47 protein-coding genes, 4 tRNA genes and 1 pseudogene are annotated in these 57671 nt (G+C 52.3%); 12 read left to right on the forward strand and 40 right to left on the reverse strand.

Annotation, left to right across the window (positions count from 1 at the left end):
• The first annotated feature begins 227 nt into the window (after window positions 1–227).
• A complete protein-coding gene (rarD, locus tag KP22_RS18590) occupies window positions 228–1157 on the forward strand; it encodes an EamA family transporter RarD (protein WP_039325729.1) in 930 nt (309 codons plus the stop codon).
• Here the strand turns inward: rarD and KP22_RS18595 are convergent.
• The 10 genes from KP22_RS18595 to lptM form a co-directional block, all read right to left on the reverse strand.
• Window positions 1123–2181 (reverse strand): AbrB family transcriptional regulator, encoded by a 1059-nt coding sequence (locus KP22_RS18595; RefSeq protein ID WP_039325730.1) that lies wholly within the window; start codon window positions 2179–2181, stop codon window positions 1123–1125. The genes rarD and KP22_RS18595 overlap by 35 nt on opposite strands.
• 227 nt (window positions 2182–2408) lie before the next feature.
• Window positions 2409–3359, reverse strand: coding sequence for a magnesium/cobalt transporter CorA (gene corA, locus KP22_RS18600; RefSeq protein ID WP_039305188.1), 951 nt, complete (start codon window positions 3357–3359; stop codon window positions 2409–2411).
• A 166-nt stretch (window positions 3360–3525) separates the two neighbouring features.
• On the reverse strand, window positions 3526–3582 hold the full coding sequence (ysgD, locus tag KP22_RS23080) for a YsgD/CorL family protein (protein ID WP_349814568.1): 57 nt from the start codon (window positions 3580–3582) through the stop codon (window positions 3526–3528).
• Between the two features lie 187 nt (window positions 3583–3769).
• Entirely contained in the window at window positions 3770–4516 is a 747-nt protein-coding gene (locus tag KP22_RS18605) for a cyclase family protein (protein ID WP_039305191.1), read from the reverse strand.
• Window positions 4517–4705: 189 nt separating this feature from the next.
• Window positions 4706–6868, reverse strand: coding sequence for a DNA helicase II (gene uvrD / locus KP22_RS18610; RefSeq protein WP_039305193.1), 2163 nt, complete (start codon window positions 6866–6868; stop codon window positions 4706–4708).
• An 82-nt stretch (window positions 6869–6950) separates the two neighbouring features.
• Window positions 6951–7667: a 5-amino-6-(5-phospho-D-ribitylamino)uracil phosphatase YigB gene (yigB, locus tag KP22_RS18615; protein WP_039325735.1), complete on the reverse strand. Its 717-nt coding sequence runs from the start codon at window positions 7665–7667 to the stop codon at window positions 6951–6953.
• Window positions 7667–8602: a tyrosine recombinase XerC gene (gene xerC, locus KP22_RS18620; RefSeq protein ID WP_039325737.1), complete on the reverse strand. Its 936-nt coding sequence runs from the start codon at window positions 8600–8602 to the stop codon at window positions 7667–7669. The genes yigB and xerC overlap by 1 nt, the downstream gene beginning before the upstream one ends.
• Complete coding sequence (locus tag KP22_RS18625) at window positions 8599–9303, reverse strand: DUF484 domain-containing protein (protein WP_039305202.1); 705 nt, start codon at window positions 9301–9303, stop codon at window positions 8599–8601. Before KP22_RS18625 ends, xerC begins: the two co-directional genes overlap by 4 nt.
• On the reverse strand, window positions 9300–10124 hold the full coding sequence (gene dapF, locus KP22_RS18630) for a diaminopimelate epimerase (protein WP_039305205.1): 825 nt from the start codon (window positions 10122–10124) through the stop codon (window positions 9300–9302). The genes KP22_RS18625 and dapF overlap by 4 nt, the downstream gene beginning before the upstream one ends.
• Before the next feature lie 77 nt (window positions 10125–10201).
• Complete coding sequence (gene lptM / locus KP22_RS22005; protein WP_072012609.1) at window positions 10202–10387, reverse strand: LPS translocon maturation chaperone LptM; 186 nt, start codon at window positions 10385–10387, stop codon at window positions 10202–10204.
• Between the two features lie 59 nt (window positions 10388–10446).
• Between lptM and cyaY the strand changes: the two genes are divergently transcribed.
• Complete coding sequence (cyaY, locus tag KP22_RS18635; protein ID WP_039305207.1) at window positions 10447–10767, forward strand: iron donor protein CyaY; 321 nt, start codon at window positions 10447–10449, stop codon at window positions 10765–10767.
• 52 nt (window positions 10768–10819) lie between these two features.
• Here cyaY and KP22_RS18640 read toward each other — a convergent pair.
• Both KP22_RS18640 and KP22_RS18645 read right to left on the reverse strand, forming a co-directional pair.
• Window positions 10820–10996 (reverse strand): annotated as a pseudogene (locus KP22_RS18640) (MFS transporter); the annotation flags it as partial.
• Between the two features lie 47 nt (window positions 10997–11043).
• Window positions 11044–13599, reverse strand: a complete 2556-nt coding sequence (locus tag KP22_RS18645; protein WP_039305213.1) for a class I adenylate cyclase — start codon at window positions 13597–13599, stop codon at window positions 11044–11046.
• Between the two features lie 373 nt (window positions 13600–13972).
• On the opposite strand from KP22_RS18645, the gene hemC reads away from it, so the two are divergent.
• From hemC to hemY, 4 genes are read left to right on the forward strand one after another with little or no spacing between them, the layout of a single operon-like run.
• Window positions 13973–14914: a hydroxymethylbilane synthase gene (gene hemC / locus KP22_RS18650; RefSeq protein WP_039305216.1), complete on the forward strand. Its 942-nt coding sequence runs from the start codon at window positions 13973–13975 to the stop codon at window positions 14912–14914.
• Window positions 14911–15651, forward strand: a complete 741-nt coding sequence (hemD, locus tag KP22_RS18655) for a uroporphyrinogen-III synthase (protein ID WP_039325739.1) — start codon at window positions 14911–14913, stop codon at window positions 15649–15651. Before hemC ends, hemD begins: the two co-directional genes overlap by 4 nt.
• 23 nt (window positions 15652–15674) lie before the next feature.
• Entirely contained in the window at window positions 15675–16799 is a 1125-nt protein-coding gene (hemX, locus tag KP22_RS18660) for a uroporphyrinogen-III C-methyltransferase (protein ID WP_039325741.1), read from the forward strand.
• 2 nt (window positions 16800–16801) lie between these two features.
• Window positions 16802–17995, forward strand: coding sequence for a protoheme IX biogenesis protein HemY (hemY, locus tag KP22_RS18665; RefSeq protein ID WP_039325743.1), 1194 nt, complete (start codon window positions 16802–16804; stop codon window positions 17993–17995).
• 669 nt (window positions 17996–18664) lie between these two features.
• Here hemY and KP22_RS18670 read toward each other — a convergent pair.
• The 6 genes from KP22_RS18670 to purB form a co-directional block, all read right to left on the reverse strand.
• On the reverse strand, window positions 18665–19822 hold the full coding sequence (locus KP22_RS18670; RefSeq protein ID WP_039325746.1) for a M20 peptidase aminoacylase family protein: 1158 nt from the start codon (window positions 19820–19822) through the stop codon (window positions 18665–18667).
• Between the two features lie 77 nt (window positions 19823–19899).
• Window positions 19900–20661, reverse strand: coding sequence for an amino acid ABC transporter ATP-binding protein (locus KP22_RS18675; RefSeq protein ID WP_039325748.1), 762 nt, complete (start codon window positions 20659–20661; stop codon window positions 19900–19902).
• A gap of 9 nt (window positions 20662–20670) precedes the next feature.
• Entirely contained in the window at window positions 20671–21342 is a 672-nt protein-coding gene (locus tag KP22_RS18680) for an amino acid ABC transporter permease (RefSeq protein ID WP_011095665.1), read from the reverse strand.
• Between the two features lie 139 nt (window positions 21343–21481).
• Complete coding sequence (locus tag KP22_RS18685) at window positions 21482–22273, reverse strand: amino acid ABC transporter substrate-binding protein (RefSeq protein WP_039305229.1); 792 nt, start codon at window positions 22271–22273, stop codon at window positions 21482–21484.
• Window positions 22270–22812: a GNAT family N-acetyltransferase gene (locus KP22_RS18690; RefSeq protein WP_039305232.1), complete on the reverse strand. Its 543-nt coding sequence runs from the start codon at window positions 22810–22812 to the stop codon at window positions 22270–22272. The genes KP22_RS18685 and KP22_RS18690 overlap by 4 nt, the downstream gene beginning before the upstream one ends.
• 9 nt (window positions 22813–22821) lie before the next feature.
• Complete coding sequence (gene purB, locus KP22_RS18695; RefSeq protein ID WP_039325750.1) at window positions 22822–24186, reverse strand: adenylosuccinate lyase; 1365 nt, start codon at window positions 24184–24186, stop codon at window positions 22822–22824.
• Between the two features lie 248 nt (window positions 24187–24434).
• On the opposite strand from purB, the gene KP22_RS18700 reads away from it, so the two are divergent.
• A complete protein-coding gene (locus KP22_RS18700; protein WP_039325753.1) occupies window positions 24435–25742 on the forward strand; it encodes a histidine-type phosphatase in 1308 nt (435 codons plus the stop codon).
• A gap of 121 nt (window positions 25743–25863) precedes the next feature.
• Here KP22_RS18700 and KP22_RS18705 read toward each other — a convergent pair.
• The 18 genes from KP22_RS18705 to trxA form a co-directional block, all read right to left on the reverse strand.
• Window positions 25864–25940, reverse strand: a tRNA-Pro gene (locus KP22_RS18705).
• Window positions 25941–25983: 43 nt separating this feature from the next.
• Window positions 25984–26070 (reverse strand) — tRNA-Leu (locus tag KP22_RS18710).
• A gap of 49 nt (window positions 26071–26119) precedes the next feature.
• A tRNA-His gene (locus tag KP22_RS18715) sits at window positions 26120–26195 on the reverse strand.
• Window positions 26196–26312: 117 nt separating this feature from the next.
• Window positions 26313–26389: transfer RNA gene (locus tag KP22_RS18720), tRNA-Arg, on the reverse strand.
• Window positions 26390–26531: 142 nt separating this feature from the next.
• Window positions 26532–27920, reverse strand: coding sequence for a bifunctional threonine/serine APC transporter ThrP (gene thrP / locus KP22_RS18725; protein ID WP_039305237.1), 1389 nt, complete (start codon window positions 27918–27920; stop codon window positions 26532–26534).
• A 313-nt stretch (window positions 27921–28233) separates the two neighbouring features.
• Window positions 28234–28983: a lipopolysaccharide N-acetylmannosaminouronosyltransferase gene (wecG, locus tag KP22_RS18730; RefSeq protein WP_039325755.1), complete on the reverse strand. Its 750-nt coding sequence runs from the start codon at window positions 28981–28983 to the stop codon at window positions 28234–28236.
• Window positions 28980–30368: an ECA oligosaccharide polymerase gene (wzyE, locus tag KP22_RS18735; RefSeq protein WP_039305243.1), complete on the reverse strand. Its 1389-nt coding sequence runs from the start codon at window positions 30366–30368 to the stop codon at window positions 28980–28982. Before wzyE ends, wecG begins: the two co-directional genes overlap by 4 nt.
• Window positions 30365–31450 (reverse strand): TDP-N-acetylfucosamine:lipid II N-acetylfucosaminyltransferase, encoded by a 1086-nt coding sequence (locus KP22_RS18740; RefSeq protein ID WP_039325757.1) that lies wholly within the window; start codon window positions 31448–31450, stop codon window positions 30365–30367. The genes wzyE and KP22_RS18740 overlap by 4 nt, the downstream gene beginning before the upstream one ends.
• On the reverse strand, window positions 31447–32697 hold the full coding sequence (gene wzxE, locus KP22_RS18745) for a lipid III flippase WzxE (protein ID WP_039305249.1): 1251 nt from the start codon (window positions 32695–32697) through the stop codon (window positions 31447–31449). The genes KP22_RS18740 and wzxE overlap by 4 nt, the downstream gene beginning before the upstream one ends.
• A 1-nt stretch (window position 32698) precedes the next feature.
• Window positions 32699–33829 carry a dTDP-4-amino-4,6-dideoxygalactose transaminase gene (rffA, locus tag KP22_RS18750; RefSeq protein ID WP_039305252.1) on the reverse strand — a complete coding sequence of 377 codons (1131 nt, stop codon included), beginning with the start codon at window positions 33827–33829 and terminating at the stop codon, window positions 32699–32701.
• 4 nt (window positions 33830–33833) lie between these two features.
• A complete protein-coding gene (gene wecD, locus KP22_RS18755; RefSeq protein WP_039305255.1) occupies window positions 33834–34565 on the reverse strand; it encodes a dTDP-4-amino-4,6-dideoxy-D-galactose acyltransferase in 732 nt (243 codons plus the stop codon).
• Between the two features lie 54 nt (window positions 34566–34619).
• Window positions 34620–35693 carry a dTDP-glucose 4,6-dehydratase gene (rffG, locus tag KP22_RS18760; protein ID WP_197061570.1) on the reverse strand — a complete coding sequence of 358 codons (1074 nt, stop codon included), beginning with the start codon at window positions 35691–35693 and terminating at the stop codon, window positions 34620–34622.
• On the reverse strand, window positions 35684–36946 hold the full coding sequence (gene wecC, locus KP22_RS18765) for a UDP-N-acetyl-D-mannosamine dehydrogenase (RefSeq protein ID WP_039325760.1): 1263 nt from the start codon (window positions 36944–36946) through the stop codon (window positions 35684–35686). The genes rffG and wecC overlap by 10 nt, the downstream gene beginning before the upstream one ends.
• A 382-nt stretch (window positions 36947–37328) precedes the next feature.
• Window positions 37329–38453: a non-hydrolyzing UDP-N-acetylglucosamine 2-epimerase gene (gene wecB, locus KP22_RS18770; protein ID WP_039325762.1), complete on the reverse strand. Its 1125-nt coding sequence runs from the start codon at window positions 38451–38453 to the stop codon at window positions 37329–37331.
• A 67-nt stretch (window positions 38454–38520) separates the two neighbouring features.
• Entirely contained in the window at window positions 38521–39567 is a 1047-nt protein-coding gene (gene wzzE / locus KP22_RS18775) for an ECA polysaccharide chain length modulation protein (protein ID WP_039305264.1), read from the reverse strand.
• Window positions 39568–39588: 21 nt separating this feature from the next.
• Window positions 39589–40686, reverse strand: coding sequence for a UDP-N-acetylglucosamine--undecaprenyl-phosphate N-acetylglucosaminephosphotransferase (wecA, locus tag KP22_RS18780; protein ID WP_156103741.1), 1098 nt, complete (start codon window positions 40684–40686; stop codon window positions 39589–39591).
• A gap of 208 nt (window positions 40687–40894) precedes the next feature.
• Complete coding sequence (rho, locus tag KP22_RS18785) at window positions 40895–42154, reverse strand: transcription termination factor Rho (protein ID WP_010283881.1); 1260 nt, start codon at window positions 42152–42154, stop codon at window positions 40895–40897.
• A 525-nt stretch (window positions 42155–42679) separates the two neighbouring features.
• Window positions 42680–43006, reverse strand: a complete 327-nt coding sequence (gene trxA, locus KP22_RS18790; RefSeq protein WP_011095683.1) for a thioredoxin TrxA — start codon at window positions 43004–43006, stop codon at window positions 42680–42682.
• Window positions 43007–43124: 118 nt separating this feature from the next.
• Between trxA and rhlB the strand changes: the two genes are divergently transcribed.
• Both rhlB and ppx read left to right on the forward strand, forming a co-directional pair.
• A complete protein-coding gene (rhlB, locus tag KP22_RS18795) occupies window positions 43125–44417 on the forward strand; it encodes an ATP-dependent RNA helicase RhlB (RefSeq protein ID WP_039305270.1) in 1293 nt (430 codons plus the stop codon).
• Window positions 44418–44423: 6 nt separating this feature from the next.
• On the forward strand, window positions 44424–45920 hold the full coding sequence (ppx, locus tag KP22_RS18800; protein ID WP_039305273.1) for an exopolyphosphatase: 1497 nt from the start codon (window positions 44424–44426) through the stop codon (window positions 45918–45920).
• Window positions 45921–46068: 148 nt separating this feature from the next.
• Here ppx and rep read toward each other — a convergent pair whose 3' ends face one another.
• The gene (rep, locus tag KP22_RS18805) at window positions 46069–48090 is read right to left on the reverse strand and encodes a DNA helicase Rep (RefSeq protein WP_039325765.1); all 2022 of its coding nucleotides are present in this window, start codon (window positions 48088–48090) and stop codon (window positions 46069–46071) included.
• Window positions 48091–48249: 159 nt separating this feature from the next.
• Here rep and ppiC point away from each other — a divergent pair, with 159 nt between their 5' ends.
• Window positions 48250–48531 carry a peptidylprolyl isomerase PpiC gene (gene ppiC, locus KP22_RS18810; protein WP_039325787.1) on the forward strand — a complete coding sequence of 94 codons (282 nt, stop codon included), beginning with the start codon at window positions 48250–48252 and terminating at the stop codon, window positions 48529–48531.
• Between the two features lie 73 nt (window positions 48532–48604).
• On the opposite strand, the gene putA is transcribed toward ppiC, so the two are convergent.
• A complete protein-coding gene (putA, locus tag KP22_RS18815; RefSeq protein ID WP_039325768.1) occupies window positions 48605–52576 on the reverse strand; it encodes a trifunctional transcriptional regulator/proline dehydrogenase/L-glutamate gamma-semialdehyde dehydrogenase in 3972 nt (1323 codons plus the stop codon).
• A gap of 195 nt (window positions 52577–52771) precedes the next feature.
• On the opposite strand from putA, the gene putP reads away from it, so the two are divergent.
• Window positions 52772–54256 (forward strand): sodium/proline symporter PutP, encoded by a 1485-nt coding sequence (gene putP, locus KP22_RS18820; RefSeq protein WP_039305282.1) that lies wholly within the window; start codon window positions 52772–52774, stop codon window positions 54254–54256.
• Between the two features lie 42 nt (window positions 54257–54298).
• Here putP and KP22_RS18825 read toward each other — a convergent pair whose 3' ends face one another.
• A complete protein-coding gene (locus KP22_RS18825; protein ID WP_039325770.1) occupies window positions 54299–55186 on the reverse strand; it encodes a LysR family transcriptional regulator in 888 nt (295 codons plus the stop codon).
• A gap of 101 nt (window positions 55187–55287) precedes the next feature.
• Here KP22_RS18825 and KP22_RS18830 point away from each other — a divergent pair, with 101 nt between their 5' ends.
• Window positions 55288–55914, forward strand: coding sequence for an NADPH-dependent F420 reductase (locus KP22_RS18830; protein WP_039325773.1), 627 nt, complete (start codon window positions 55288–55290; stop codon window positions 55912–55914).
• A 117-nt stretch (window positions 55915–56031) separates the two neighbouring features.
• On the opposite strand, the gene ilvC is transcribed toward KP22_RS18830, so the two are convergent.
• The gene (ilvC, locus tag KP22_RS18835) at window positions 56032–57510 is read right to left on the reverse strand and encodes a ketol-acid reductoisomerase (RefSeq protein WP_039325775.1); all 1479 of its coding nucleotides are present in this window, start codon (window positions 57508–57510) and stop codon (window positions 56032–56034) included.
• Window positions 57511–57671 lie beyond the last annotated feature (161 nt).

A 57671-nucleotide genomic window follows, 5' to 3' on the forward strand; every position in this document is an offset into this window, starting at 1 on the left:
TCACCCGGAACGCTGGTCAGGAAAGACAAGAAACTGGCAACCGGAAGGTCCGGTTACGCTGAATCCGGAACGGGAAAAACAGGCGGCGTAAATTAGCTAAGGGTGCCAACTATCTTGACACTTACCGTAGCATTTAGTTGACCAATATTGTCATTAACACTTTACGTGAAAGCGCTCACAGTTTTGGGTAGACTTAGCGTTTTCCTGCCGTCCTTATCGAGTCACCCATGAACGCGCAACAAACCCGCGAGGGGATCTTTTTCGCCCTCGGTGCGTATTTTATTTGGGGAATTGCTCCCGTTTACTTCAAGCTGCTTGAGCACGTTCCACCCAATGAAATACTGACGCACCGTATTATTTGGTCATTCTTCTTTATGCTGATCCTGCTGACGGTCGGTCGGAAATGGCGTCAGGTGAGCCATGCCTGTCGCAACGTCAAGCATCTGTTTCTGCTGGCATTAACGGCGGTGCTTATTGGCGGGAATTGGCTGTTATATATCTGGGCGGTCAACAATCATCACATGCTGGAAGCCAGTCTGGGGTATTTTATCAATCCGCTGGTCAACGTCATGCTGGGTATGATCTTTCTGGGCGAACGCTTTCGACGTTTGCAATGGTTGGCGGTGCTACTCGCCGTGACTGGCGTACTGGTTCAGCTGTGGACGTTTGGCTCGCTGCCGGTTATCGCGCTCGGTCTGGCATTCAGCTTCGCGTTATACGGCCTGTTGCGTAAAAAGATTGGTATCGATGGGCAAACCGGCATGCTGATCGAAACGCTGTGGCTGCTGCCAGTGGCGGTCATTTATCTGTTTTTTATTGCCGATACACCAAGCAGCCATCTGACAGCCAACCCCTGGTCGCTGAATCTTCTGCTGCTCTCCGCGGGTATTGTCACCACGGTGCCGCTGCTGTTCTTTACCTCGGCGGCCATGCGCCTGCGCTTATCAACGCTCGGCTTTTTCCAGTATCTCGGCCCTACCATCATGTTCATACTGGCAGTGGTGTTCTACGGTGAAACATTCAGCAGCGATAAGCTGGCGACGTTTGCCTTCATCTGGGGTGCGCTGGCACTATTTATTTTGGATGCGCTTTATACGCAGCGTAAGCTACGACGCACGTCAGCTATAGCGTCCCTGCCTCAACACGACGAGAAATAAAGCGCGATAAAATCGGGCTAAACACCAGCGTCGAAAATAACCGCAGCGTCTGCATGGCAATAACAAATGCCATATCGACCCGACTGCCTGCGGCGATAATCGCAATCGAATCCAGCCCGCCAGGGCTGGTCGCCAGAAAGGCAGTCAACATATCCACCGGCATCATTTTCGTCACCATCCATGCCATCCCGCCACACAGCAGCATCAATCCGACAATCGACGTCATCATGTAAGGCAACGTGCGTATCGCCAGCAAAAAGATCGGGCGGGTGAAACATAAACCCACGCTCCACCCGATCACGGCGTAAGCTAATGCCAGCAGCCATTCTGGCGTTTGTAGCTGTAAGGTGCCGCTGGCATGCAGCATAGAACCGATAATCATCGGCCCCAGTAACGCCCCAGATGGAATACGTAAGCGCCTTGCTAACCATGCGCTACCGAATGCCACACCGAGCGTTGCGAGAAAGCGCCAGTCCAACGAAGGAAACCACACTAGCATCGCACTGTTTTCCGCCGCTTCGTCACCCAAGCTCAGGCGTGCCACAAACGCCGCTGAAGCGGTCACCATCAACACCCGTAAATATTGCATGAAGGCAACCAGACGCACGTCCGCGCCGAACTCTCCAGACATGGCGACCATGGCAGACGCACCGCCCGGCGATGCACCCCAGGTTCCGGTCGTTCCAGGCAGTTCGCTAAATTTGACCAGTAACCAGCCAGATAATCCGCTGGCAGCCAGCGTCGCCAACAGAATGAACAGCACCAACGGCCACTCATTCAGCAAAGGCGTCAGGATAGAAAATGACAGGCTTTGTGCAACCAGACAGCCCAGAACAGCATTACTGCCCGCAAAGCCGACGGGCGGGATGCGGATCGTCGCACCATTTAGCCCCATGACGACGCCGACCATCATCGGCCCCAACAACAATGCGGCGGGAACGTGGTAAACCTGTAGCCCAAACCCCAGAATTAATGAGACCGACAGCAGGATTCCCCATTGCACCCACGGCGACATCCCTTTCATGTACACGACCTGTATTTAAGAATAAAAAGTTAAAATAGAGAGTAAAAATAAAAAGCAAAAATAGAAGATAAGAATAGAAAAGCGATTCCCCATTCTAAACAGAATAGTTGGAGAATAAACAGGAATAGCAAGGTCGCAAACGATCAAGCAGGAAAGGGATTTTGCATTACAGGGAGAAAACGTTATGCGCCCGATAATTAATCTCCGTCAGGCGCATCGATGAAAACTTAAAGCCAGTTTTTACGTTTAAAATAGAGGTAAGGTGCCAGTCCGGCGAGAATCATTAGTACGATCGCACCTGGATAGCCAAACGACCATCCCAGCTCTGGCATAAACTCAAAGTTCATCCCGTAGCTCGATGCCACCAGCGTCGGTGGCAGGAACACCACGGATACCACTGAGAAGATCTTGATAATCCGGCTCTGCTCGATGTTGATGAACCCCATCGCCGCCTGCATCAGGAAGTTAACCTTCTGGAACAGAGATTCGTTGTGCGGCAGCAGAGATTCGATGTCGCGCAGAATTTCGCGCGCCTGCTCCAACTGACCGGATGGCAAACGAGCTTTACGCACCAGAAAGTTGAGTGCGCGCTGAGTATCCATCAGACACAGGCGGACCTTCCAGCCCACGTCTTCCTGTTCCGCCAGCGTAGACAGCGCATCGTCGTACTCGTCACCCTGACGTCCTTCCATAATGATGCGGCTCAGCGATTCCAAATCGCTGTAGATGTTTTCGATTTCGTCCGCCAGTTGCTCAATTTTAGTCTCAAAGAGATCGAGCAGCAGTTCGTAAGCATTGCCGTCCACCAGTGTTTGATTACGGGCACGCATGCGATACAGGCGGAACGCAGGCAGTTCGCGCTCACGTAAAGTATACAAGCGGCCATCGCGAATGGTAAACGCCACGGTAGAGTTACCGGCGTGGTCTTCAGCATCTTCAAAAAAGAAAAAGGAGTGAATATGCAGGCCGTCTTCATCTTCAAAAAAACGTGCCGATGCCTCAATATCTTCCAGTTCCGGGCGGGTTGCCAGACTTTGTCCCAGTTCGGTTTGTACTTTCTCACGCTCATCGTCTTCCGGCTCGATCAAATCGACCCAAACTGACGTAGTGAGATCATCGGAGTCATCCAATTCCAGACGAGATAAACGGCAATTATCCAGTTTAAATGCGCTCAGCATGGGCCATAGCTCCCCTTTCAGTAGCAGAGATGGACAACGCGATTGAAGCACAGAAACAGAGGTGAGGTGTCACCAGCAGGTTTCAGTCCGTTCGACGGATCTGACTCATAGCGACAAAAACAGTATCGCTGACAACCACGAAGGGTATCAGCAGAGGAAGATAGCCTTAGAAGTTGTACCTAATGAACAGGTTAGTGAGCCAGTATCGACTGGGTGTGTCCAAGGCGTTAGTCCTCCGAGAATAATGATGCGCGCATGTTACGCTGAGATGAAACAGACTTCAACTTTAAAACCGCGACTGAAACACGCTGTAAAATATTGGCCAAATGGATAAGCTTTCTCCAGTAAATCCGTCGCTGAAATCAGTAAAAACGCAGTTCCCTAAAACCAAAAGGAACCGCGTATATGCATTAGGGGTTGTCCGGTAAATAAGCGATGGCACGGACGGGGAAGCCGGGCGCACCAGCAAAATTAGGATAGCTGACGTGAATATAAGCGCCGGTAGACGGCAGTTGATGCAAATTATTCAGCACCTCGACCTGCCAGGCATTTTGGTTCAGCACAAAAAACTCGCCGATAAGCCCATTGTTACGACGGAAATCGGCAGCGGAGTCCGTATCCAGCGTTTCGTGCCCTACCGCGCTAATGCCGCGCTCTTCAAACAGAAACGTTAGCGCCTCAAGCGACCACCCCGGCGTATGACTGTTTCCCTGTTCGTCTTTATTCGCAAAGGCGTCAATATCAGGCCAGCGCGTGCTCCAGCCGCTGGCAAACGCGACAAAACTTCCTGACGGAATATCTCCGTGCTCACGTTCAAACGTCAAAATGTCTTCGACAGAAAGACGATAATCGGGATCGACCGCGACGGCGTCTTGTTTATGAAGCACGACCAGAGGCAGCAAGAGTTCTTTGTTATCAATCCGATCCAGATAACGCTTACCCGCCACAAAATGTCCCGGCGCATCAATATGCGTTCCTGTCTGTGTCGCGAATGTCACGGACTGTGCAAAAAAGCCATGATCTTCGACGTTGAATAAGGTTTTACGCTGCAACACACCTTCAAACGCGCCAAAAATAGGAATCGACTCCGTAACCGTATGAGTAAGATCGACCCATTTTTTCTTCTGTAACTCGGCAATAATCTGGTCTAGCGTCATGGGTATGCTCCTTTTTAATTGTTATACCACACATCCATGGATACGCGGCGGGGCACCTAGCATTGTCGAAAATGACGAGAAAGATTAATACGGGATTTTTATAAGTTATATGTACCCGTCATACTTCAAGCCGCATGTACGCTAGCTGCGCGACTCGAATTATTCAGGGTATAGATTAACGCGTAACGATCACACCGTTTCCAGTCTGGCATAAGCGGCGACCAGCCATTTAATGCCTTGCCCTTGAAACGCGACCTGAAGACGGGCGTGATCGCCGCTGCCTTCCAGATTCACGATCGTACCTTCACCAAACTTGGCGTGGCGAACCCGCTGCCCTAATTTGTAGCCGCTGTCATTTTGCGTTATCGGCGTGCCAAGGCGCTGGTGATTGACCGGGCGGGAGACGCTGGCGCGTAACCGTACTTCCTCAACACACTCTTCCGGCAGTTCGCCGACAAACCGAGAAGGCCGGTGATAGGCTTCTTTGCCGTATAAACGGCGGGATTCCGCGTAGGTTATCGTCAGCTTTTCCATCGCGCGTGTGACGCCGACATAAGCCAGACGACGCTCTTCTTCCAGACGTCCACCTTCATCCAGCGACATCTGGCTGGGGAACATGCCTTCTTCCATGCCGACGATAAACACCTGCGGGAATTCCAGCCCTTTCGCCGAGTGCAGCGTCATAAGCTGAACCGCATCCTGATTGGCATCCGCCTGACCTTCACCCGCTTCCAGCGCGGCATGCGACAGAAATGCCTGAAGCGGCATCAGATCCTGATCTTCTTCCTGATAGCTGAACTGGCGCGTAGCCGTCACCAGTTCCTCCAGGTTTTCTACTCGCGCCTGCCCTTTCTCGCCTTTTTCCTGTTCGTACATGCTCCACAGGCCGGAATCTTTAATCGCCCGGTCGGTTTGCACATGCAGCGGCAGTTCAGAGGTTTCATAGGCCAACGCATCGATCAATTCGACAAAGCGTTGCAGCGATGCTGCGGCACGCCCGGCCAGCACTTTTTCCTGCAATAGCGCACGTGTGGATTGCCACAGCGTCAGTTGACGATCGCGCGCCGTCTGGCGCACCACGTCCAGCGTGCGATCGCCAATGCCTCGCGTCGGCGTATTCACTACACGCTCGAACGCCGCATCATCATTACGATTGGCGATGAGGCGCAGATAAGACAGCGAATCTTTGATTTCCTGACGTTCGAAGAAGCGCATTCCTCCGTAGATGCGGTACGGCATACTCTGCTGCAACAACGCCTCTTCCAGCACACGCGACTGGGCGTTGCTTCGATACAGAATAGCGTTATCTTTCAGCGCACCACCATTTTCCTGCCAGGCTTTAATTCGGTTGACGACGTAGCGTGCCTCATCCAACTCATTGAACGCGCAGTAAAGCGAAATAGGTTCACCCTCGACACCGTCCGTCCAGAGGTTCTTACCAAGCCGCCCGCCGTTGTGGGCAATCAGGGCATTCGCCGCTTTCAGGATATTGCTGGTCGAGCGATAGTTCTGCTCCAGACGGATCGTTTCTGCGCCAGCGAAATCTTTCAGGAACAGCTGAATATTTTCAACCTGTGCACCACGCCAGCCGTAAATTGACTGATCGTCATCCCCAACGATCATCACCTTGGCGCTATCGCCCGCCAGCATACGGATCCAGGCGTACTGAATACGGTTTGTATCCTGAAATTCGTCCACCAGAATATTGGTAAAACGTTCACGATAGTGGTTCAGCACATGCGGCTTGTTCAGCCACAGTTCATGCGCACGCAGCAGCAGTTCAGCGAAATCCACCAGCCCAGCACGATCGCACGCTTCCTGATAAGCCTGATAGACACGCTGCCACGTTTGCTCGATAGGGTTGCCGTAGCTTTCAATGTGCTGCGGACGTAAACCTTCATCTTTCTTACCGTTGATGAACCACATCGCCTGACGCGGCGGCCACTGCTTCTCATCCAGATTCAGCGCCCGAATCAGCCGCTTCAACAGGCGCAGCTGATCTTCGCTGTCCAGAATCTGAAAATCCTGCGGCAAATTGGCATCCATATGGTGCGCGCGCAACAGACGGTGCGCCAATCCGTGGAAGGTGCCAATCCACATGCCCCCCTGGCTGGTGCCGATCAAATGGTCAATACGATGACGCATCTCCGCCGCCGCTTTGTTAGTAAACGTCACCGCCATGATGGAGTACGGCGAGCAGTTTTCGACGGACAATAGCCAGGCTATGCGATGAACCAGTACCCGAGTCTTGCCGCTGCCTGCCCCCGCCAGCACCAATAAGTTGCTGCGCGGCGCGGCTACCGCGTCACGCTGTTTGTCGTTGAGGCCATCGAGCAGATCAGAAACGTCCATAGGTACGGGTTATCCGGTGACGGGAAACGCCGCACACATAAGAGGCATTTCCACTGGTGATTTATACAGACTAATGCGGTGATTATAGCAATGCCGACAGCGATGCCAACCGCGAAATTTCAATATGCGGCAGCAGCCGGGCGTCGCCAATCTGTGTCAGACTGTCTTCACGCAGGTTAATCCAGCAGGCTTGCATACCGCAGCGGATCGACCCCGCCACATCGGTCGTGAGATCGTCGCCGACATGCAAGATCTCATGTAAAGGCAGGTTGAGCTTTTGCGCCGCCAGATGGTACATATCATCAAACGGCTTGGCGCGACCATGTGGGCCTGCGCGCAGGATAAACGAAAAATAGCGATCGAGACCAAAGCGGTGCGGCTCAGCGTTACCGTTGGTGATTGCCGCCAGCGGCACCTTCTCGGCTAACGCCGCTAGCGTCTGGTGCGTCTCTTGCGTAATCGCTATTTGACTGCGCCAGTGGGCAAAGTTCTCCATTGCCGCTTTGGCACCCTCTTTAGCCTCTGCCGCATTCAGCCCACGTTCTAACATTGCCAGCTCAGCCGCACGGCGACGCCATTCGGTGACGTCGTGATAGATGTCCGGCTCGCGCTCCAGCAAGGTCTGGCGTAAGTTCTGAAAATCATCCGCCTGAAAGTCACGAAGCGCCGGATGATACTGTTGCAGAAAGTGGATTGACTCTTGCCCCGTGCGCCGAATGACGTCCGCGTTGTCGTACAGCGTGTCATCCAGATCGAACGTGATCGCCCGGATCGGACCAAGAGATCGGTAAAAATGCATCAGGGTTTCCCTCGTTTGGCGCGTGGATGTGCAGCATCGTACACGGAGGCTAAATGTTGAAAATCAAGATGGGTATAAATCTGCGTCGTAGTCAGGTTGGCATGACCGAGCAGCTCTTGGACCGCGCGTAAATCACCGCTGGATTCCAGCATGTGCGTCGCAAAGGAGTGGCGCAGCTTATGCGGGTGAACATGGCTATTAACGCCCTGTTTAACACCCCATTCGGCAAAACGCTTTTGCACGTTGCGCATCGAAATGCGTCGACCCTGATTGGAGATAAACACGGCATCATCCTGTGGGCCGAACAGTTCACGCAGCGCCAGCCAGCGCTCCAGCCAGGTTACCGCCGTTTTTCCTATCGGTAACTTGCGCTCTTTGCTGCCTTTCCCCATCACCCAGATTTCACCGCTTGCCAGATCGATATGCTGATAATCCATGCCAACCAGCTCTGCCAGACGCAGCCCCGCGCCGTACATCACTTCCAGCATCGTGCGGTCACGCACCGCAAGGGGATCGTCCAGATCGATCTCCAGCAGGCGATTCACCTCATCCACATCCATATTCTTTGGCAATGGACGTCCGGTTCGCGGCGTTGAGACTCCTTTAGCCGGGTTCGCCGTCAGTACACCACGTGACACCATCCAGTCGAGAAAGCTGCGCAATGCCGATAAACGGAGCGCCAGACTTCCTGAATGTAGCCCATCGCGTTTACTGCGGGACACTACGGCGCGCACACCAGAGGCATCCAGCTTGCGCCAGTCAGCAACACTCGCAGCGGAGAGTATTGTGATAACCGCAGCTAACTGGCGCGAATAGCTGGTCAGTGTCAACGGGCTTAGCTGGCGTTCTACTTTCAGATAGCGCAGGAACGCATCAACATCGGTTTGTAGAGGTGAAGAGGAAGAAGCCTCCGATGGTGCAGGTTGTCGGCTCATACCCGTTCAACCCAGCGCGCCAGCATCGCAGGCAACATCATGGCCATTTGCTGAAGCAGTACGGTTCCCATGCCATCCTGATAATGGTGACTGTCACGGCTGCTGAAAATCAGCACACCCAAATCGTGATGATTTCCCATCAGCGACAGTGCGACCGAACCGACCTGTCTGGCCTGCGGTAGCAGCAGTAACAGTTCTGGCCCGTTCAGGCTGCCAAGATAGTGGTTGTGTTGTCCGAAGCGCTGAATGCGCAACGGCTCAAACGTGGAGCGGTTTAGCCCAAGGTGGGTAAAACCGGAAGGGGCGCCAATGCGCCATTTGTCGCTAAACAAGCGAACTGTTGCCCCCGCCAGGCCAAGCTGACGCGCCCAGCACTGCAAGCGATCCAACATATCTGTCAGGCTATCCGCGGATGCCAATTCCGTTTGTAACCCAAGCAGGCGATTGAACAGCACCTCGTTTGCACCCGCTTGCTCCATCAACAGCGTGATTTCTTCTTCAAGCTGAGTGATGTGATTACGCTGGCGCGCCAGTTGCCATTCAACCAGCGACACGGTTCCCCTCACGGGGTGAGGGACGCGCATCTGCTCGACGGGACGCGCATTGCGAATAAAAAAATCAGGATTTTGTTGCAGGAACTGCAAAACCATCTCGTCACTGAGTGCGATCTCGCGTTCTGTCTGTTCCTCGACATTCTTCATAAATGAATAAATCCATCGTAGACATGCGTTGCAGGCCCGGTCATGAATAACGGATGTCCCGGCCCATCCCACTGGATATCCAACTCCCCGCCCGGCAGCGATACGCGAACTTTCGCGGACAATAATCCCTGCTGGATCCCTACCGCCACGGCCGCACACGCGCCGCTGCCACACGCCTGCGTTTCTCCCGCACCGCGCTCGTACACCCGCAGACGGACAGTCTGGCTATCAACAACTTGCATAAAACCGATGTTGGCACGCTCGGGAAAACGTTCGTGGCTTTCCAGCAGCGGCCCTAGCGTTTCCACCTTCGCCGTTTCAACATCTTCAACCTGAATCACACAGTGCGGGTTGCCCATCGACACTACGCCACAAAGTATCGTGTGTTCGTCGGCACGCATGATGTAGGTTTTCTCCGCTTTGACCGCGCGAAAAGGCACCTGTTGCGGCTCGAAATTTGGCTCGCCCATGTTGACGCGTACCAGTTCATCGTCGGTCACAGACAGCACCATCCGGCCAGTCTGCGTACTCACAGCGATATCACGCTTGTTGGTTAACCCTTTCAAGCGAACAAAGCGAGCAAAGCAGCGCGCACCATTACCGCACTGCGCCACTTCGCTGCCATCCGCATTAAAAATGCGGTAATGAAAATCCAGTTCAGGATCGTAGGGTGGCTCAACCACCAACAGTTGATCGAATCCCACACCACAGTGCCGATCCGCCAAACGGCGAATCAATTCGGGTGAAAAATAAACGTTTTGCGTAACGGCATCAACAACCATGAAATCGTTGCCTAACCCGTGCATCTTAGCGAACTGCATTATCCTGACTCCCCCGCCAGCTTAACCGGGCGCGATAAACATCTACGTGGCCTGTTATTTATTATTACTGTCACGCATTAAGGACGTATTGACGCTTTCTTTTGTGGCGGCTGATTCTCATTTTGCTGAGTCGTTGACGCACCGGATTTACCATCGGCAGGCATATACAACGGACCTTTCAGACCACAACCGAATAAACTCACTACAGCTAACACCAGAAAAAAGGGGCGAAATACGTTCTTCATCACGTTAAGACCTGTCATTAATACTCGTATGCTCTCTATAATCGCAGGTGGATCATGAAAATCAACAGGAATCGAAAATGAACGATAGCGAGTTCCACCAATTAGCCGACGAACTCATGCTTCAGTTGGAAGAAACACTGGATCGATTTGAGGGTGATGCCGACATCGATTACGAGATCAACGGCGGCGTGATGACGCTGAGTTTTGAGAACGGCAGCAAAATCGTGATTAATCGGCAGGAGCCGCTGCACCAAATCTGGCTGGCGACCAAAACGGGTGGCTATCACTTTACCCTTCAGGAAGAGCGCTGGATATGCGATCGCAGCGGTGAAGACTTTATCGCGCTGCTGTCATCAGCCTGCTCGATTCAGGCTGGAGAAACCGTCCGCTTCGAGTAGCGTTCCCTGTCTTCATGGCATTGCGATGCCTCGCACATCAGCGCCGTCCCAGCACTATCAGCGCCGCGCCGCATACCGTCGCGGTAATCGGTAATGTGGTCAACAGCGGAACCGGCGTCATGGATACGCCAACCAGCGTAGAACACAGCGTCATCAGGGAAATAATACTGCCGGTCAGCCCTTGTCCGAGCGCCAGCAGTATCAGATTTCGGCGTTGCAACGAGTCCATCAATACATCCTTTTCTGAATGCGCTGAAAGCCGAGTGCAGGACGTGACTATAAGATTTGTAGCCGCTGCTTCATCGTCATCATCTCATCATCCACCACGGGCGTAATGCACAGATGAGACAGCGCGCTGCTGCGGAACGGAATTACCTGCGTGCGGCCGTCCAACTGTACGATTTGGTAGAACTGCGGCAGGTTGAAATTAATAAAGCTAGAACCGTAGGTAAAGCGGTCATGCGAAGACGAATAGAAGCGGCTGACATCGCGCACCAGCTCTTCTTTACTGCCTTCACAATGGTGATAGACCTCAACGCGATTCGACTCATCCAGAATATAGATATTAAAGCCCTGATTTTCGGTCAGATCTTCAAAGAAGAATTGGATGATCCCTTCGCTGGCTACGCCATCGACCACCGGCGGCAAATGCACATGGTTGGTTTCGACCTGAACCGGCTGGCCTTGCAGCTTATTGTTGGAAATCGCGCCATAAAATTCGACTGCGTTCTCCAGCTTCTGTACCGACACACTCAGCCGCTCAAAGAACAGTCCCCAGGTTTGGCCTGCTACTTTCACCGCTTTAAAGCGACCTGGCTCTTGACGCGTACTGGTCAGACGCAACTCAATACATTCGGAAACCAGCTGTTGTACGCGAGTACGAATCAGCCCGCGCAGGTGCTGGCTATAGCAAAACACTTCCAGTGATTCTGGCAGCGCGGCATCCTGATGCATTTTGCCCAGAATGGTTTTCAGCGCTTCCAACACCGCCTGCTCACCGCTGAAATGCAGTGTACGCACTTCGTTCCACGAGTTGCGATACAGCAGGTCGATACTGCCAACCAGGCACTGCTGCTGTTGGCCGAAACTAAACACATCCAGATGACGGAAATCAAAATGCACCACCTGATTGCGGAAAGCTGCCGTCGGATCGTGTTCCAGATTGACGATAATCGCCAGATGACGAATTTCACACGGGCTGTACAGCGCCTTCGGCGTGGGGGCAGGCAGACGCAACGGGAAGTGGCTGGCTACGTCGTCCACCAACGCTTGCAGGCGTGTGATGTCACACAGCTCGTTGCCTTTAATATACAGACGCGTGCTTGGCGTCAACAGGCCATTAAAATACGCCCACGCCACCAGTTTGTTCAAATAGCGGTTATATTCCAGCGGCTGATGGCTGACGATCGCATCCATCGACGGCGCCTGATTGTACAGGTACCAGCCGGAACGGTTCGCACGACCAGGCGGAACATAAATAAAGGTTAAATTCGGCTCCGACAAATCGGGTGAAATTTGTGGGTTCAGCAGGGTAACTTTACCCGGCAGTGCTTCAAACGCGGCGTACAGTTTACGGGTCAACACACCGATATCCTGCGGGCTAGCGCTGACGCTTAAATTATTACGGCGGGCGAAGCGAATCAGGTTGCGATAAGTCTGCATCATCGCATCCAACAACTCATTGTGCGCTTCGCGTACCTGTTCGATTTTCCAGTTAGCGCGGTTGTCTAACATCGCCAGATGTGCATCGCTCCAGCCCCACTCTTGTACCAATTGGCTCAGAATCTGGCGACGCCAGCCGACGCAGGCTTGTTCTCTGGAGAGCTTTTCACACACTTTTAAATAGAAACATCGACGCGCCAGATCGAGGCGCGTGGGATCGTTGATCGCCGTCAGGTAGTGCGTTACGCGATCCAACATCATGCAGTAAGGATCAAGACCGAAAGAGACGATCTCACCGTCATGCAGGCGTTTTTTAATTTCGGTCGAAAGCAGGCTGGTATCCGGGTATTCCCAGGAATAGGCTTCCAACAACAGTGTTTTCAGTACCGCTTTATAGGGGGAATCGATGCTTTTATAGAGTTGCCAGAGGCTCGCTCCGAAATACTCTTCCGCCGACAGCGTACTTAAGCCACCTAAATCCATCCACTCGTTCGGCGCAAGCGCCCCCTGCGAGTACAGCGACAGCACATAGTCGTCGTAGTGGGATTCTTCCTCGACCGGCACCATGTTCCACAGAATGCGTTTACCCGCCATACGCACGGCGGTACGATAGAATTCGTCGAGTAACAGGATGTGCTGCATGGTGCCGCAGTCTTCACCACCCAGGCTACCGCTTTCGTTGTGGCGGAAACGGCTTTCATCCATCAGGAAGAAGCTGACCTCAGCACCCTGCGCGGCTGCCCACTGCTCGAGCAGCGTACATTTCTTTTGTAGGAGTTGGCGTTCTTCGCTATCCAGCCAGGATTGGTGGCACACCCAGATATCGAGATCGGAGCTACAGCTCTGCCCGATAGACGAGGTGCTCCCCATTGAATAGATGCCAGTGATAGGCAGTTCACCCTGCGGATGAGAACAATCAAACTGACCCCAGCGCAATGCGATGCCATCGAGGTACTGTTGTTGCTTTTCATCAGGCGTGTGAGTGCAGATACCGTGAGGCACCTTGCCTTCAAGGTAGCCGGGCATCAACGGGTGATGATGATGTAATAAAATGGGCAGAAGACTGTAAACCTGCTGAAAAGCGGGCTTCATTGCTCCCAGAGCACGGTCAACACGCAGTTGGTTGATCGCATCCAGTCTTTGCTTCAAAGTCTCGATGTAGAAGTACAAGACGTTTCGCCTGATTTATCCCAGTGCCTAGAAAAACCCCGTATTCCAAACTCGCCAATGATAAAATTAGAAGAATGTTTAGCGAATTATTGCTGGAAACGTGATCAATTTAACACCTTGCTGATTGGGCGTAAAGAAAGTAAAGAAAGTTAGACTTACCTATCTTGCTTTATTACGAGTTTCTCTAACCGACTTCATCAGCACGGCTTCGTACTCGTCATACTTCAAGTTGCATGTGCGTTGGCTGCGCTACTCGGCCCACTCGCGTGGGCCTCGCCCCGTTGGGGTCGCGGCGAGCCGCTAATGCCCACAACCTGACACCAACGCACCATCAGTGATACGATGGCGGAAAATGATAAAAACGGTATCAAGCATGCTAGCCAATATTATTAGAATTGCCACCCGACAAAGCCCGCTGGCCCTATGGCAAGCACAATATGTTCAGCAGTGTTTAAACCATCTCTACCCCGATTTACAGGTGGAACTGGTGCCGATGGTGACCCGCGGCGACATCATCCTGGATACGCCACTGGCAAAGGTCGGTGGTAAGGGGTTGTTTGTTAAAGAGCTGGAATTAGCGCTGCTTGAAGGGCGCGCCGATATCGCCGTCCACTCCATGAAAGATGTACCTGTCGAATTTCCCGATGGCCTCGGCCTGACCACTATTTGCGAACGCGACGACCCGCGCGATGCTTTTGTTTCCAATCGCTATGACAGCCTCGACCAATTACCGGAAGGCAGCAGTGTCGGCACATCCAGCCTGCGCCGCCAGTGCCAGCTACGCGCCCGACGTCCCGATCTGGTGATTCGTGATTTGCGCGGCAATGTCGGAACGCGCCTGTCAAAACTGGACAACGGCGAGTATGACGCCATTATTCTTGCTGTCGCTGGCCTGAAACGCCTCGGCCTTGAAGAACGCATCCGCTGCGCGTTAAGCCCGGAAGCGTCTCTGCCTGCCGTCGGACAAGGCGCTATCGGTATCGAATGTCGTTTGGATGACGATCGCGTTCGCCAACTGCTTGCCCCACTTAATCACACCGATACCGCAGCCCGCGTACTCGCTGAACGTGCTATGAATGTGCGCCTTGAAGGCGGCTGTCAGGTGCCGATTGGCAGCTACGCCGAACTGGAAGGCGATACGCTGTGGCTACGCGCGCTGGTTGGCGCACCGGATGGCAGCAAAATGATCGTCGGTGAGCGGAAAGGCAACGTCTCCGATGCTGAAAAAATCGGCATTGCGCTGGCTGAAGAGCTGTTAGCAAAAGGGGCGAGTGCGATTCTTCAGGCCGTTTATCAAGGGCAAAGCTCATCATGACTATTCTGGTTACCCGTCCGTCACCAACTGGCGAACAACTGGTGACCCGTTTAAGAAAGCTCGGCTACCACGCCTGGCACAGCCCGCTGATTGAGTTTTCGCCTGGACGAGAACTCGCTGACCTGCCTGCACAATTACAAGCGCTGCGCACTGACGATCTGGTGTTTGCTCTCTCGCAACACGCCATTCATTACGCCGCTCCGATGCTGGCACGTGCGAACACAAGCTGGCCAGCCCACCTCACTTATTATGCCATTGGCCGTACCACAGCACTGGCACTGCATAAAATCAGCGCACACCCCGTTACCTATCCACCCGAGCGTGAAACGAGCGAAACACTGTTACAACTTCCTGAGTTGCAAGATGTTGCAGGGAAACGTGCACTACTATTGCGCGGCAACGGCGGAAGAGAACTGCTAGGTGAGACACTAACCAAGCGAGGCGCAGAGGTTAACTACTGCGAATGCTATCAGCGCAGCGACATTCACTATGATGGGGCGGAACAAAGCCGCCACTGGCAGCAAATAGGCATCGATAAACTGGTGATTACCAGCGGAGAAATGCTACAACGGATCTATACTTTAGTACCTGATTACTATCGGGCTTCCTGGTTACTTGGCTGCCAGTTGATCGTCGTCAGCGAACGACTGGCAGAACAGGCTCGTCAGCTTGGCTGGCACACTATCCGGGTGGCCGATAACGCCGATAACGATGCGCTCGTGCGCGCACTACAATAAACCTGATCATGGGATGTACCATTATGACGGAACACAATACCCCCACGGCTCCATCCGACGAGGTTGCTGAACGGGTTGAACCCGCGCATCAGCAGCAAGATCCCACACCGCAGCCCAAGCGCAGTGGTGCTGTACTGGGGGCGATCGCCATCGTGATTGCGCTGGCAATAGGCGCGGGATTGTATTACCACGGCCACCAGCAGGCACAGCGAGAAACTGCCACACTTCAACGTCTGGAATCACAGCTAAACGCCTTGCAGCAACAGCAAAAGCAGGAACAACAGCAATGGCTGGACGCTCAACAGCAGCAAAACACAGCACAGGACACCGCGACACAGCGTCTTGAGGCGCTAACGCGTCAGTCAGACGAGCTACGCGATAAACTGGCGGCGCTTTCCAGCCACGACACCAATACCTGGCTGATCGCCCAGGCAGATTTTCTGGTGAAACTGGCGGGGCGTAAGCTGTGGAGCGACAAAGACGTCACCACCGCAGGCGCATTGTTGAAAAGCGCAGATGCCAGCCTGGCGGAAATGAACGACCCTAGCCTGATAGAAATCCGCCGTGCGTTAACCAACGACATCGGTGCACTGGCAGGCGTTAGCCAGGTCGATTTTGACGGCATCATCCTGAAAGTGAACCAGCTCACCGATCAGTTGGATAACTTGCAGCTCGCCGACAACAACACGGATGAAGCACCGATGGACGCCAACAGCACAGAGCTGTCCGTTTCTTTAAGCGAATGGCGCCAGAATCTGAGCAAGAGCTGGCACAATTTCCTGGCTGATTTTATCACCATTCGCCGCCGCGACGGCGCTGCCGAGCCGTTGCTGGCACCGAATCAGGATGTGTATCTACGCGAGAACATCCGCTCACGTCTGCTGGTTGCCGCACAGGCGATTCCTCGCCATCAGAATGAAGTGTACAAACAGTCGCTGGAAACGGCCGCGACCTGGGTTCGCGCCTACTTCGATACTACCGACCCCACGACGCAGGCCTTTTTGGATCAGCTTGATGCCTTAAGCCAGCAGTCGGTTTCACTGGATGTCCCAACGGAGCTACAAAGTCAGGTGCTGTTGGAAAAACTGATGCAAACGCGCGTTCGTAACCTGCTGGCTCAGGCGCCAGCCACACAGCAGGGAGAGTGAACATGCTTAAAGTCTTATTGCTGTTCCTGATCCTGATCGCAGGCGTGGTAATCGGCCCGATCGTCGCAGGTCATCAAGGCTACGTCCTGATCCAGACGGATAACTACGACATTCAGACCAGCGTGACGGGTCTGGTCATCATGCTGGTGCTATTTTTGCTCGCCTTTCTGGTGGTCGAATGGGTGCTGCGCCGACTCTTTCGGACTGGGTCTCGCACACGCGGCTGGTTCCTCGGCCGCAAGCGCAGTCGTGCCAGAAAACAGACCAAAGCCGCGCTGCTTAAGCTGGCCGAAGGTGACTACTTACAGGTAGAGAAACTGCTGACTCGCAATGCCGATCATGCCGAGCAGCCCGTGGTTAACTACCTTCTGGCAGCCGAAGCCGCCCAGCAGCGCGGTGACGAATTCCGCACCAAGCAATACCTGGAGCGTGCCGCCGAGGTTGCAGATACCGATCAGCTTCCGGTGGATATTACGCGCGTTCGCATTCAATTAGCACGTAATGAAGATCATGCAGCACGCCACGGCGTGGACAAATTGCTGGAAGTCGCACCTCGTCACCCTGAAGTGTTGCGTCTGGCTGAGCAGGCTTTCCTGCGTACCCACGCCTACAGCGCACTGCTGGATATTCTGCCAGCGATGCGCAAGATCAATCTGTACCCTGAAGCGCGTTTACTGGATCTGCAACAACAGGCTTACATCGGCCTGATGAATCAGGCGATGGCGGATGGCGGCAGCGAAGGGCTGAAATCGTGGTGGAATAACCAGAGCCGCAAAGTGCGTCATGAGATTCCACTTCAGATCGCGATGTCTGAGCATTTGATCGAGTGTGACGATCATGATACCGCGCAGAAGATCATTCTTGATGGTCTCAAACGTCAGTATGACGAGCGCTTGATCCTGCTAATGCCCCGCCTCAAAGCTGGCAACCCGGAACAACTGGAAAAAATGCTGCATCAGTACATCAAGCAACATGGTGCAACACCGCTGTTAAGCAGCACGTTAGGCCAACTGCTGATGAAACACGGCGAATGGCAACAGGCCAGCGATGCCTTCCGCACGGCGTTGGAGCTACGTCCAGATGCTTATGATTACGCCTGGCGCGCCGACGCACTAGAGCGGCTTCATCTGCCGGATGAAGCGGCGCAAATGCGGCGTGAAGGGCTGTTACTCACGCTACAGCAACCAGCCAACTAATCGCTGCATCATCCCTTTCATAAGGCTCCTTCTTTGGAGCCTTATTATTTTTTATGTTGCGGTAACAAGCGGTGGCCACGCCTTTTCATCAGAAAAAAAAACGCTTACCGATAAACGGTAAGCGTTGAAAATATCAGGTCTGTCAGACAACAGAATGGTGCCTCACTCAACGTTATGTCCGGAAAGCCCGATGGAGATTTGCATCTTCATCTGGAGTTGGACGATAGGCACCTCAAAATTGGCTCTGCGTCATTCCCAGGATTATGAAGCCGAAGCAAACATAGAAGGTGGAATGAGCATCTACACGCTTATTTAAGCACAAATTATGCCAACATGCATAATTTTATTATAAAAAACCGCACCAAACTACCATAACGTACTAATAATAAATACTATTTTTATTTATTCATCGGAAGAAAAGTAAAGATATGCTGAGTGGCAAAAACGAGATCAAACTCACAAACCCTGTCGTCATTCAGAGACGAGTTTACCCAATAAAATTTTAATCGTTATTAATCAATAAATTAAATGTCTCTTTTTTGCGACAGCAGATCCCCCCAAGTGTCGTGTTTTTCCGACACACCTGTTAAAGCTGTTGATTCAATTAAAAAAAGGAAATCATCCGCGCCGGGAAACCGACGCGGACAGAGCTGACTTAATGAGAGGAGATTAGCGGGAGGACAACTGCTCTAAGCTCTGCTTCGCCACCTGATACAGATAGTGTGCAGTCGGGAACAGCGCGCTGTCATCAACGCGGAATTTCGGGTGGTGCAGCGCATACGGTCCGCCGGAGCCGACCATCATGAACGTACCCGGCAGTTTCTGCTGATAGAACGCGAAATCTTCACCAATCGGGCTGGCTTCCACGCGGCGCGCTTCAAACCCTTCGTCACTCGCCACATTCAGCGCAAACTCAACCCACTCTGGCGTGTTGATCACCGACGGCGGCCCTGCATGCCACAGGAACTCAATTTCTGCGCCGAAGGTGCTGGCGATACCTGCAACAATCTGACGGAAACGCTGTTCAATCAAATCGCGCGCAGCCTGATTGAACGTTCTGACTGTGCCTTCAACGTAGGCCGTGTCTGGAATAACGTTCCAGGTACTACCGCTATGAACCTGCGTAATCGACACCACCGCGTTATTATCAGATGACACCGTGCGGCTGATGATGGTTTGCACCGCAGAAATCAACTGACCCAGAATGATAATCGGATCGTTGCCTTCATGCGGTTTCGCCGCGTGACAGCCTTTCGCTGCGATCTTGATCTCAAAACGGTCAACGCCCGCCGTCAACGCACCATCTTTCCCGCCGATGACGCCGACAGGTAGCGTTGGATCGTTGTGAATACCGAAAATCGCTACCGCATTGTCCAACGCGCCAACGGCGATAACTTCCGGCGCACCCAATCCAGTCTCTTCAGCGGCCTGGAACAGAATCCTCACCGTGCCTTTCAGCTCAGGTTCAATTTTCTTCAGCAGAATCGCCGCACCCAGTGCAGCGGAAGAGTGAAAATCATGGCCGCAAGCGTGCATCACCCCTTTGTTGAGCGACGTAAATTCTACGCCGGACTCTTCTTCAATCGGCAGGGCGTCGATATCCGAACGAACCACGACCAGTGGGCCATCCTGTAAGCCACCAACTTCCGCGACCAGACCGGTTTTCAACGGCAGATCGAGAACGCGAATCCCTTCTTTTTCCAATACCGCACGAATCTTTTTCGTGGTTTCGAACTCCTGATTCGACAGTTCAGGATTACGGTGTAAATCGTGGCGAAATGCCTGAATAAACTGAGCCAGAGGCTCGTGCTGAGGTGCTGTTCTCATCAATTCTTACTCCACATTATCGTGCCCCGTCTGGCAGGGCGGCCTTGTTCAGGCGTGCAGGTGTGTCTACGTGTGCGTTAAATATCGTACTCAAGCGGCTCAGGTAACTTGGTCAACTGACGCAGGAAGCGCTGGGTTTGCGGGTTGTCCGAGAAGCTAATCACCTGCTCCGCGGGACCTTCCTCAACGATGTGACCATCCGCCATGAAGATCACGCGGTCGGCCACTTCTTTCGCAAACTGCATTTCATGGGTAACAATCACCATCGTGGTGTCGTTTTTCGCCAGTTTCTGAATCACCTGAAGCACCTCGTGTACCCTTTCTGGATCCAGCGCCGAAGTCGGTTCATCAAACAAAATGGCTTTCGGATCGACCGCCAGCGCACGTGCAATACTCACGCGCTGCTGTTGCCCGCCGGACAACGTCACCGGATACTGTGCCGCCTGCGGCAACAGACCGACCTGCTCAAGCAACGCCAGACCGATTTCATTCGCCTGCTGCTTCGGCATTTTTTTTACGACAATCAGCGCTTCCGTCACATTCTCCAGCGCCGTCTTGTTCTTAAACAGGTTATAACTTTGGAACACCATCGCCGTCTGGCGGCGCAGCGCGTAGGCCTCCTTCGAGGAGTAACGACGCGTATCCAGCGTTTGTTCACCAATTTCGATCGTACCTGACTCTGGCGTTTCCAGCAGGTTCAGACAGCGCAGCAGCGTGGATTTACCCGAACCGGATGGACCGATAATCGCCACCACTTCGCCTTTCGCGATGTCCAGACTAATGTTGTCCAATACCACCTGATCGCCAAAGCGTTTAGAAAGATTCTTTACACTGATCATGTCAGCCCCTTATCGCTGTAGCGAGTGATTCAGTTTCTTCTCAAGCTGTTTTTGCAGCCAGGCGTAAACCACAATCACCATCCAGTAAATCAGACCCACGACCAGGAAGGTCTCAAAGAAACGCAGAGATTCAGCGGCAATCATCTTGCCTTCTGCGAACAGTTCGGAGACACCCAGCGCAAAGGCAACAGAGGTATCTTTAATCAGGGAAATGAAGGTGTTCCCCGTCGCTGGCAGCGCATTTAGCATGGCCTGAGGCAAGACGATACGGCGATAGACCTGCGCTTTACTCATGCCAATGGACAGGCCTGCTTCCGTCTGGCCGAAATCCACTGAGGCCAAGCCCGCACGGAAAATCTCAGCCATATAGGCGGAGGTTTTCAAGCTAAAACCGATAATCGCGGCCGTCATCGCATCCAGATTGGATAAGCCGGGAAATAGCTGCGGCAGGCCAAAGTAGATGATAAACAGCTGAACCAGCGACGGAATGCCGCGGAACAGTGAGATATACAGTTCGACGATTTTTACTACCACGACGATCTTGCTTTCACGGACTAACGCCAGGATAAGGCCGAGAACCATAGCAAAAAACATCGACACCACGGCGAGGAACAGCGTGGTCGGCAAATACATTAATACCTGGGGAAAGACTTTTAACAGGTAGGCAAGATCGATATTCATGAGTAATACCATTAATGCTTCCACCGGCCATATTACGCCGGTGGAAGAGGGTTATGACTGTTGACTATATAACGAATCATCTGGCTACATAATGAATCATCACGCTAAATGACGACGCAGCCGAGATGATAACGCGAAGTTATTTAGCCGGTGATACCGTGATGTCTTCACCAAAATATTTTTCGGAGATAGATTTCAGACGTCCATCTTCACGCATTTTCGTCAATTGTGCATCGAACTGTTTACGCAACGCATCGCCTTTCTCGTCCTTATGGAACGGGAAGCTGACTTCTTCAATCACCAACGGTTCGCCAACCAACTTGAACGGCAGGTTACGCTTATTGATTTCCGCCAGCAGGATCGGACGTGAATTCACGTAGCCTTCAACACGTTTAGACAGCGCATCGTTCATCGCGCCATCGCGTGTTTCATAGGTACGAATAGTGACACTGCCGTCGGTAAACGCTTTTTTCAGGTTGTTGACGTGGTTAGAACCCAGAACCCCAGCAACCGTCTTCCCTTTCAGGTCGGCCAATGTATTAATGTCCGTGTTATCTTTGTGCGTCACAATCTGGCTACCGTAGAAGCTGTACGGCTGGGCGAAATTATATTTTTCCTGACGCGCTGGTGTAATTGCCACCACGTTCGCCACAGTATCCAGTTTTTTCGCTTCCAATTGCCCCATCAGGCCGCTGAAATCGGCAGTAACCCATTCAACTTTGTAGTTCAGATCTTTCGCGATGGCTTCCGTGACTTCAACGTCAAACCCAACCAGTTTGTTATCTTGCTTGAAACCACTTGGATAACTCTGGCCTGTTGAACCCACTTTCAATACTTTTTCCTGCTCAGTGCCACTCTTCCCAGAATCACAGCCAGCAACAAGAAAGGCGGTCGTCAGCGCCAGAACAGACAACGTTACTTTTTTCATCATTTTACTGCCTCTCTTTTTGAATTTTTATCTTTCCACTGGTCATACAATTGGTTATCAAGGATTTTTTCCATCCAGATTGTCAGGTGTCCTTTTCCCAGATTCGTCTGCCCGACTTCCTTGAAACCATAATTTCTGTACATCTCAATCAGCCACGGGTGGTTTTGCGCGGTGCCAAGCGACACCGCAGGCGCTTTGAGCTGGTTAATCAGAATTTCTTCTTCAAGCCAGCTCATCATTTGCTTACCCAATCCCTGCTTTTTGTAGCCAGGGTGCGTCGCAAACCAGCCCAAATGCGGTAGACCGAACGGGCCCGGCTCAGGCCCCCACGGATAGCGGATGGTAAATGACGACACCATCTCCCCCTCTTTTTCCATCACATAAACGCCGTGCGAGGCGATATGCGTGCGCACCATATTGATATCTGCATGGGCAGCGGAAAAATTGATGCCCAACTGACGAATCGGCTCAAACGCCGCCAACGCCAGCGCCAGATAAGTCTCATCATCCGCAAGCGTAGCCTGACGAAATACGATACTCATGGTTTCACCTTATGCTGGTAGCAGACCGGAGTTATCGGCATAACGAATCACGTCATCAACCTTCTGCGGCGCGCTGCCGACATAGTTAGCCGGATTCAGCCATTCGTCCAGATCGGCAGCGGTTATCTGCTCAGAAAGCACGGGATGAGCCAGCAGCACCGATTTAAAGGACTGATTCTGCTCGAATGCCTGCATAGAGCACTCGTAAACCAGATGGTGTGCAGTCTGCTTACCGAGACGCTTGCCAATCTCGAACATCACTTTCTCGGATAACAGCAGACCATTTTGCAAATCGAGGTTCGCCAGCATCTGCTTCTCGTTGACGGACATTCCACGCAGGATGCCAAGCGCATTCTGAAGCTGAGCAGATAGATAGATGTTGATTTCCGGCAGTGCGATCCACTCTGCACGCCAGCTCATCGCATCACGCTCATGTTCAACTTTCATGGATTCGTGAATCAGCGCAGCGCTCTTGAACAGCGGAGCAGTCAGGCTCGCCAGACCTTCCAGCGCAGCAGGGTTACGTTTATGCGGCATCGTGGTAGAACCAATTTTCCCTTCGGAGAACGGCTCTTCGATTTCATTAATCTCGGTGCGCATCAGGTTGTACAGCTCATTACCAATTTTACCCAGCGTACCGCTGATCAGTACCGTAACAGAAGCATATTCGGAGAAGCGATCGCGGGCAGATTGCCAGCCGATATTCGGTGTATTCAGCCCCAGTTTATCCAGCGTCAGACGCTCGATTTCCGGCCCTTGCTCGCCAAAAGAGGCATAGGTACAAATGGCACCGTTGATGTTGCCGACCAAAACACGTTCTTTGATTTCAGCCAGACGTTCGAGGTGACGGATAAATTCATCCAGCCAAACGGCCAGTTTGAAGCCAAACGTGGTGGGCAACGCCTGCATACCGTGGGTACGACCGGCCATCAGCGTATGCTGGTGTTTCTTTGCCAGACGTTTCAGTTCAACGGCCAGCAGTTGTGTATCTCTGACGACAATATCAAAAGATTGTTTCAGCTGTAACACTGTCGCGGTATCAACGATGTCCTGCGTGGTTACGCCGTAGTGAATAAACTCACCTGCTGCGCCACATTGTTTCTGAATCGCGGCAATCGTCGGCATCAGGGAGTGCTTCATCCGTGCCGCATCTTTTGCAATTTCCTCAACGTTAAGCGTGCTGGCGTCAGCGTTTTCTGCAATGGTTTTTGCCGCATCCAGCGGAATGACACCCAGTTCACCCTCGGCAAGCGCCAGGGCGACTTCAACGTCGACCTGTTTAGTCAGGCGGTTATGCTCGGACCAGACGCCGCGCATTTCAGGCGTGCCAAAATTATTCCCTATAAGAAGAAAATCAATAAGATGTGATGCCATAATTAACTCGTTAGTGTTGGATTTATCAGGCGGGGATTTATATCGTCTTTTTAATTTTTAAAAATATAACATGTGGAAATTATGCGCCTTATACCTTTGAGATCTATCTTAGATCAGAAAGTTTGATTGCAAACTATACATGCAGAAATGTTCGCTAACACTCTCTTCCGTGTTGAAAAACACGTTTGTCACTTTTTCCTTCCTACAATGAAACGCCTTATCCGTATGACTGCTGACGAAGGATTATCATGCTTTCCCACACGACGTTACATATACCTCGCACCTTATTGATTATCATGATCATTATTTCAACATTTTCCATTCAGGCACAGGCTGAGGATCGCTACCTGCTGGAAAAGGTCGTTGAAGTCAGCCGTCATGGCGTGCGTCCCCCAACGGCATCCAACACCACCGCGTTAGAATCCGGCACGGCACGACAGTGGCCGCAGTGGGTCACTCGCGAGGGTGAATTAACCGGACACGGCTATGCTACCACCGTGCTAAAAGGTCGCTATGAGGCCGAGTATTACCGTCAACAGCATCTGTTCGCGTCAGGTTGTCCAACGGAGCAGCAGATTTATGTGCTTGCTAGTCCGTTACAGCGCACCCGCGCAACTGCACAAGCCTATATGGACGGCATGTTTCCCGGCTGCGGCGTTGCCACGCATGCCGTTGAGGATGAAAAACAGGATCCGCTGTTCCACGGGGATAAAATGGGGATTGGCACGCTTGACCCCGAACAGGCAAAGGCTGCGGTGCTGGAAGCCATGGGTGGTGATTTAAATATCGCCTATGAGCGTCTTAAGCCCAGTATCGAGCTATTGAAGCAGGTCGTATGCGAAGCGGATAAGCCGTGCCCAGTGTTTGATAAACCGTGGGCGTTCAAACAGGATAAAGACGGTTCGACTTCTATCAGCGGCCTGAATACGCTGGCGAATATGAGCGAGGTTTTCCTGCTTGAATATAGCGAGAATCTGCCACTGGCACAGGTTGCTTTTGGTCATGTCCGCAGCGCGCAGGATCTCATCCCGCTGATGGCGCCGATGACTGCCAAATACGACGTCACCAATGATGTTCCTTATATTGCACAGCGTGGGGGTTCGCTTTTGATGCAGCAAATCGCTCAGGCACTCGCACAGGGGACGCCAGCAGACCAAGACACTGCACAAGGCGAGCCGTCGGCAGCCCCTTACTTGCTGTATATCGCCCACGACACCAATATCGCCTATTTACGCACGCTGTTGCAGTTTCACTGGCAGCTACCCGGCGATACCGCCGATAACATCCCACCCGCAGGCAGTCTGGTCTTTGAGCGCTGGCGCGATACCATGACTCAGCAGCGTTTTTTGCGTATTTATTTCCAGACGCAGTCGCTGGATCAGATCCGTTCGCTGATGCCGCTGAGTGAGCAGCAGCCGTTACTGAAAGAAGAATTCACATCTCAGAGCTGTCAACAAACAGAAAAAGGCACGCTGTGTCCTTTTGATACGACGCTCGAATCCATGCGGAAAAGTATCGATAGCAGTGCGCTGGCAACGGTGCATTACACGCCGTAGCTTACTATTCATCGGTAACCACACGTCCTGTTGGGTTGGTGAATCCGACAGGATTTTTGCAAGACAAGGAAAATTGCAGACGAAAAAAAAGCACATCTTTCGATGTGCTTTTCTCTGTAATTGGTCGGCGAGAGAGGATTCGAACCTCCGACCCACTGGTCCCAAACCAGTTGCGCTACCAAGCTGCGCTACTCGCCGAATGTACTGCTGTTTGAACATCACTGATGTTCTAGCTTGTGTGTGGTGCGAAGAGAGGGACTTGAACCCTCACGTCCGTAAGAACACTAACACCTGAAGCTAGCGCGTCTACCAATTCCGCCACCTTCGCATAACTCACAAACTTTTATTAACGAAAAACGTTAATCAACTACTAAATCTGGGGTGGCTAATGGGACTCGAACCCACGACAACTGGAATCACAATCCAGGGCTCTACCAACTGAGCTATAGCCACCATCACCACATTTTACATCTTATTACGCGGCACTTCCTTTTTACGGGATACTTTCTTTACGAAGGTAAGTGTACCACCGCAGCTCTTGCACACAACATACTCGTTTACACAATATAATGGTGCGCCCGACAGGATTCGAACCTGAGACCTCTGCCTCCGGAGGGCAGCGCTCTATCCAGCTGAGCTACGGGCGCTTAGCGCCGTTGCGGGACGGGATATTACGGACTTAGCGACTGGCTGTCTAGTGCTTTTTTATCGAAATGATGCGTTTGCTTATGCTTTGTTCATTTCAAGCTAAATAACATACAAATCCGCGCTTCCCGCCCCCAAATACGGCTATTTACCCCCAGCCAGCGACGTTTTTTTGCCTAATCCCAGCACGAAATAACACAGGCTGACCATAGCTAAAAAGGCAACACCGACCAATAAAGACATCCGTGTATCGATATTTATATACATTCCCACCAGCACACACAGCAAAAACGCCATCGTCAGGTAGTTTACCCACGGGAACAATATCGATTTAAACGGATGTGCGGCCAGCGCTGCACGATGCTGCTCACGAAAACGCAATTGGCTGATCAACACCACAAACCACGGCACCATACCCGGCAGCACGCTGGCGCTATAAACATAAACAAACACTTTTTCCGGGTTAGGGATGACGTAATTCAAAAGCGACCCTGCCACCAGACAAAGAATAGAAATCATGACGCCTGCTGCGGGTACACCACTGGCCGTCACTTTACCTAACCAGGCGGGAAGTTGACGGTTGTTAGCCAGCGAATACAGCATGCGACCACAGCTATACATGCCGCTGTTGCAACCGGACAGCGCGGCCGTCAGTACCACAAAGTTGATGATGCCTGCCGCCGCCACAATACCGATTTTGGCAAACGTCAACACAAACGGGCTGCCGGACGTACCGATTTCATTCCAGGGGAAAATCGTGACGATAACGAAGATCGCGCCCACATAGAAAATCAGGATGCGCCACAGAATGTTATTGATCGCGCGCTTCAGCGTCACCTGCGGATTTTTCGCCTCGCCCGCCGTAATACCTACCAGCTCAACGCCCTGATAGGACGCCACCACCAGACACAACGCGAACACTAGCCCTTTCCAGCCTCCCGCAAAGAAGCCGCCGTGCTCGGTCAGGTTACTGAATCCGGTCGCCTGACCATGGTTACCGAAGCCGAAGAAGATAATACCGACGCCGACTAATATCATCACGACGATGGTGGTGATTTTAATCATCGCGAACCAGAATTCGATTTCGCCATACAACCTTACGGCAGCAAGGTTTGCACCCGCGACCAATGCTACAGCGGCGATGGCCGGTATCCACTGCGGCAAATCGGGGAACCAATACTGAACATACACGCCAATCGCGGTAATTTCTGAAATCCCGACCGCCATCCACATAAACCAATAGCCCCACGCGGTGAGATAACCGAAGAAGGGATGCATATATTTATGTGCGTAGACAGCAAACGATCCTGCAACCGGCTCCAGATAGAGCATTTCGCCCATTGAGCGCATGATGAAGAAAACGAAGATCCCGGCGACAATATAGGCCAGTAATACTGACGGCCCCGCCCACTTCAACGCACTCGCTGCGCCCATAAACAGCCCGACGCCGATCGTGCCACCCAGCGCAATCAGCTCAATATGTCGGGCTTCCAACCCTCGATGGAGTTTTTCCTGTTTTACATCTTCTGCCATATATCCCTCTGTCTTTATGTTGTGCTTATCCCTGCTGTTGCCAGTTATTGTTCTTATTTCAGGAATGCTATCTGTTAGAAAAAATGTGTTTCGCCTCAAATGGGCGGTCATGAAAATACCGTAATGTGGGTTTGAATAACACATCAAGGATGACGAATCCGTCAAAGATAGAATTCTGTCTTTCTGATTGTCTGGCAAACAGATAATTAAAATCGAATAAGAATAAAAAAACAGGGTTATCTACTGTAGATAAAGGCTGTGGGAAAAGATGACGAGAAAAGGTTGGCGCGTTTAACGCGCCAATTCAACGAGACTACAAGCGACCGCTGTAATGATAGGCGACATATTTCAACAGCTTAAGCTGTCGAAAAATACGACTTGGCTGGGATAGCAGGCGATACAGCCATTCCAATCCTAAATTTTGCCACACAAGCGGAGCACGCTTCACATGCCCGGTAAAGACGTCATACGTCCCACCGACGCCCATATACAAGGCATCAGGATAGTGGTGGCGACAATCGCGCATGAGGATTTCCTGCCGCGGCGATCCCATTGCGACGGTGACAATTTGTGCGCCGCTGGCACGGACTCTCTCAAACAACGCATCACGCTGTTCTGGCGTAAAATAGCCATCCTGACTGCCGACAATATTCACGTTCCACTGCGCCCGCAGCTTCGCTTCCGTTTGTGCCAGCACATCAGGTTTACCGCCCACGAGAAAAACCGGCGTTCCCGATTTACCAGCTCGTTGCATCAGTGCCTCCCAGAGATCAGCCCCTGCAATCCGCGTGACGTCAGCCTGCGGGTACTTACGCCGAATGGAACGCACAATACTGATGCCATCCGCATACTTATATTCTGCACGATCGAGCAGCGTACGCAGCGCCACATCTTTTTCCGCCGTTAGCACTTTCTCCGCGTTAATCGCGACGAGCGTACCCGTTTCAACCCGCTCTCCCGTAAACAGGTAATCAACAAACTGCGCCATATTGCGAAAGCCGTGAATGGGCAAACCACGAATGGTATACAGAGGAATGGTCTCTGTGGTTTTTAACGCTGTCATACCTGCTCCTTTATCACAGGATCCACGGTGTTGGGTGTCGGCGCAATCGGCGTGGCTCGCATACACATAAGACGCTGTCGGATGAGTCCGGCACTTTCCAGCAGCCAATAGAGAAGTTTAGCAACCAGCAGACACAGACCAAATACCAGACAGAAAAACACCACACGAGAAACAAAAGAATCGACGCCTTCGCGCGTCAACACAATAATATTGAACACCGCACCGAAGCAGAACGCCTGCAAAATAGCAGCCTTATAGCGATTACTGTCGTTCTTCCCTAACTCGTACACCCAGTCGAACCACTTGATAACCAGCCCTACCGCAATTGCGCCGAGCGGGATGAACAGCACGCCGCCCATCACTACCAGCGAGCCCAACAGCGTAGGGGATATCGCCAGCCCAGAATGGTTATTCAACACTTCCCAAGTGAAATAATTGGCACTGTTTAACACCAGATTCGGACGGTCCGGCCATAGCCAGGAGGGGATAAAGACGTAGAAATCACGAGCAATCGGTGCCAAACCCTGAAATTCAATCTTGTCATAGTTCTGCCACAGCAGCGCCAAATTCTCCCAGGGTGAGAAGGTGTCACGGGTTAAATAGAGGAAGGTATAAAAGGCGTAATCACCGCTGACGTCCAGCCCATAGCGCTTCAGCGCCAGCCAGAACATCCCGACAATCCCGAACGCACCCGCCGCAACCAGCATCCAGAGCGTAATCCAACCGCGCACAATACCAATAAACAGAAACAGGGCGAAAGCAATGATCAGATTCGCGCGCGTACCGCCGACAATCACATAGGTCAGCATCCCAAATGCAACGGTACCGATAAGAAACATCAGCCACGCACGCTGCGTCTGGCGCAAGAAATACACCACCAGCATCGCCGGAATGAAGAAGTAGAAGAAGCGTTTCAATGCCACGCCGGACACATCGCTAGAAAATATCTGGCTGTAAGAGCGCAGCTTAAACAGTAGGAAGCCATTGTTGAGGAAGAAAATGCCGACGGTAGCGACCGCAATCAACGCCAGCAGCAACCAGGTCAGATTAGCTTCAACCCGATTCACCGTCAGGAGTGGAGCACGCGACGTGGAGGTCTTCTGCCGTAGTCGCGTCTTATAGCTAACGTAATAGACAGCATAGAACGCGGTTGCGGACAGCATTGCCTGAAGCAGGTACTGAACGGGGACAACGTCAACGCCAAAACGAAATACCAGCACGCAGGTAAACGGAAAGCCAAAATAGAACGTTAATAAATAGAGTAAGGAAAACAGGACATTAAAATTGAAACGCACACGCCGAAACTCCATCCATGTCAGGCTCAGGATAAAGATAACTGAAATCAGGTAGACGACAAACAGCCCACCAAATTGCCCCAGCGTCATGTCGATTCTCCCGCAGCCAAGGTCAGCGCTTCCCGCCAACCTTGCAAATAGTTGGGATTGAAGAACGCGATCTGGTTTTTATCCACGGATGCTAATTGCCGCTGTGCCTCACGCACCAATGCTTCATCCAGTTCGTCTCCGTAAAACAGCACAGGGAGACCTTGCTCCGTTAAATCCTGCCAGAACGGATTTTGTCGACTGATTACGAACGGCACGCCAAACTGAATCAGCAGACATAGCGTCCCGATTCCCTGTTGGCGATCGAAAATAAAATAGCCCAAATCGCAGGTGCGCAGCATGTTGAGGTAGTCATCAAACGCCAGCTGGTCTTTCAGCAGTTGGAAATTTTTCACACCGAACAGCGCCAAACCGTCCTTTTCCACCTGAGAGATGTAGGACGCATTATTCGCGGGGTAGCCCATTGGCACAATAACCCGCACATTGCTCCCGAACTGCGTGTGAATTGCCCGCAGCGCTTCCTGATGGCGGTTTGTGCGATCGCCAGAATTGCCGACCAGAATCGTCATCGGCCCAGCTAGTGGTTTATCCACCTTCATGCCCGTCAGCGCCGGATCCATCCGCGTTGGGAAGTACAGCAATGACGTCGGCACACGAGAAGCACGCTGCTGATACCATGTCAGATCGCCACGCGTGGCAAACACGTGTCCGACACGCTTTTGCGCCATACGCCGCAGCAGATAAAACAGGCGATATTTCAGGCTGCTCGCTTCTTCATACAAATCCGCCCCCCAAACGTGCCAGTAAACCTGCTCAGATTTGATTTTCCCGCTCAGCAGCGCCAACCACAGCGTGGGATTAAACTGCCCATGCAGGAAAAAGCGCATCTTGCGGTTCGATTTTGCTCTGGCGATGACCGCCTCTGCCAGCGTTTTTTTATCCACGCAGGTCTCGATACGCAATGCAGGAAAATCGGCCGGCGAAATGCCGTCGTGAGAAGCCACGATGAAATGCCGAATCTGATGTTCGGGGAGTTCCGTCGCCAGTACGTCGTTAAAAAAACGTAAAACGGTCTGGTTATGATGCGGGATATCAGATCCCAATACATGAATCAGTGTCGTCATGCTCGCCTACGGTAAATAATGAATACGCAACAACAAAGCAAAAAATAGACCAGGTAGGTTGCCATATAGGCCTGCGCCGCGCCTTGTGCGCCATAAAGCGGAATCAACCAGTGAGAAAAACCGGTTAACAGGAGAAACTGGCTGACTTCAGTGAGCAGATAAAAGCGCAGCGCCGCTTTCGCAATGACCAGGTAGCCAAAGACGTAAGCGCCCACTTTCATTACATCCCCTACCAACTGCCAAACGAAGAGATCTCTCATTGCCGTAAACTGGCTGGAGAACAGCAGCCAGATGGCAAAATCTCGCAGCAGCCACACGCAGAAGCTGACGCACGCCACAACAGGTAGCACAAACTTCAGCGAGCGAACAATCTCCTGCGCCAGCGCAGCCTTGTCTGTCAGGCGCGAGAGCGTCGGCAACAGATAAACGGTAAAGGAGGCGGTAATAAATTGCAGGTAAGCATCGGAAATACTGCTGACACCCTGCCAAATGCCCACTTCATCCCAGTTGTAATGCGCCGCCAGCAGGTTACGCATCATGATGTACGCAACAGGCAGCGTCACCGCAGTCATCAACGCCATCAGCGTAAACTTACTCAACTGCCCGGCGATGGCACGATCCCACGCCGGTTTTAGCGACGTCAGCGACAGCGGAGTGCGTCGATATAGCATGATGCCTGCCGGAATCACCAGCAACGCCGGCACCAGCGCCAGCCCTGCCAGTGCGCCAACATAGCCACCCAACCGCAAGCAGAGCCAAAAGGCAGCCAGCCCGATCAGGCTACCGCCGATCACAGCCAGCGCATTGCCTATCGCATCCCGATAGCCTTTGAGGATTGCCAGAAACAGGTTGGCGTAGGCAATACCCATCTGGATAAACGCCAGCGCACGCACCACATCGCGATAGTCCTCATGCCCAAACAAGAGATTGGCGATAGGGGTTGCGGCCACAAGAAAGAGTATTGCCAGAAGGGTGGAAAACCCCAGTACCAGCGTGGTGGACGTGCCTAGCAGCGGCCTCAGTCGGTCCGGCTGTTGCTGATACTCCGCAACATATTTGGTGACGCCGTTGAAAATCCCCGCCCCGGCTAACACGCCTAACACCGTAATAAGTTGGCGGAAATTCCCCGCCATCCCTACACCGCTGGGGCCAAACGTGACCGCCAGCAGTTTGACGACAACCAGCCCCGCGCCAATTTTTATCAGCGTGGAGCCTGCCGTCCATATCGATGCTTTCGCCAACGACATGTCAGGAGAAGAAGCTCAGAATGGTATTAATGACGGTGCGCTGATTGACGTCCGAAAGATTATAGAACAGCGGTAAGCGCACCAGCCGTTCGCTTTCCTGCGTGGTGTAGCGATCTTCACCGGCGAAATGACCGAAGTTCAGGCCGGCCGGGCAGCTGTGCAGTGGGATATAATGAAAGACCGTCATGATCTCGGCTTCTTTCGTGTAATTGATAAACGCACTGCGATCATCCTGATCGCGAAGTTTAATATAAAACATGTGTGCGTTATGAATCCCATTGGCTGGGACGGTTGGCAGAGTAATACGCCCGGCATCAGCCAACGATTTGAATGCGGCGTAGTAATTCTGCCACAGTTTCAGACGGCGCTCGTTAATAGGTCGCGCCGCTTCCAGCTGTGCCCAGAGATAGGCAGCCTGAATATCTGCCATCAGATAGCTTGAGCCGATGTCACGCCAGGTATATTTGTCCACCTGCCCACGGAAGAACTGGCTACGGTTGGTGCCTTTTTCACGGATGATTTCCGCTCGCTCTACCAGCCTGGCATCATTAATCAGCGTGGCTCCGCCCTCACCGCCCGAGGTGTAATTTTTGGTTTCATGAAAGCTGAAGCAGCCGATGTGACCGATAGATCCCAGTACGCGTCCTTTGTAGCTCGACATCACGCCCTGTGCCGCATCTTCCACGACATATAAATCGTATTTCTTCGCCAGTGCCATAATCGCGTCCATCTCGCAGGCGACGCCCGCGTAGTGAACCGGCACGATAATGCGTGTTTTTTCCGTAATTGCCGCTTCGATTTTCGTCTCGTCGATGTTCATGGTATCCGGGCGGATATCGACAAACACGATCTTCGCACCGCGCAGCACAAAGGCGTTGGCGGTGGAGACGAAGGTATAGCTCGGCATGATCACTTCATCGCCAGGCTTCACATCCAGTAGGATGGCGGCCATTTCCAGCGAAGCCGTGCAGGAAGGCGTAAGCAGGACTTTTTTACTACCGGAATAATGCTCCAGCCACTGCTGACAGCGACGGGTAAACCCACCATCGCCGCACAATTTACCGCTGCTCATAGCAGCCTGCATATAATCCAGTTCTGTACCAACAACTGGTGGCGCATTAAATGAAATCATGTGATCACCTGTATAACCAATACGCCGTGCTCTCAATCGTGGCACCACGGCGAAGATAAAGACGAAGCGCCGCCACGTTGCTAACCTGTGTCGCGACCCGAAGACATATCAACTCTTGTTGTCGGCACCACGCTTCCGCCAGCACCATCAGCTGTGAACCAATACCGCGTATCGTAACGCCCGGCCAAACGCCCAGTAGCCCGATACGGGCATCCGAACCATCTACTCTGCGAAGCGTTACCCACCCCAGTGGATGACCGGCAGCATCCTCCATCAGCAAACAGCAGTGGTCGAACGTACCGCGTACGGCATTTTCAATCCACTGAGCATAGAAGCGCCCGCTATCCTCCGGCTGATACCACGGAGTACGGAAACGGCTTAGCGTAAAAACACGTGATGCCGCGTCCCTCAGCGCAGGGATATCGTCAAGTGTGGCTTCACGCCAGCGCGGTAGCGTCGTCACAACGGTAGCCCGTTCCAGCGGCAAACTGAGATCGACCTCGCCTTCCACCAAGCGAAAACCGAGATCGGCCAGCGCGTCCACCAACACCACGTTGTTGGCCGCGATTTTGGCCTGCGTCAACGCAAATGCGCTCAACGCATCAGGCGTCAACACAGGTGCTGACGGCGAAAAGTTCAGCTTACCGCTACCAATCTGGAAGAATTCGCTCTCCCAGCCCAGCGGTTCAACCGTGGCGCGAATTTTTCCCTTTCCTATTGATATGGGATGGGACATCATTTCGCTCCTTTCTTTCCCGCCATCTGGCTTTTCCGTCATCTAAGTGCAGATTTAGTCGTTCAGCCCTAAACGCTCGCCGGTATAGGAACCGTCCTGCACGCTACGCCACCATTTTTCGTTATTCAGATACCAACTGACGGTTTTTTTCATGCCCGTCTCAAACGTTTCTTCTGGACGCCAGCCCAGCTCACGTTCAATTTTCCCGGCATCGATCGCGTAACGCATGTCGTGGCCTGGGCGATCTTTCACATAGGTGATGAGATCGCGATAATGCGCTACGCCAGCAGGTTTATTCGGCGCCAGCTCTTCCAGCAGTGCGCAAATGGTCTGCACCACTTCAATGTTTTTACGCTCGTTGTGACCGCCGATGTTGTACGTCTCGCCGATTTCACCCTCCGTCACCACCTTGTACAGCGCGCGAGCGTGGTCTTCGACAAACAACCAATCACGAATTTGTGCGCCATCACCGTAAACTGGCAACGGTTTGCCCGCGACCGCATTCAGGATCACTAGCGGGATCAGCTTCTCTGGAAAATGGTAAGGACCGTAGTTATTCGAGCAGTTAGTGATAACGGTCGGGAACCCGTAGGTGCGAAGCCAGGCGCGCACCAGGTGATCGCTGGATGCCTTGGATGCGGAATAAGGGCTGCTTGGGGCATAAGGCGTGGTTTCTGTAAACAGATCGTCCGTGCCATGCAGGTCGCCAAAGACTTCATCGGTAGAAATATGGTGAAAACGGAAAGCGCTCTTGTCCGCATCAGCCAGGTTCTGCCAATAGTGGCGTGCCGCTTCCAGCATCGTATAGGTGCCGACAATATTGGTTTCAATAAATGCCGCAGGGCCATCGATAGAACGGTCAACGTGGCTTTCCGCTGCCAAATGCATCACCAGCGCAGGTTGATAAGCGGTAAACACACGATCCAGTTCAGCACGATCGCAAATATCCACCTGCTCGAACGCAAAACGTTCGCTATCAGCAACCGGTGCCAGCGAAGACAGGTTACCCGCATAAGTCAGTTTATCGACAACGACGACGCTGTCCTGCGTTTCCGTCAGAATGTATCTGACCAATGCTGAACCAATAAACCCTGCTCCACCGGTAATTAAAATTCGTTTCAACGCCATACTCCTTTGGTATCAATAACCCACTGTTGTTTAACATCATCCGAGTGGATCGCTTTAAACTGACGGTGATCGACAAGCATCACCAGCACATCGGCTTCTTTTAATGCGCTGCTGGTATCGACCAGTTTTACCTGCCCGGCCAACACGGACGGCAGGTGTTTGACATTCGGTTCGACGGCTAACGTCACCCCCGTATTCCACTGTGCAATCATGGCCGTAATTCCCACGGCAGGGCTTTCGCGCAGATCGTCAATATCAGGCTTGAACGCCAACCCAAAGCAGGCCACTGTGACTTCGCTCGCGCGTTTATCCGTTTGCGCCAGATAATCCGCCACAGCTGCTTTGACCCGATCCACCACCCAGAGCGGTTTACCATCGTTCACCAGTCTGGCGGTATGAATCAACCGAGCCTGCTGCGGATTTTGTGCCACGATAAACCAGGGGTCGACCGCGATACAGTGTCCGCCTACACCGGGACCGGGTTGCAGGATATTGACGCGAGGATGGCGGTTTGCCAATCGGATAAGTTCCCATACGTTAATGTTTTGTTCAGTACAAATCAGCGAGAGCTCATTGGCAAAAGCGATATTGACGTCGCGGAAGCTGTTTTCCGTTAACTTACACATTTCGGCAGTTCGGGAATTAGTGACCACACACTCACCTTCCAGGAAAATGTTGTACAGTTCGCTGGCGCGGGCAGAACACTCGGGGGTCATCCCACCAATAACTCGGTCATTTTTAATCAGCTCAACCACGACCTGACCGGGCAGCACCCGTTCAGGGCAATAGGCAATATTGATATCCGCCGTTTCTCCAACCTGCTGCGGAAACGTCAAGTCCGCACGCGCCTCGGCTAGCCACTCGGCCATTTGCTCAGTCGCCCCCACCGGAGACGTCGACTCAAGGATCACCAGATCGCCTTTCTTAAGCACAGGTGCGATAGACGCAGCAGCAGCCTGAACATAGGCCAGATCGGGTTCGTGCTCGCCTTTGAAAGGAGTGGGAACCGCGATCAGGAAAGCATCGGCTGGCACAGGCTTCGTCATTGCCTGAAGGTAACCCTTTTCTACCGCAACCTTGACCAAGGTGTCCAAATCGGGCTCAACAATATGGATTTCGCCGCGATTAATGGTCTCAACCGCCAGTTTGTTCACATCGACACCGATGACTTTTTTCTGACGCGACGCAAACGCCGCTGCGGTAGGTAAGCCGATGTAGCCTAAACCGATTACGGAAATGGTAGTAAAGCTCATAGTGTCACCTGATATTTTTATGTCTGCCGCCGTAAGGCGACGTTCAACATGACGCCGAGTAATTTTCGAGCGCTGATGGATACATTGAGCGGTGATAATGGGTAGATCGTAAAGACGCTGTGAATACATCCCTGTACGCTCGGATTGCGCAGATATAAATCTCATCCCTGAGATTCACCCTTGCAGAGCCGTCGCAAGCGACGTTCAAAAGCGTTCCTGACGCTTTTGTCCATGGCGCAAACGCTTTACTCTTCTATCCCATTATCACCGTTTGCACTCTGTAAATCGGCTATTCTCAGCTCGAAAATACACTTAGCGATTTTTTATGTCGGGCTATCCCTGCCCGACACCCTTCGGGTCGCTGCAAAAGCAGCGCTAAAAATCATTCCCTATGATTTTTTAAAGCATCAACAATGCGTTGACAGGCTTGACCATCGCCATAAGGATTGTGGGCACGGCTCATTGCCTGATAGGCCTCTTCATCCGTCAACAGCATAGACACCGCATCAACAATGCTCGCCACTTCTGTGCCAACCAGTTTGACCGTACCCGCTTCTACCGCCTCCGGTCGCTCCGTCGTATCGCGCATCACCAAAACAGGGATTCCTAACGACGGTGCTTCTTCCTGAATGCCACCCGAATCGGTCAAAATCATGTAAGAACGGTTCATCAAATACACGAAAGGCAGATAGTCCTGCGGCGCAATCAGCATCACATTATCAATGCCACTCAGGATACGGTTCACCGGCTCACTGACGTTAGGGTTCAAATGGACCGGGTAAACAATTTGTACTTCAGGGTGTCGAAGGGCGATGTCTGCCAACGCGCTACAAATGCGTTCAAAACCGCCGCCAAAGCTCTCGCGGCGGTGCCCAGTAACCAGAATCAGCTTCTTACTGCCATCCAAAAAAGCATATTTCTCATCGAGGCTACGTCGTAGCGAGGCATCTGCGATGATTCGGTCACGAACCCAAAACAACGCATCAATCACCGTGTTTCCAGTCACAAAGATATGCCGATCGGACAAATGTTCACGCCGCAAATTTTGGCGGGAATTCTCCGTCGGAGCAAAGTGGTACATCGCCAGATGTCCAGTCAGTTTGCGGTTAGCCTCTTCTGGCCAAGGCGAATACAGATTGCCTGTACGCAATCCCGCCTCTACGTGACCAACGGGGATTCGCTGATAAAAAGCCGCCAGGCTGGTTGCCAACGTTGTGGTGGTATCACCGTGTACCAATACCAAATCCGGTTTGAACTCGGCCATGACGGGTTCGAGTCCCGATAAGATCCGGCAGGATATCTCACTGAGTCCCTGTCTCGGTCGCATAATATTCAGATCGTAATCCGGCGTAATATCGAACAAATGCAGCACCTGATCCAACATCTCCCGATGCTGGGCTGTTACGCAAATTCTCGATTCAAAGGCTCCATCCTGAGCCAGGGCATGAACCAGCGGTGCCATTTTAATGGCTTCCGGCCGGGTGCCGAAAACAGTCAACACTTTCACATTGAATCTCTTTAATCAGGTTAGGCGTAGGCGCTCGCTCAGCATCAAGCGCAAATCAGCAAGCTGGTTAACGCAGACGGCGAGCCAAGGCAACACCTGCTCCTACTAACACACCAATCGCACCCCACATCACCATCAGGAATGCCCGGCGCGGGCTGTCACGTTTCACCGGTTCTTCCGGTGTACGCAAATAACGATACGTCTGGAAACTGGCCTCAAGCGTTGGGCCAACGTTCAGCGTCGCCAACATTGCGCGATTTTGATCGTAATCCAGTTCGTAATGCGGGCCGCTGGTCTGCAACGTTTCCAGTCGGGCTTGAAGCATCGGCCTGCCAAGCAGGAACATTTCCGATGCGGGGATTTCATCTGCCGGCGTATCCGTCTGGCTACGGCTAATACCTTGCTGTTGTGCGATTTTTAGCGCCAGTTCAACGCTACGGACTTCACGATCGTAAATCGCTTTTGCCACCGCTTCCTGGCGCTTGATCTGCGACTTCATGAAAATGGTTCTGGCAGCCCAGGCACCTTTAATCTCTTCATTCAGGTGGTTGGCTGCACGCTGGCTGGCAAAATCCACATATTGACGAAGCAACGTGTTGGAGTCTGCTGAGGTTTCCGCCACCAGTTTCACAGAATCATTGGTTTTTTTCCCGTCGTCACGCGGCGTAAACTGAATGTTGTTGACCAGTTCATCCAGCAGAGCCGCATCGGCCTTTTCATCGCCTTCCAGACGTTGCTTATAGTAGTCGGCTTTCAACCAGAAATCGCGGCGGGTATCGTAAGCCGCTAATTGCATGATGAATTCATCATAAGCATCAGCCGAAATAGACGGTTGTTCTGGCTGAGGGGTGGAAAAAGATCGGGCGTCGAGGTTACGCAAAAACTGCTGCTGCGAATAATATCCTCCCAACATATTAACCGTCGGTTTGTCGGTAATCGCTGTTGCACTCCATTCCTGCTTAACAAGATAGGAATAGCCTAATGCCACGACGGCAAACAACAGGCCAAAAGCTATCAGCCATACCTTTCCACGCCATAGCAGACGAAATAAACCACGGATATCCAGTTCGTTATCAATCAACGCATTCCCGGTAGACAAGTTCTCTGATTTCATTACTTCCCCAAAATTATTTGGTCAGGATGACTGCTTTTGCTCATCGGAATGCCGCATACGGCGTTTGATTCGCTTGATAAAACGGGCGACCCGCCATGCTCGTTTCAGGCAGTAGCCATACAGCAGAAATGCAAGCAAAAATAATGCCAACATGAACCACTCGGGTATAAAAAAGAAATATTCTCCCAGCACGCCAATCGCTGCCAACAAGGCAGCAGCAAGTGTAATCAACACAAACGCCTGTCGGGAAGAAAAGCCAGCTCGCATCATTAAATGATGAATATGCTGCCGGTCAGGCGAGAATGGACTCATCCCTTTGCGCAAACGCCGATACATGATAGCGATCATATCAATCAGTGGAATCGCGATAATCCACAATGCTGTCACAGGATTAATCGGATGCTGTGGACCTTGCGTCGTCTGTATCAGGAGCCAGATAGCCGTAAAACCAATCATCGTGCTACCCGCATCGCCCATGAAGACCTTGTAACGTCGTCCAAATATGCCGAGGTTAAGCAGAATGTAGGGCAACGTCGCCGCGATCATGGCGAAACACCACAATGCCAGGTTCGCATGGCCGCTCAGATACAACAAAATCCCCATCGCCCCGAATGAGACGCTGGACAATCCACCGAGTAACCCATCGATCCCATCTACCATATTGAACGCATTGATCGCCGCCCAAACGGCAAACAACGTGACCAGATAGCCAAACGGCCCTAGTCCCATCTGCCAGGGCCCGAAAATGTGCCCCAGGTTATGTATCGTCAAGCCAGCAAAAGCCATCATTACCACCGCGACAAACGCCTGCACAACAGCACGAATTTTCACGCTGATATCAAAACGATCGTCCAGCATGCCGACAAAAACCAGCACACCCGCGCACATCAGGTAAAGACGGAAGTTGAGAATATATTGATCGGTAATAAAGTAGGTAAAACAGATACCCGCATACACGGAGATACCACCAACCAGAGGCACAAGACCTCGATGGCGTTTACGGTAGTTGGGACGATCGACAAGCCCTATTTTACCCGCGATGCTGCGAGCAAAAAAAAGAAAGCCCAGAGAAAACAAGAAAATAAATAGTAATTCGGTACTCATAGTGAGTAAGTTCACCGTTAACAGCTGCGCTGTAGCCGTTCAGTATAGACTCGGTTTACGCCTTATATCCTATCACTCACATTGATCGCCAGTACAAATTGAAGTGATAACTGCAACTTCCCAGCGGGAAATGCACTTCACACCCGGTCAATTGGAGGATAAAAAAACGCCACGACCCTGCGTGGCGTTCCCCGAGTTATCCGTAATAGATGAACGCCCGGATTTATGAACGTTTCATCATATCGAAGAATTCATCGTTGGTTTTCGTCATCGCCAACTTGTTGATGAGGAATTCCATCGCATCAATTTCACCCATTGGATGGATGATCTTGCGTAGAATCCACATCTTCTGCAATTCTTCAGAAGTGGTAAGCAACTCTTCTTTACGCGTACCAGAACGATTGTAATCAATCGCTGGGAATACGCGTTTTTCTGCGATTTTACGCGCCAGGTGCAGTTCCATGTTACCTGTACCTTTAAATTCTTCGTAAATCACTTCGTCCATTTTGGAACCGGTATCAACCAGTGCGGTGGCGATGATTGTCAGACTGCCGCCTTCCTCAACGTTACGCGCCGCACCGAAGAAACGCTTCGGACGATGCAAGGCGTTGGCATCCACACCACCAGTCAACACTTTACCCGAGGCCGGAACAACGGTGTTATAAGCACGCGCCAAACGAGTAATAGAGTCCAGCAGGATGATAACGTCTTTCTTATGTTCAACCAGACGCTTCGCCTTTTCGATTACCATTTCAGCAACCTGAACGTGACGGGAAGCCGGTTCGTCAAACGTTGACGCAACCACTTCACCTTTCACTAGACGCTGCATCTCGGTAACTTCTTCCGGACGTTCGTCAATCAGCAGCACCATCAGCACGCAGTCAGGATGGTTGTAAGCAATGCTCTGCGCGATGTTTTGCAGCAGCATGGTTTTACCTGCTTTCGGCGGAGCAACGATCAGACCACGTTGACCACGGCCAATCGGCGAAGCCAGATCCAGCACACGCGCCGTCAGATCTTCTGTCGAACCGTTACCACGTTCCATACGCAGACGAGAGTTTGCATGCAGCGGTGTTAAGTTTTCGAACAGGATTTTATTGCGGGCGTTTTCAGGTTTGTCGTAGTTGACTTCGTTAACTTTCAGCAGCGCAAAGTAGCGTTCACCCTCTTTCGGCGGACGAATCTTGCCAGAAATGGTGTCACCAGTGCGGAGGTTAAAACGGCGGATTTGGCTGGGAGAAACGTAGATATCATCGGGGCCTGCGAGGTAGGAGCTGTCTGCGGAGCGAAGAAAGCCGAAGCCATCTTGCAATATCTCCAGCACACCATCGCCGAAAATATCCTCGCCGCTTTTGGCATGCTGCTTCAGAATAGCGAAGATAATATCCTGTTTACGCATGCGGGCCTGATTTTCCAGCCCCATATTTTCGCCAAGAGTAATTAGCTCAGAAACTGGCGTATTCTTTAATTCGGTAAGATTCATAGTGGTGGGTTCTTTAACTCGGGGTAAATCTCGAACTATTAACGTGAATGGTATGGCAGGATCATCCGTGCCTCTAAACAGCCTTCGACCACCGGATTCCTGTCTGGTTTCACACCTGAAGCGCATTAAATCCGCGCAAAACGACATCCGCATAAACGATATCCGCATACATCAACGGCAGGAGATCGAAGACACATAAAACCAATTATTGTAAAACTAGTAGACTGCCCAAATCGGATTACAAATGTGTTGTAAACAACTACTTTGCAAAACAATCATTTCGTAAAACAATCATTTCGTAAAACAAGCATTTTGTAAAACAACGACTTTTCGATTTAGACACAGAATAATGCTTTAGACTCTAACTTTCAGGCTCAAGCCTAAGGGCTTAAACATAGGCAAGTACGATATGCAGTGCTGAAGAATCTAACACGCTTCCCGACGAGCAGCAAGCAGTCAATATGAGAATTGCACATTGCCCGATTGTGCCCGCCGGAAATACCCTTTTGAAGGGTATCAAGCTAATTACAGATTCGCCGTCAGGAACTCTTTCAGTTGCCCTTTGGACAGTGCGCCGACTTTTGTCGCAGCGACTTCGCCATTTTTAAACAGCAGCAGAGTAGGAATACCACGGATACCATATTTTGGTGCGGTAGCTGGGTTTTCATCAATGTTCAGCTTGGTAACCGTCAGTTTACCTTCAAACTCTTCGGCAATTTCATCCAGAATAGGAGCGATCATTTTGCAAGGACCACACCATTCAGCCCAGAAATCAACCAGGGTTGCGCCCTCAGCCTGCAATACTTTCGTGCCAAAGCTGTCATCAGTCAGGTGAATTATTTTATCGCTCATATTTTACTCCGCAGGATTATTTCTACCTTGTTGGTGTAGCATTAACCAACAACAGGTTGACTTTATTTCACCGGATACGCTTTCGTAAAGCAATCGTTAGCTGATATTCTACCACACTATGAGCAAAACACACTTAACTGAACAGAAGTTTTCCGACTTCGCCCTGCACCCGCAGGTTATTGAAGCTCTTGAAAGTAAAGGGTTTCATAACTGTACGCCTATTCAGGCGTTAGCTCTGCCATTAGCTTTGTCAGGGCGTGATGTTGCGGGTCAGGCGCAAACCGGTACTGGCAAGACGCTGGCTTTTCTTGCGTCTACTTTCCATTATCTGCTTTCACACCCTGCAAATGCAGAGCGTCAGACCAATCAACCACGTGCCTTAATTATGGCACCAACCCGTGAACTGGCTGTCCAGATTCACTCCGACGCGGAAGCGCTGTCTCACGCAACTGGGCTAAAATTAGGTTTAGCCTACGGTGGCGACGGCTACGACAAACAGCTTAAAGTGCTGGAAAGCGGCGTTGATATTCTGATCGGCACTACTGGTCGTCTGATCGATTACGCCAAACAAAACCATATCAATCTGGGCGCGATTCAGGTCGTCGTGCTGGACGAAGCAGATCGCATGTACGATCTCGGCTTCATCAAGGACATTCGCTGGCTATTCCGCCGCATGCCCGCAGCGGCACAGCGCCTGAACATGCTCTTCTCCGCTACGCTCTCCTACCGGGTGCGTGAACTCGCGTTTGAACAGATGAATAACGCCGAGTATGTGGAAGTTGAACCGGAACAGAAAACCGGCCATCGCATTAAAGAAGAACTGTTTTATCCGTCCAACGAAGAGAAAATGCGTCTGCTCCAGACCCTGTTGGAAGAAGAGTGGCCGGATCGCTGCATTATTTTCGCCAATACCAAGCATCGCTGTGAAGACATCTGGGGCCATCTGGCTGCCGACGGTCATCGTGTTGGCCTGCTGACAGGCGATGTCGCGCAGAAAAAACGCCTGCGTATTCTGGAAGAATTTACCCAAGGTAATCTGGATATTCTGGTGGCAACGGACGTTGCAGCACGCGGCTTGCATATCCCTTCCGTGACGCACGTTTTCAACTACGACTTGCCGGATGACTGCGAAGACTATGTTCACCGTATTGGCCGTACGGGCCGTGCGGGACAAAGCGGATTCTCTATCAGTCTGGCCTGTGAAGAGTACGCGCTAAATCTCCCGGCTATCGAAACCTATATCGGTCATGGTATCCCAGTCAGCAAATACAACAGTGATGCGCTGATGAGCGATTTACCCGCGCCGAAGCGTTTAACACGTCCACCGCGTTCCAATAATGGTCCGCGCCGACACAATAGTGCGCCACGCCGCAGTGGAGCGCCTCGTAATAACCGTAAACGAGCGGACTAACCGTCGATGCTGAGTTCTTCTTCACTTTACGCTGCCATCGATCTCGGCTCGAACAGCTTCCATATGCTGGTCACCCGGGAAACCGCAGGTAGCATTCAGACGCTGGCGAAAATAAAGCGTAAAGTTCGCCTTGCCGCAGGTCTGGATAAGCAGAATCGGCTCTCACAGGAAGCGATGCAACGTGGCTGGCAGTGCCTACAATTGTTCTCCGAACGGTTGCAGGACATCCCGAAGAAGCAGGTGCGCGTCGTCGCGACCGCAACCCTACGGCTGGCAACGAATGCTGACGAATTTCTGCAACGGGCTCAGGAAATTCTGGGCTTGCCGATTCAGGTTATCAGCGGTGAAGAAGAAGCACGCTTGATTTATCAAGGCGTGGCACATACCACAGGCGGCCCAGATGCACGCTTAGTCGTGGATATCGGTGGGGGTAGTACCGAACTGGCAACGGGGATCGGTGCACAAACGACCCAGTTGATCAGCCTCCCAATGGGATGTGTAACGTGGTTGGATCGCTATTTCGGCGACCGCAATCTGGAAGCAGGCAACTTTGAACGCGCTGAAAATGCAGCGCGTGAGATGCTGCGTCCTGTCGCAGCATCTCTACGTGAGCAAGGTTGGCAAATCTGTGTTGGCGCTTCCGGCACAGTGCAAGCGCTACAGGAAATTATGGTCGCGCAGGGAATGGATGAATACATTACCCTGCCGAAGCTCAGACAGCTTAAAGAGCATGCGATTCAGTGCGATAAGCTGGAAGAATTGGAAATTGAAGGTCTAACGCTGGAACGTGCGCTGGTTTTCCCCAGCGGGCTTGCCATTCTGTTGGCGATCTTCCAGGAGCTAGACATCAAAACGATGACGCTGGCCGGAGGCGCGCTGCGTGAAGGGCTGGTCTATGGCATGCTGGATCTGCCTGTCGATCAAGATATCCGCCACCGCACGCTGGAGACGCTACAACGTCGTTATCTACTGGATACCGAACAGGCTAAACGCGTTAGTACATTGGCAGACAACTTTCTGCAACAGGTTGCCCGTGATTGGCAGTTAGATAGCCGATGTCGTGAGTTACTGCGCAGCGCCTGTCTGGTGCACGAAATCGGTTTGAGCATTGATTTTCGCCAGTCACCCCAGCATGCAGCCTATTTGATTCGCCATAGCGATCTCCCCGGCTTTACGCCAGCCCAAAAGAAATTGTTAGCCACGCTCCTGCAAAACCAGATTAACCCTGTCGATCTCATGCCGCTCAGCCAGCAAAATGCGCTACCGGTCAATCAGGCACAGCGCCTGTGCCGTCTGTTACGTCTGGCAATTATTTTTGCCAGCCGCCGCCGCGATGACACGCTGCCGGCAGTACGGTTACGCGTAGAAGGTGAAGCGTTACGTCTGATTCTGCCTGCTGGCTGGCTGGCTCAACACCCGTTACGAGCAGAAATGCTGGAACAGGAAAGCCGCTGGCAGAGCTACATACACTGGCCGCTAATGCTGGAAGAAACCCCAGCTTAACGGATATATATTATCCCCTAAATAATTCGAGTTGCAGGACAAAACGTGTTCGTTTTGAATAACGCGAAGTGTTAGCCCTTTAAGGCGATGCTCAGAGATGAGCCGAGTATTGCCAACGCACATGCAGCTTGAAGTATGACGGGGATGGTTATTCCCCTTTCGCTTTCGCTAACATCGCTCGGATACTGGCGACGTTCGTCTGACCTTTCTGCATACGCTCTTGTGCGCTAACGACTTTTCTTTCCGTTTCCCACACCACATCATCCTGCGGCAGTTCAAGTAGGAAGCGGCTCGGTTCAGGGCGTATCAATTCGCCATACTGGCGGCGTTCTTTACATAACGTGAAGAACAGCTCTCGCTGAGCACGTGTAATCCCCACGTATGCCAAACGCCGCTCTTCGTCGACGTTATCTTCATCAATACTGCTCTGATGTGGCAACAGGCCTTCTTCCATTCCAACCAAAAAGACGTATGGAAACTCTAAGCCTTTGGATGCATGCAGCGTCATCAGTTGAACCTGATCCTGCTCTTCTTCACTCTCTCCACGTTCCATCATGTCCCGCAGCGTGAAGCGCGTCACCACCTGTGTCAGCGTCATCGGTTCATCCAGCTCGGAGCCTTCCAGCATTTCCGTCATCCAACTAAATAGCTGATTAACGTTCTTCATGCGCATTTCTGCGGCTTTTGGGCTGGGCGAGGTCTCATAGAGCCAGCTTTCGTAGTCCAACCCGTGTATCAGGTCGCGCACGGCTGCCACAGGTTCACGCTCTGCCAGACGGGCGATTTCCGCCAGCCACTGGGTAAACCGTTGCAGGGATTCCAGCCCACGCCCGGTTAGTGACTGGCTCAACCCAAAATCAAAACTCGCGCTGAACAGGCCTTTATTGCGTTGCCCTGCCCACTCGCCCAGCTTCTTCATCGTCGCAGGGCCAATCTCACGTTTGGGCGTGTTCACAATACGTAAGAATGCGCTGTCATCATCTGGATTGGTCAATACACGCAGGTAAGCCAGTAAATCTTTGATTTCAGGTCGGGAGAAAAAGGACGTGCCGCCGGAGATACGATACGGGATGCGGTTCTGCATCAGCATCTTTTCAAACAGACGCGACTGGTGGTTGCCACGATACAAAATGGCATAGTCGCCATACTGCGTCTTTTTAATAAAGTGATGGGCAATCAGTTCGCCCACAACCCTCTCCGCCTCGTGATCTTCGTTGTTGGCGGTAATCACTTTGAGTTCATCACCATAGCCCAGTTCAGAGAACAGCCGCTTTTCAAAGACGTGTGGGTTGTTGGCGATGAGAATATTGGCGGCTTTCAGGATACGCCCGGAAGAGCGGTAATTTTGTTCCAGTTTGATCACGTCAAGCGCGGGAAAATCCTGCTGTAGCAACACCAAATTCTGTGGTCGCGCGCCACGCCAGGAATAAATTGACTGATCGTCATCACCGACGACGGTAAAACGCGCGCGGGTACCGACCAGCAGCTTAACCAGCTCATACTGGCTGGTGTTGGTGTCCTGATATTCATCCACCAGCAGATAACGCAAGCGGTTCTGCCAGCGTTCACGCACCTCTGCATTCTGCTTCAACAATAGCGTGGGAAGCAGAATCAAATCGTCGAAATCCAGTACGTTACAGGCACGCAGATGCTCGTGATAAAGCGAGTAGCAATGTACAAACAGCTTGTCACGTTCAGATCGCGCGGTCGCCGCTGCACCAGGTGGATCGATCAGATCGTTTTTCCAGTTTGAGATCGTCGAGATCAACTGTTGCAACAGAACCTTATCGTTTTCCAGCCACTGCTCCGTGAGCTCTTTCAGCAACGCCATCTGATCCTGATCGTCAAACAGGGAGAAATTAGATTTCATGCCCAGCGCGACATATTCACGTTTGATGATCTCCAACCCCAGTGTATGGAAGGTCGCAATCATCAGACCACGTGTTTCTTTACGCCCCAGCGTTTGCGCCACACGTTCCTTCATCTCACGCGCCGCTTTGTTAGTAAAGGTCACAGCAGCAATGTGCCGCGCCTGATAGCCACACTGACGGATAAGGTGCGCAATTTTATTGGTGATAACGCGGGTCTTGCCTGAGCCTGCGCCCGCCAGTACCAGACAAGGTCCGGTGACGAATTCGACGGCGTGTTGTTGGCTGGGGTTTAAGCGCATAACGATCTTGCTCACTCATAAAACGGAAGGCGATTGTAGCAGAAAGCGGCACCGATCTTGACCGAGGATTTATTATTAAGGAAAGCGCGTCACTGTCCACATCTTGCGTTGCAAATGTTACATTGCGCGCAGGAATCTCTTTTGCAAAAAGGTAACAACATGGCAAATACCGCAGCAGCCCTGCACATCCTGGTGGATACTGAACAGCAGGCTAACGACATTCTTGCTCAACTGGAGAAAGGTGCTGATTTCCAGAAACTGGCGCAGAAACACTCAACCTGTCCGTCAAAACGCAACGGCGGTGATTTAGGTGAGTTTCGTAAAGGCGATATGGTTCCCGCTTTCGATAAAGCGGTGTTTTCCTGTGAATTGCTGAAACCGTTTGGTCCGGTGAAAACCCAGTTTGGTTACCATGTAATCAAGGTGCTGTACCGCAGCTAAGTCATCACCCAGCAGCTCTAAACATAAAAGCGCGCCCACCTTCCGGTTCGGCGCGCTTTTTCTATTGAATACCTTAGCCTATCGTCATCAGGCTGGCATTACCGCCCGCAGCAGCGGTATTGATACTTAGAGAACGTTCAATCAGCAGACGCTCCAGTTGCACATGGGTATCACCCTGCGTGTAGCCCAGCAGCAGAATAATCGGTCCATCGCGTTCTGCTAGCGCCTCGCTGACCTGACGCAAGCGATCGGCATCCCCATGGTAGATGACGCCATGAAAAGACACCTCATCATGCTGTTGCCAGTCATGCGTGAACTGAATGTGCGACTGAACCTCCTCAGGCAAACGGGCATAGAGCATTTGCTCCTGCTCGCCTTCCGGCCACAGCAGTTTCCCACCCGTTGCCAGCACTGCCGCGGCCTGAATCAGACGATCTTCGTCATTATCTGCCAAACACAATATCCGCTCACGCGGCAGCAGCGTGTAGGTATTACTCTCTCCTGTCGGGCCAGCCAACCGTCGCGTTGTTCCGCTGACACTATGCGCTCTGTAACGCTGACACAGCGTCGCCAGATCGTGACGCTCCCCGCCGATCGCCCAATCTTCCAACGCCTGTAGTGCCGCCAACAGCAATGCTTGAGCAGAGGTATCCAGTGTCGGCTCCCGGTTCTGCTGTGCGAATTCTGCCGCAAGCGCGTCATCCGGCCGATGTGCCAACAAGCGGTACAGATAAAGCGGCCCACCCGCCTTTGGCCCGGTTCCCGATAATCCTTCCCCGCCAAAAGGCTGAACGCCAACAACGGCTCCTACCATATTACGGTTCACGTACTGGTTACCCACCTTCGCCCTGTTCGTCACCCGCTGGATAGTTTCATCAATGCGTGTATGCACCCCTAGCGTCAGGCCATAGCCCGCCGCATTAATCTGTTCAATTAGCGTATCCAACTGCTGGCTCTGATAGCGAACGACGTGTAAAACTGGACCAAAAACTTCTTTTTTCAGCTCATCTATGTCAGTCAACTCAATCAGCGTCGGTTTCACAAACGTTCCCCGCTGCCACGCCGACTCATCATGCGGATACGCCGCTTGATACACCGTATGACCTTTCGCCCGCATCGTTTGAATATGTTGATCCACGTTTTCTTTCGCCTCGGCATCAATCAGTGGGCCGATATCGGTCGATAGTCGCTCAGGATTCCCCATTCGGCACTCTGCCATCGCGCCACGCAGCATAGCCAGCGTGCGATCCGCAATGTCCTCTTGCAGGCACAAAAGGCGCAGTGCCGAACAACGCTGTCCGGCGCTGTCGAACGCTGAAGCGATCACATCATTCACTACTTGTTCCGTCAGCGCGGACGAGTCGACAATCATGGCGTTCAGGCCCCCCGTCTCAGCAATCAGCGGCGTCAAACGTCCCTGTGGATCTAGCCTGCCAGCAATGCTACGTTGCAAAATTTTGGCCACAGCCGTCGAACCGGTAAACACTACGCCACGTACCCGTTCGTCGTTCACCAACGCAGCACCGATCGTTTCCCCCTGTCCCGGCAGCAGTTGCAATACGCCAGTGGGAACACCCGCTTCATGCAAAATACGTACGGCCTGCGCCGCAATCAGCGGCGTTTGTTCAGCTGGTTTCGCCAATACGCTGTTGCCTACCGCCAGCGCCGCAGAAATTTGTCCGGTAAAGATCGCCAGCGGGAAATTCCACGGGCTAATGCAGACGACGGGCCCCAGCGGACGATAAGTATCATTGGAGAAAGTTTCCCGAATCTGCCCTGCGTAATAGCGTAAGAAATCTACCGCTTCGCGTACTTCCGCAATCGCGTTACTGAAGGATTTACCTGCTTCCCGCACCAGCAACCCCAGCAGGCTTTGCAACTGCTCTTCCATCAGCGATGCGGCTCGATTCAATATTGCGGCACGCTCTGTGGGCGGCGTGGCAAACCAGATGGTGCCAGCATGTACCGCCGTCGCTAGCGCCAATTCAACATCAGCGATGGAGGCATCGCGAACATAACCCACCACATCGCGCCCATCGGCGGGATTCACCACGGGCTTTTGTTCGCTAGCTTCGCTTTTCTCTTCAATCATCGGCTCGGCATACCACGGCCGCACCGCATGGCTCAGCAACGCGCTGGAGAGCGAAGCCAACCGATGCTCATTCGAGAGATCCAGCCCACTCGAATTTTTCCGCTCCTGACCATATAGCTGACGCGGCAGAGGAATGCGGGGATGCGGTGCGCCCATGCTCCACTCCACTTTTGCCAACGCCTCTACGCCGCGAATCGGATCGGCAATTAGCGTTTCCAGCGCCATTGACGTATCCGCAATACGATTAACAAATGAGGTATTCGCGCCGTTTTCCAATAGTCGTCGCACCAGATAAGCCAGTAACGTTTCATGGGTTCCGACCGGAGCGTAGATACGACACGGACGGTTCAGTTTACCGTCCGCAACCGCGCCCACCACCTGATCATAGAGTGGTTCCCCCATGCCGTGCAGGCACTGGAATTCATACTGACCGGGATAATAATTGTTGCCCGCCATGTGGTAGATCGCGCTTAACGTCTGCGCATTGTGTGTGGCGAACTGCGGGTAAATCAGATTGGGTACGGCCAATAGCTTGCGGGCGCAGGCCAGATAAGACACATCGGTATAAACCTTGCGTGTGTAGACTGGATAGCCCTCCAACCCATCAACCTGCGCCCGTTTGATTTCACTGTCCCAGTACGCCCCCTTCACTAGACGAATCATCAGACGTCGATGGCTGCGCTGTGCCAGCTCAATCAGCGCATCGATAACATACGGGCAGCGCTTCTGGTAAGCCTGAATCACAAACCCGATACCGTTCCACCCCACCAACTGAGGCTCCATACAGAGTTTTTCCAGCAGATCGAGTGAGATCTCCAGTCGATCCGCTTCCTCAGCATCAATATTGATCCCGATATCGTACTGCCGCGCCAGCAGCGTCAGTGATAACAGGCGTGGGTACAACTCATCGACCACACGATCATACTGCGCACGGCTATAGCGCGGATGCAGCGCTGATAGCTTGATGGAGATGCCCGGTCCTTCATAAATTCCACGCCCGTTTGAGGCTTTGCCGATAGCGTGAATCGCCTGCTGATAGGCCGTCAGGTAGGCGGCGGCATCGTGCGCCGTCAGCGCCGCTTCACCTAACATATCGTAAGAGTAACGGAAGCCTTTATTTTCCCGTTCTCGGGCGTTAGCCAGCGCCTCACCGATGGTTTCCCCGGTGACAAACTGCTCTCCCATCAGCCGCATGGCCATATCGACACCTTTGCGGACGAGCGGCTCACCGCGTTTACCGATAATGCGGTTCAGAGAATGAGACAGATGTGATTCATTGTGTGTCGCCACCAGCTTTCCGGTAAACAATAGCCCCCAAGTTGCGGCATTCACGAAAAGCGATGGACTGTGCCCAAGATGAGCCTGCCAGTTCCCTCGGCTGATTTTGTCGCGGATCAGCGCATCGCGTGTAGATTTATCAGGAATACGCAGCAACGCTTCGGCTAAACACATCAGCGCCACACCTTCCTGAGAAGAAAGTGAAAATTCCTGTAGCAGCCCTTGCACAATGCCCGCACGACCATTTCCGACCTTCTGATTGCGTAATTTCTCTGCCAGTCGATAAGCCAGTTTCTGGGTTAACTGCGACATTTCGTCGGTAAGTCTTGCCTGTTCAAGCAAGATAGGCACCAGTTCACTTTCAGGACGGCGATAAGCAGACGTTATCGCGGCGCGGGTAACTGACTGGGGAAAAACCTGTTCGGCGAAATCAAGAAAGGGTTGGTGGGTTTCTTCTTCCCGAGATTGCGGCATAATCTCTTCCGCTTCAATGCGGTTGATGTTAGCCGATTGAGGTATTTCAGGAGTGTCGAGGCCACTTTCGAGGCGTTCGAGGTAATGGAAAATAGCCTGTTTGATCAGCCAATGCGACGTGCGATCAATACGCTGTGCGGCGGTCTTGATACGCTCGCGCGTTTCCTGATCGAGTTTTACACCCATCGTGGTAGAGCCCATAGAGTCCACTCCTGTAATGAGAAGATGCACATCGGGATACTGTCAATATCGACCATGTTGCAACTTTGTGCAACCTTGTTAACAAATGAAATGGTTGCTGCCCGTAATCATCTTCAGACCTCGTTCCGGCCTGAGTGATTACGATAAAACACAGCGTCGCCGCGACGGCGGCACGAAAAAAATGTGGAGAGTTAAATGACAATAAGCACACCCATGTTGGTGACGTTTCTGGTGTACATTTTCGGGATGGTCCTCATCGGCCTGTTTGCCTACCGCGCTACCAATAATTTTGGCGATTACATTCTGGGCGGACGTCGGATGGGTAGCGTGGTGACTGCCCTGTCGGCTGGTGCTTCTGATATGAGCGGCTGGCTGCTGATGGGGTTGCCGGGTGCCATTTTCATTTCCGGTATTTCTGAAAGCTGGATCGCGATTGGTCTGACGTTAGGCGCCTACCTGAACTGGAAATGGGTCGCTGGACGCCTGCGCGTACACACCGAAATAAACCACAACGCACTCACCCTGCCTGACTATTTCACCCACCGTTTTGAAGATAACAGCAAATTGCTGCGTGTGATCTCCGCGTTAGTTATTCTGGTTTTCTTCACCATCTATTGCGCATCCGGCGTCGTCGCGGGGGCTCGTCTGTTTGAAAGTACCTTTGGCATGAGCTACGGCACCGCACTATGGGCAGGAGCCGCAGCGACCATCGCCTATACCTTCATCGGCGGCTTTCTGGCGGTAAGCTGGACGGACACGGTTCAGGCCAGCCTGATGATTTTCGCTCTGATCCTGACGCCAGTGATGGTCATTTTATCACTGGGAGGAATAGACACCTCACTCATGGTGATTGAAGCGAAAAACCCAGCCAATCTGGATATGTTTAAAGGGCTGAATTTTGTCGCCATTATCTCGCTGATGGGCTGGGGCCTGGGCTATTTCGGCCAGCCGCATATTCTGGCGCGTTTTATGGCTGCGGACTCACACCACACCATTCACAGCGCGCGCCGCATCAGTATGACCTGGATGATTCTTTGTCTGGCCGGTGCAGTGACGGTGGGCTTCTTCGGCATCGCTTACTTCAACACTAACCCGGATCAGGCAGGTAACGTGGCGAAAAATAGCGAGCGCGTCTTTATCGAGCTGTCCATGCTGCTGTTCAATCCGTGGATTGCCGGCATTCTGCTGTCTGCGATTTTAGCTGCTGTCATGAGTACGCTGAGCTGCCAGCTTCTGGTGTGCTCCAGTGCCATAACCGAAGATTTGTACAAACCATTCCTGCGTAAAAACGCCAGTCAGAAAGAATTGGTATGGGTAGGACGCGCGATGGTGCTATTAGTCGCGATCATTGCTATCGCGCTGTCGCTGAACCCTGAAAACCGTGTACTGGGTCTGGTGAGCTATGCCTGGGCAGGTTTCGGTGCCGCCTTCGGACCGGTGATTTTGATTTCTCTGCTATGGCCACGTATGACGCGCAACGGCGCGCTGCTCGGTATGATAGTGGGTGCAGCAACCGTACTGATCTGGAAACAGTACGCCTGGCTGGGCCTGTATGAAATCATCCCCGGATTCATCTTCAACAGCCTGACCATTTTTATCGTCAGTCTGCTGGGTAAAGCGCCATCAAAAACGATTACCGACCGTTTCAATCAGGCAGAAGCGGAATACCAGTCCGTTTAGTCATAACACCCGTGGCACAATCGCTGTGCCACGGGCTCATTTTTATCCGAAATTGGCTCTGACAGCGTCGACAAAGGTTTTAATTTTAACCGCCGATCGCCGTCCCATCGGCACCATGACATGAACCGGACGGGCAGGCCCGTTATAGTCAGGCAGCACCTGAACCAGACGCCCTCGGTCAATCTCCTTACGTAACACAGCCTCTGGCCCAAGCGTGATACCGTAGCCCGCTATCGCAGCATGTAGCAGCGCATTCCAGTCATTAGCAAAAAGCCTACCTTCTGGCCTAACTTCTTCAGGCTTCCCATCCTTCTGAAATCCCCACCGACAAGACGTGGCGACGGCGCGTGCACCATAAATAAGGCACGCGTGGTGTGAGAGACTCGATGGGGTATCCGGCGATCCTTCACGCGCCAGATAGTCAGGCGACGCGCAAGCGATCAACGAATAAGGCCGAAGCGGCCAGGCTACCATTGAACTATCCGCCAATTCACCGATGCGAATGATGACTTCAAACCCCTCTTCAATGGGATCGACAATGCGATCATTCAACGTCAGCGCAATTTGCGTGTCAGGATAACGCGAGAGATAGCGCGTGATAAACGGAGCGAGCAGATGTGATCCCCAGGTAACAGGAGCATTCACCTGAATGATACCGGAAGGTGTCACCTGCATTTCACGGGCAATCGCATCGGCGTCCTCCGCTTCGGCAAGTACAACCTTGCAGCGCTCGTAATAGCGCAGGCCGATATCCGTTAGGCTCTGTTTACGCGTAGTACGGTTCAGTAACCGGACCCCAAGCCTCGCTTCGAGCCATGCCACTTGCTTCGCCACCATCTGTGGTGAGATGCCCAGTACCTCTGCGGCAGCGGCAAAAGACCCCAACTCCGACGCTTTAACAAAGATGTTCATACTGGTCAGTCGATCCATGATTCGCTCATATTTGTTGTTTGTTTTATCTTAAAAGCACGATTTATCTTCAAATTGTAGGCAATTAAGATTCTCTTCTCAAAAGCATTAAGGAGAAAAGGATGAAAATTGGCATTATTGGCGCAGGCTTTGTTGGGCGGGCGATAGCGAAACTAGCGCTTCAGAACGGTCATCAGGTCATGCTCAGCAACTCGCGCGATCCCCAGTCGCTTTTCAGCCTCCGTCCCATGATCGGCTGCGATATCGGCACCGCCACTCAGGCAGCACTATTTGGCGACATTATCGTGATCGCTGTTCCCTTTACAGCCATCGATAAGCTCCCTGAGCAGGCTTTACAGGGCAAATCCGTCGTCGATGCCGTCAACTACTATACCGAGCGTGATGGCGAGGTAACCGCACTTGATACGCGCAGTACTACCACCAGCGAACTACTGGCTGGTTATTTACCAGGCGCAAAGATTACCAAAGCATTCAATGCCATTCCTATGACGCAGCTTGAAAGTGATGGTTTACCTGCGGGTTCTACTCATCGCCGGGCGCTACCGATTGCGGGTGATCATGAGCAGGAAAAAGCCATGGTGGCCGAACTCTATGATGCCTTCGGGTTTGATGTCGTCGATGCAGGAAAATTGTCTGAAGGATGGCGCTTTGAAAGGAACATGCCGTCTTACTGTGTACGTATGACAAAGGCTGAATTGACCAATGCGCTGGCACTTTCCTCACGCTAAAACAGCCGATACGTGACGTAGATAGCGCAGGCTAAGTGATAACGACGGATAAAAAAATGCTGCTCCCAAGGGAGCAGCATCGCAATCATCGTGTTTCGGTGAACGTAAAAGCGAACATTAACCTGCGACAGCGATACGCTTCATGTCTTTCATGTAGCCGCGCAGCTTGTGGCCCACGGTTTCGATCGGATGGTTACGAATAGCTTCGTTAACATCACGCAGTTGCGCGTTGTCCACTTCAGTGCCCGCGACAGCTTTGCCCAGATCGCCCGGTTGCAGAGATGCCATGAACGCCTCTTTCAGCAACGGAACAGCAGCGTTAGCAAACAGGTAGTTACCGTATTCTGCGGTATCTGAGATAACCACGTTCATTTCATACAGACGCTTACGCGCGATGGTGTTGGCGATCAGCGGCAGCTCATGCAGTGATTCGTAGTAAGCCGATTCTTCGATAATGCCGGAGCTCACCATGGTTTCAAACGCCAGCTCAACGCCCGCTTTTACCATCGCAACCATCAGCACGCCGTTATCAAAGTATTCCTGCTCAGCGATTTTACCGTCGAACTGCGGTGCGTTTTCGAACGCGGTTTTACCGGTCTCTTCACGCCAGGTCAGCAGTTTCACGTCATCGTTCGCCCAGTCAGCCATCATGCCGCCGGAGAATTCACCGGAGATGATGTCATCCATGTGTTTCTGGAACAGCGGAGCCATAATGTCTTTCAGTTGCTCAGACAGTGCATAAGCGCGCAGTTTCGCCGGGTTAGACAGGCGATCCATCATCAGCGTAATACCCCCCTGCTTCAGCGCTTCGGTGATGGTTTCCCAGCCGAACTGAATCAGTTTTTCTGCATACGCAGGATCGGTGCCTTCGGAAACCAGTTTGTCGAAGCCCAGCAGAGAACCGGCCTGCAACATACCACACAGGATAGTTTGCTCACCCATCAGGTCAGATTTCACTTCTGCAACAAAAGAGGATTGCAGGACGCCAGCACGGTGACCGCCAGTTGCCGCAGCCCAGGCTTTGGCGATTGCCATGCCTTCGCCTTTTGGATCGTTTTCAGGGTGAACCGCGATCAGCGTCGGTACACCAAAACCACGTTTGTATTCTTCACGCACTTCCGTACCTGGGCACTTCGGTGCCACCATCACTACGGTAATGTCTTTACGGATTTGCTCGCCGACTTCAACAATGTTGAAACCGTGAGAGTAGCCCAGCGCTGCGCCCTGTTTCATCAGCGGCTGTACTGCCTGAACCACTGCGGAGTGCTGTTTGTCCGGCGTCAGGTTAACGATCAGATCGGCCTGCGGGATCAGATCTTCGTAAGTACCAACGGTGAAACCGTTTTCGGTCGCTTTGCGCCATGAAGCACGTTTTTCGGCAATGGCTTCAGCACGCAGGGCATAAGCGATATCCAGACCAGAATCGCGCATGTTCAGACCCTGATTCAGACCCTGAGCACCACAACCGACGATCACCACTTTTTTCCCTTTCAGGTAGCTCGCCTCATCGGCAAATTCATCACGCCCCATAAAGCGGCACTTGCCCAATTGATCCAGCTGCTGACGCAGGTTTAATGTGTTGAAATAGTTAGCCATGTCGTGCTCCGTATACGGTTTTGTTTGTCTGTTATTCAGAAAAGGATTCCCGCCAGATGGGAATTCACTATGACCCCATCATATGACAGGAATTGCGTTGCTGAAATTGATATATTAGCAACGTCACATTGCACTATTTGCAAGATAAAAACGGGGCCTGC

The organism is Pectobacterium betavasculorum (assembly GCF_000749845.1).
Taxonomy (GTDB): domain Bacteria; phylum Pseudomonadota; class Gammaproteobacteria; order Enterobacterales; family Enterobacteriaceae; genus Pectobacterium; species Pectobacterium betavasculorum.

What these genes read in the sequence shown, in the direction of transcription:
- wecC (WP_039325760.1), bottom strand. Translation starts at nt 36,946, where the DNA reads ATGAGCTTTACTACCATTTCCGTAATCGGTTTAGGCTACATCGGCTTA.
- cyaY (WP_039305207.1), top strand. Translation starts at nt 10,447, where the DNA reads ATGAACGATAGCGAGTTCCACCAATTAGCCGACGAACTCATGCTTCAG.
- KP22_RS18625 (WP_039305202.1), bottom strand. Translation starts at nt 9,303, where the DNA reads ATGAAGAATGTCGAGGAACAGACAGAACGCGAGATCGCACTCAGTGAC.
- ppx (WP_039305273.1), top strand. Translation starts at nt 44,424, where the DNA reads ATGCTGAGTTCTTCTTCACTTTACGCTGCCATCGATCTCGGCTCGAAC.
- KP22_RS18740 (WP_039325757.1), bottom strand. Translation starts at nt 31,450, where the DNA reads ATGACGACACTGATTCATGTATTGGGATCTGATATCCCGCATCATAAC.
- lptM (WP_072012609.1), bottom strand. Translation starts at nt 10,387, where the DNA reads ATGACAGGTCTTAACGTGATGAAGAACGTATTTCGCCCCTTTTTTCTG.
- uvrD (WP_039305193.1), bottom strand. Translation starts at nt 6,868, where the DNA reads ATGGACGTTTCTGATCTGCTCGATGGCCTCAACGACAAACAGCGTGAC.
- KP22_RS18670 (WP_039325746.1), bottom strand. Translation starts at nt 19,822, where the DNA reads ATGAGAACAGCACCTCAGCACGAGCCTCTGGCTCAGTTTATTCAGGCA.
- yigB (WP_039325735.1), bottom strand. Translation starts at nt 7,667, where the DNA reads ATGCATTTTTACCGATCTCTTGGTCCGATCCGGGCGATCACGTTCGAT.
- rep (WP_039325765.1), bottom strand. Translation starts at nt 48,090, where the DNA reads ATGCGCTTAAACCCCAGCCAACAACACGCCGTCGAATTCGTCACCGGA.
- trxA (WP_011095683.1), bottom strand. Translation starts at nt 43,006, where the DNA reads ATGAGCGATAAAATAATTCACCTGACTGATGACAGCTTTGGCACGAAA.
- ppiC (WP_039325787.1), top strand. Translation starts at nt 48,250, where the DNA reads ATGGCAAATACCGCAGCAGCCCTGCACATCCTGGTGGATACTGAACAG.
- hemD (WP_039325739.1), top strand. Translation starts at nt 14,911, where the DNA reads ATGACTATTCTGGTTACCCGTCCGTCACCAACTGGCGAACAACTGGTG.
- rarD (WP_039325729.1), top strand. Translation starts at nt 228, where the DNA reads ATGAACGCGCAACAAACCCGCGAGGGGATCTTTTTCGCCCTCGGTGCG.
- rffA (WP_039305252.1), bottom strand. Translation starts at nt 33,829, where the DNA reads ATGATTTCATTTAATGCGCCACCAGTTGTTGGTACAGAACTGGATTAT.
- KP22_RS18595 (WP_039325730.1), bottom strand. Translation starts at nt 2,181, where the DNA reads ATGAAAGGGATGTCGCCGTGGGTGCAATGGGGAATCCTGCTGTCGGTC.
- KP22_RS18680 (WP_011095665.1), bottom strand. Translation starts at nt 21,342, where the DNA reads ATGAATATCGATCTTGCCTACCTGTTAAAAGTCTTTCCCCAGGTATTA.
- wzxE (WP_039305249.1), bottom strand. Translation starts at nt 32,697, where the DNA reads ATGTCGTTGGCGAAAGCATCGATATGGACGGCAGGCTCCACGCTGATA.
- KP22_RS18605 (WP_039305191.1), bottom strand. Translation starts at nt 4,516, where the DNA reads ATGACGCTAGACCAGATTATTGCCGAGTTACAGAAGAAAAAATGGGTC.
- KP22_RS18690 (WP_039305232.1), bottom strand. Translation starts at nt 22,812, where the DNA reads ATGAGTATCGTATTTCGTCAGGCTACGCTTGCGGATGATGAGACTTAT.
- putA (WP_039325768.1), bottom strand. Translation starts at nt 52,576, where the DNA reads ATGGGCTCTACCACGATGGGTGTAAAACTCGATCAGGAAACGCGCGAG.
- wzyE (WP_039305243.1), bottom strand. Translation starts at nt 30,368, where the DNA reads ATGACGCTGGGGCAATTTGGTGGGCTGTTTGTCGTCTACCTGATTTCA.
- KP22_RS18830 (WP_039325773.1), top strand. Translation starts at nt 55,288, where the DNA reads ATGAAAATTGGCATTATTGGCGCAGGCTTTGTTGGGCGGGCGATAGCG.
- putP (WP_039305282.1), top strand. Translation starts at nt 52,772, where the DNA reads ATGACAATAAGCACACCCATGTTGGTGACGTTTCTGGTGTACATTTTC.
- rffG (WP_197061570.1), bottom strand. Translation starts at nt 35,693, where the DNA reads ATGGCGTTGAAACGAATTTTAATTACCGGTGGAGCAGGGTTTATTGGT.
- ilvC (WP_039325775.1), bottom strand. Translation starts at nt 57,510, where the DNA reads ATGGCTAACTATTTCAACACATTAAACCTGCGTCAGCAGCTGGATCAA.
- hemC (WP_039305216.1), top strand. Translation starts at nt 13,973, where the DNA reads ATGCTAGCCAATATTATTAGAATTGCCACCCGACAAAGCCCGCTGGCC.
- rhlB (WP_039305270.1), top strand. Translation starts at nt 43,125, where the DNA reads ATGAGCAAAACACACTTAACTGAACAGAAGTTTTCCGACTTCGCCCTG.
- hemX (WP_039325741.1), top strand. Translation starts at nt 15,675, where the DNA reads ATGACGGAACACAATACCCCCACGGCTCCATCCGACGAGGTTGCTGAA.
- KP22_RS18700 (WP_039325753.1), top strand. Translation starts at nt 24,435, where the DNA reads ATGCTTTCCCACACGACGTTACATATACCTCGCACCTTATTGATTATC.
- KP22_RS18685 (WP_039305229.1), bottom strand. Translation starts at nt 22,273, where the DNA reads ATGATGAAAAAAGTAACGTTGTCTGTTCTGGCGCTGACGACCGCCTTT.
- xerC (WP_039325737.1), bottom strand. Translation starts at nt 8,602, where the DNA reads ATGAGCCGACAACCTGCACCATCGGAGGCTTCTTCCTCTTCACCTCTA.
- wecD (WP_039305255.1), bottom strand. Translation starts at nt 34,565, where the DNA reads ATGTCCCATCCCATATCAATAGGAAAGGGAAAAATTCGCGCCACGGTT.
- rho (WP_010283881.1), bottom strand. Translation starts at nt 42,154, where the DNA reads ATGAATCTTACCGAATTAAAGAATACGCCAGTTTCTGAGCTAATTACT.
- KP22_RS18825 (WP_039325770.1), bottom strand. Translation starts at nt 55,186, where the DNA reads ATGGATCGACTGACCAGTATGAACATCTTTGTTAAAGCGTCGGAGTTG.
- corA (WP_039305188.1), bottom strand. Translation starts at nt 3,359, where the DNA reads ATGCTGAGCGCATTTAAACTGGATAATTGCCGTTTATCTCGTCTGGAA.
- KP22_RS18675 (WP_039325748.1), bottom strand. Translation starts at nt 20,661, where the DNA reads ATGATCAGTGTAAAGAATCTTTCTAAACGCTTTGGCGATCAGGTGGTA.
- purB (WP_039325750.1), bottom strand. Translation starts at nt 24,186, where the DNA reads ATGGCATCACATCTTATTGATTTTCTTCTTATAGGGAATAATTTTGGC.
- dapF (WP_039305205.1), bottom strand. Translation starts at nt 10,124, where the DNA reads ATGCAGTTCGCTAAGATGCACGGGTTAGGCAACGATTTCATGGTTGTT.
- hemY (WP_039325743.1), top strand. Translation starts at nt 16,802, where the DNA reads ATGCTTAAAGTCTTATTGCTGTTCCTGATCCTGATCGCAGGCGTGGTA.
- thrP (WP_039305237.1), bottom strand. Translation starts at nt 27,920, where the DNA reads ATGGCAGAAGATGTAAAACAGGAAAAACTCCATCGAGGGTTGGAAGCC.
- wzzE (WP_039305264.1), bottom strand. Translation starts at nt 39,567, where the DNA reads ATGAAATCAGAGAACTTGTCTACCGGGAATGCGTTGATTGATAACGAA.
- wecG (WP_039325755.1), bottom strand. Translation starts at nt 28,983, where the DNA reads ATGACAGCGTTAAAAACCACAGAGACCATTCCTCTGTATACCATTCGT.